The following is a 57,671-nucleotide window of genomic DNA, read 5'->3' on the forward strand; positions in this document are numbered from 1 at the left end:
CAGCTCCTGCTTGCCCTGCTTGATCTTGTACAGCGGCGGCAGGCCGATGTAGACGTGGCCACGCTCGATCAGCTCCGGCATCTGCCGGTAGAAGAAGGTGAGCAGCAGGGTGCGGATGTGCGCACCGTCGACGTCGGCGTCGGTCATGATGATGATGCGGTGGTAGCGCAGCTTGTCCGGGTTGTACTCGTCGCGGCCGATGCCGGTGCCCAACGCGGTGATCAGCGTACCGACCTGGTCGGAGGCCAGCATGCGGTCGAAGCGGGCACGTTCCACGTTGAGGATCTTGCCGCGCAGCGGCAGCACGGCCTGGTTCTTGCGGTTGCGGCCCTGCTTGGCCGAACCACCTGCGGAGTCACCCTCGACGATGAACAGTTCGGACAGCGCCGGGTCCTTCTCCTGGCAGTCGGCCAGCTTCCCGGGCAGGCCGGCGATATCCAACGCGCCCTTGCGGCGGGTCAGGTCGCGCGCCTTGCGCGCGGCTTCGCGGGCGCGGGCGGCATCGACGATCTTGCCGGCGATGGCCTTGGCTTCGTTCGGGTTTTCCTGCAGGAACTCTTCCAGGCGCTGCCCGAACGCGCTTTCCACGGCCGGACGCACATCCGAGCTGACCAGCTTTTCCTTGGTCTGGCTGGAGAAGCTGGGGTCGGGCACCTTCACCGAGAGCACGGCGATCATGCCTTCGCGCATGTCATCGCCGGTCAGGTTGATCTTGGCCTGCTTGGCGATGCCGTTCTGCTCGATGTAGTTGTTGAGCACACGGGTCAGCGCGCCGCGGAAGCCGGCAAGGTGGGTACCGCCGTCCTTCTGCGGGATGTTGTTGGTGAAGCAGTACATCGTTTCCTGGTAGGAATCGGTCCACTGCAGCGCCACGTCGACGGTGATGCCGTTGGATTCGCCGGTGACCGAGATCACGTTCGGGTGCAGCGGGGTCTTCAACTGCGCCAGATGCTCCACGAAGCTGCGGATGCCGCCTTCGTAGTGGAAGTCGTCACGGCGGCCATCGCCACGCTCATCGACCAGGACGATCTTGACCCCGGAGTTCAGGAACGAGAGTTCGCGCAGGCGGCGCGCCAGGATCTCGTAGTGGAACTCGACGTTGTCGTGGAACGCGACCACCGACGGCCAGAAGCGCAGGGTGGTACCGCGCTTGGTGCTGGTTTCGACCTGGGCCAGCGGGCTTACGGCCGCGCCATCGGCGTATTCCTGGTGGAAGTGGAAGCCGCTCTGGAAGATATCCAGGGTGAGCTTCTGCGACAGCGCGTTGACCACGCTGACGCCGACGCCGTGCAGGCCGCCGGAAACCTTGTAGCTGTTGTCGTCGAACTTGCCGCCCGCGTGCAGCACGGTCATGACCACTTCGGCAGCGGACACGTCGCGGCCGAGCTTCTGGCTCATCTGTCCGTGCTTGCCGGTGGGGATGCCACGGCCGTTGTCGGACACGGAGACCGAGCCGTCGGCGTGGATCGTCACCGCCACGTGGTCGGCGTGGCCTGCCAGCGCTTCGTCGATGGAGTTGTCGACGACTTCGAACACCATGTGGTGCAGACCGGTGCCGTCATGGACGTCGCCGATATACATGCCGGGCCGCTTGCGGACCGCCTCCAGGCCTTCCAGGGCGGTAATGCTGTTGGCGTCGTAATTGCCGGTAGGTGCCGGAGTGTTCTGTTCTTCAGTCATTGCGCTTGCCATAGGCTCCGCAGTTCGGGCCGCCGCGGGAAGCGGGGCGCCGATGGATAAGGGGTTGCAACAGCAATTATACCAGCCGGGCGCTTCGGCCCCTGCCGGCACTATGGCACAAGGTGGACGTGGCCATGTTCCACGTGGAACCGGGTGATATCGGTGCGGTCCTGCAGCGCGGCGGGCGTTTCGGTGGCGGTGATGAATATCTGCGCCGGGCCTGCGCGCAGACGATCCAGTACCCGGGCTTGATGGGTACGATCCAGCTCGGACGCGAGGTCATCCAGCGCGATCACCGGCCATTCGCCGCGCTGTTCTGCGTAATCCTCCGCCTGGGCCAACAGGCAGGTGAGGGCGGTGAGTTTGGCCTGCCCGCGCGAGAGCGCGTCGCGGCCGGGAATGGTGGCAAACCCCACGCTCCAGTCGGCCCGGTGCGGACCCACGGAGGTATAGCCCGCCAACCGGTCGCGTTCGCGCGCCAGCAGCAGGGCGTCGGACAGGGAAAGCTCGTGTTTGCGCCAGCCGGGGCTCAGGGTGAGTGACTGAATGCCCAGGTTCGGGGCCAGATCCTGCGCCAGGCCAATGGTTCGGTCCTGCAGGCGGTCCAGGTAATGCTGGCGCCGGGTGGTGAGCGGTTCGCCGGCTTCTGCCAGCTCGCGGTCCCATGCATCCAGTGCATTCGGGTGCCCGCCTTGCTTGAGAAGGGCATTGCGCTGCTTGAGCGCCCGCGAGTACCGCCGCCAGAGGGCGAGGAAGTCTGGTTCCACGTGGAACAAACCCCAATCCAGGAACCGGCGGCGCGGCTCGCCGCCACCGCTGACCAGCGCGTGGCTTCCCGGCTCAAACGTGACCACGGCCAAGGCAGCACAAAGGTTTCCCAACTGCGCAACGTCTTCGCCATCCAGCCGTCCCTTCCATTCCTGCCCGCTGTGGCGCAGCCCGGCCTTGCGGCGCGTGGCCGATTCGGCCCCGGAACGCTGTTCGTCCCATTCAACGAAGACATCCAGCGCGTCCTGGCCCTGGCGCACCAGCCCATCCCGCACCCGACCGCGGAAACTGCGCCCGTAGGCCATCACGTGCAGCGCTTCCAGCACGCTGGTCTTGCCTGCGCCATTGTCGCCAGTGATCAGGTTGATGCCCGGTTGCGGGGCCAGTTCCACGCTGTCGAAGCGGCGGATCTGGTGCAGGGACAGACGACGGATGTGCATGCGATCGGATCTGCGCCGCAGCTGCGGCAAGAGAGGCTGGGGGAATCGATCAGCTTACTGCATCGGGGTGGATTCGCCGCACGTTCGAGACGCCGTGAATTCTTTGAAATCTGAGAGAGCGTCAAGGGTGAAGCCGTGCAGATTTCAAGGAATTCGCGCGCTTTCGGGATGGAACTCCCCACGGGCAGATGGGATCACCCGCTTGATTCTTTGAAATCTGAAACGCGGAGCAGGGTAGGCGTTCTCAGATCTCGCGAGATTGACGTATTCCATTTCTAGCTATCCACAGGGGGTCTGTATGACTTATGCACAGTCTCTGTGCAATCTGTGGATAAAAGAACGGCCTTGGGTGCCGCTGAAAGATATCCACAGGTTGAACCCCAGGCTCAGACCCTGTTTTACCGAGGGTTTCAGCACCATATTTACCTTTAAATTCAACTAGATAAGGTAGTTTTCAACCAAATCTGGCTCTACCACCACCGCCTAGCTTTAGATTTATATACAGTTTTTAAAAGCTTAGAGCTGGGAATCAGGGGGCAAACCCACACGTTGTGGGAATCTGTTGAACCATGACCTGCTTGCCGATCTTGTCGTGAGATTCGAACGTCCCCTGCCGCGAGAAGGTTCGGTTGTACAACCGCAGCGGCAAGAACCAAGATCACAAGCAGCCACGCACGGCGTGGCTCTCCTCGTGCTGCTTGCCTCATGATCCACGTGGAACGTTTGGGCAAAAAGAAACCCGGCGCTTGGCCGGGCTTCCTGGTTACCGCGGTTCCACGTGGAACCAAGCATCCGGTCAGAGACGCAGCGGCATCACCACGTGGCGCGACTTCTCGCTGCTGGCTTCGCGAACCAAGGCCGAGGAGTTGGAGTCGCGCAGCTGGATGACCACGTGCTCGTCGCGCAGTGCGGACAGGGCATCCAGCAGGTAGTTCACGTTGAAGCCAATGGCCAGATCGCTCACGGTGGTATCCGCTTCGATCTCTTCCTGGGCTTCTTCCTGTTCCGGGTTGTGCGCGCTGATCTTCAGGTTGCCCGGCGAGACTTCCACGCGGATGCCGCGGTACTTCTCGTTGGACAGAATCGCGGCACGCTGCAAGGAGGCACGCAGGGCTTCGCGATCCACCTTCACTTCACGGTCGGCACCGATCGGAATCACGGCCTCGTAATCCGGGAAGCGGCCATCGATCAACTTGGAGGTGAAGGTCACATCGTCGCGCTTCACGCGCACGTGGCTGCGGCCGACTTCCAGCTCGATCTCACGATCCCCGCTTTCCAGCAGGCGCTGCAGTTCGGTCACGCCCTTGCGCGGAACAATGATCTGGCGCTTGGCGCCACTGGCCTTTTCCAGATCGGTTTCGCACAGCGCCAGGCGGTGGCCGTCGGTGGCAACGGTGCGCAGCGCATCGCCGCGCAGGTCGAACAGGAGGCCGTTGAGGTAGTAGCGCACGTCCTGCTGGGCCATCGCGAACGCGGTGCGTTCGATCAGCTCCTTCAGGGTGGCTTCGCCGATGGCCACGCGCTCGGTGGCTTCCACTTCGTCCACCGACGGGAAGTCATTGGCCGGCAGCGTTGCCAGGGTGAAGCGGCTGCGGCCGGCCTGCACGGTGATCTTGTCACCGGTCTGCGAGACGGTGATCCGGCTGCCGTCGGGCAGGGCGCGGATGATCTCGAACAGTTTGCGTGCCGGGATGGTGGTCTCGCCGTCCTGGGCATCATCCACCGCGATCCGCGACACCATCTCCACTTCCAGGTCGGTACCGGTCAGCGACAGCTGCCCGTTCTGGACCTGGACCAGGAAATTAGCCAGAACCGGCAAGGTCTGGCGGCGTTCGACCACGTTGACGACTTGTGCCAACGGCTTGAGAAAGGCTTCGCGCTGCAGTGTGAAACGCATGTGGTTCCGTGCCCCTATGCTTTAAAAAGATGTGGAATAAATCAAAAGCTTGGTGGTGATGGTAGAGCCAGAATTGCGGGAAAACACATCTAAGCATTTGTAAATAAAGGCTTTTATCGCCTCGAAACCCTCTGCACTACTACCCCCCAAGGGGTGGGGAAGCCTGTGGATAAAAATCCCGCCAACTCAAACCGGTTTTTTATCCACAGCCTGTCCCTCGCTTACACCCGGATTTTGCACCGTTTTATGCGATGACGCCTATGCGCCGTGCATGCATCATTCGCTCAACTTCCGGATCAGCTTGTCCCAGTCTTCCCGCAACTTGCCGTCGGTCTCCATCAACGTCCGGATCTGCCGGCACGCATGCAGCACCGTGGTGTGGTCACGACCCGCAAAGGCATCGCCGATTTCCGGCAGGCTGTGCTCGGTCAGCTCCTTGGTCAGCGCCATGGCGACCTGTCGCGGACGGGCCAGCGACCGGGTCCGGCGCTTGGACAGCAGATCCTTGATCTGCAGCCCGTAGTAGTCGGCCACGGTTTTCTGGATGTTGGGAATGCTGATGGCCTGCTGCTGGGCACGCAGCAGGTCGCGCAGGGTTTCCTGGGCGAAGTCGGTGGTGATCGCGCGGCCGGTGAAGTTGGCACGGGCGGTCAGGGTATTGAGCGCACCTTCGAGGTCGCGGACATTGGAGCGCATCTTCTTGGCAATCAGAAACGCCACATCGTCGGGAATCTCAGTACCGCGTTCGCGGGCCTTGGCCAGCACGATCGCGGCGCGCGTTTCGAAGTCCGGCGGCTCGATGGCCACCGACAGGCCCCAGGCAAGCCGCGACTTCAGGCGCGCTTCCAGGCCTTCGACTTCGCGCGGGTACCGGTCGCAGGTGAGGATGATCTGCTGCTTGCCGTCGAACAGGGCGTTGAACGTGTGGAAGAACTCTTCCTGGGTTCGGTCCTTGCCGGCGAAGAACTGGATGTCATCGATCAGCAGCGCGTCCACCTGCTGGAACTGGCGCTTGAACTGATCCATGGTTTTTTCCTGCAACGCACGGATCATGGCGCTGAAGAACTGTTCCGAGCGCAGGTACAGCACCTTTGCGGCCGGGTTGGCCTGGCGCATGGCGTTGCCGGCGGCGAACATCAGGTGGGTCTTGCCCAGGCCGGTGCCGCCGTACAGCAGCAGCGGGTTGTGCGCCCGGTCGCCCGGCTTCTGCGCCGCCTGGAACGCTGCGGCCAGGCCCAGCTGGTTGCTGCGGCCTTCCACGAAGTTGGTGAAGGTGTAGTGCGAATCCAGGTTGCCGGCGAACGGCACCAGCGGCTCAACCGGCGCAGCGGGCGCGGAATGGCCCGGAATCGGCGCGATCTGCGCCTCCACGGCCCGCGGACGCGAGCCGATTTCAAGAAAAACGTCGCCAAAACCGGCGAAGTGCGCCAGCAGTTCCTTGATCCGCGCCAGGTACAGCTCGCGGACCTGGTCGACGATGAAGGCGTTTGGCGCATAAAGCACCAGGCTGTCCGCGCGCAGATCGGCCTGCAGCGGCTTCAACCAGGTGTGAACATCTTCGGGCGGGAACTCCGCCTCAAGGCGTTCGAGACAACGGGACCAGGCATCCATCGGCAATAATCGTCTGGGGCCGGCGGTTGGGGCGCAGAAAGCCGCCGTGCCGCAGGCCGGAAGGGGAAAGAATGGATGGCGCAGCCTACCACCGACGCGGGGTGCCGGGAATGGTTGTCCCGAAGTTATTCACAAAATGATCCACAGCTATTGCACAGGCCGGTGAAATCCCGTAGTGACATGGGCTTGACGCGCCCCGGGGTAGGTCTATAGAATTTCCGGTTCTTTCCGTCCCCTTCATATAGAGGCCCGCATGGCCACCAAGCGCACTTTCCAACCCAGCAACCTCAAGCGTAAGCGCGACCATGGCTTCCGTGCCCGTATGAAGACCGCTGACGGCCGCAAGATCCTGTCGCGTCGCCGCGCCAAGGGCCGTAAAGTCCTGAGCGCTTGATTGCAATGCCGCTTCCCGCGGCAGACGCAATCCTGACTGTGAGCAGTTCCGACCCGCGCAAGCGATTTCCTCGCTCTGCGCGGGTTCGTACGCGTGCCGAATATACAACGGTCTTCAACGGCGCCCGCCGTGTGTCCGAACCGCTGATGACCCTGCACTGGCTGAAGAGCGACACGCCGGCCAGGCTGGGTCTTGCCGTTTCGCGCAAAGTCGATCCCCGAGCCGTGGGTCGCAACCGTATCAAGCGAGTGCTGCGCGACGCCACCCGCCACCTACGGCCGTGGATGACGTCCGGCGATTATGTCGTGGTTGCCCGCAGTTCCGCCCGTACCGCAAGTAATTCCGAGATCCGCCAGGCCTTCGAGCGCCTGCTGCGCCGGCTGGGCGCATTGCCCATGCCGGGCGCGGACGGCACAATGCCGCCGCCCGGGGTTGCACCCCTTTCCCAGTCCGAGCCGGCACCTGCTGCCGGCCCCGTCGAGCCTGCACGCTGATGAACCAGACCCGCGTTTTCCTGATTGTTGCCTGGCTGATGGTGGCCATCCTGCTGTGGATGCAGTGGGGTAGCGACAAGGCCCAGCCGGCGCCCACCGCCCCGGTGGCCGCCCAGACCCAGGCACCGGTGCCGGGTGCAACGGGCGCCGTGCCCGGTGCCAACGTGCCGCAGGCCCCGGGCAGCGCCCCGGCCACCCAGCCGACCGCGCAGGCCCAGGCCGGCGCGCCGCGCGTGACCGTGACCACCGACGTGCTGCGCCTGGTGCTCGACGGCGGCTCCGTGCTGGATGCGGAGCTGCTGCAGTTCCCGCAGACCAAGGACGACGGCAGCCCGCCGGTGCGCCTGCTGACCGAAGACCCGGCCCACCCGTACCGCGCGGTGACCGGCTGGACCAGCCAGGACAAGAGCATGCCGGTGCCGGAAGCCAACGGCTTCACGCTGGTGGGCGATGCCAAGGACTTCGTGTTGGCCAAGGGCCAGAACGAACTGCAGATCCCGTTCGCGTGGAATGGTCCGAACGGCGTGAGCATCCGCCGCACCTTCACCGTCAACCGCAATGAATACGCGGTCAAGGTCAAGGACGAAGTGATCAACGCCGGCACCGCCCCGTGGAGCGGCTACGTCTACCGCACCCTGGACCGCACGCCGACGATCCTGTCGCGCAGCATGACCAACCCGGACTCGTTCAGCTTCAACGGCGCCACCTGGTTCGACAAGGACGGCAAGTACCAGCGCCGCGCCTTCAAGGATTACCTGGACGATGGCCCGCTGAACCAGCAGGTCACCGGTGGCTGGGTGGCGATGCTGCAGCACCACTTCTTCACCGCGTGGGTGCCGCAGAAGGACCAGGCCGCGAACTACTCGCTGTCCCAGCATGATGGCCGCGACCAGATCCAGGCCACCGGCCCGGCCTTCACCGTGGCCCCGGGCCAGCAGGTGAGCAGCGAGGCACGCCTGTGGGTGGGCCCGAAGCTGGTCAACCAGATCGCCAAGGAAGATGTGCCGGGCCTGGATCGCGTTGTCGATTACAGCCGCTTCTCGATCATGGCCGTGATTGGCCAGGGCCTGTTCTGGGTGTTGAACCAGGTCCACAAGGTCGTCAACAACTGGGGCTGGGCCATCGTCGGCCTGGTAGTGCTGCTGAAGCTGGTGCTGTACCCGCTGTCGGCGGTGCAGTACAAGAGCGGCGCCAAGATGCGTCGCTTCCAGCCGCGCATCGCGCAGCTCAAGGAACGCTATGGCGATGACCGCCAGAAGTTCCAGACCGCGATGATGGAGCTGTACAAGAAGGAGAAGATCAATCCGATGGGCGGCTGTCTGCCGATCCTCATCCAGATGCCGATCTTCTTTGCCCTGTACTGGGTGCTGGTGGAATCGGTTGAACTGCGCCAGGCCCCGTGGCTGGGCTGGATCCAGGACCTGACCGCACGCGACCCGTACTTCATCCTGCCGGTGATCAACGTGGCGGTGATGTGGGCCACCCAGAAGCTGACCCCGGCGCCGGGCATGGACCCGATGCAGGCCAAGATGATGCAGATGATGCCGCTGATCTTCGGCGTCATGATGGCCTTCATGCCGTCCGGCCTGGTCCTGTACTGGGTGGTCAACGGCGGCCTGGGCCTGCTGCAGCAGTGGTGGATGACCAAGCGCCACGGCGGCGACCCGGTCCCGGCCACCGCCAAAAAATAAAACCCCTGAAAAACCCGCCCTCCGGCGGGTTTTTCTTTGCCGGCGATACAATCGCCTGCACTCACCCACCCGCAGCACCTCACCGAGCCCCCCATGCCCCGTGCGTCGTCGTTGTTCCGCCTGCCGTCCCTGCTGCTGCTGACCCTGGCCGTTGCCAGCTGCGGCAACAACGACCCCGCCGCCCCGGCAACGCCGACCCCGACGCAGCCCAGCGCGCAGGCCGCGGCCTCCGCCGATCCCGCGGCCGCGCCGCTGCTCACCGCCCTGCAGAAGCAGCTCGACGGCCACCGCCGCATCATCGTGCTGCTGGCCGACGAAGCGCAGCAGTCCGCGCGTGACCGTGACACCTCCAGCCGCATCGGCCAGCAGTTGTTCCACGACGGGCTGGACCAGCGCCAGTCCATTGCCGCCCAGTTCGATGCGTTGCTGCGCGGCGGCAGCCCGCAGCGGTTTGCCACCCTGGGCACGGTGCTGGACTACATTGAATCGGCGCCGGAGCTGTACGACGCCGACCGCCTGGCGTTCCGCGAAGTGCTGCGCGACCTGCACGAGCGCATCGGCACCGATTCCTCGCTGCCGGCGGTGAAGCTGCACCAGCGCGTGGGCGAGGACCTGGACGCGCTCGATGAGATCGAGCGCAACTACAACCAGGAAATCACCAACATCTTCAGCCGCTTCGACCGCACCCGCGCGATCACCCTCAAGCGCGAGAAGTGGGACGACTACCTGGCCCACCTGCACAAGCAGTACAGCCGTGAGGCGATCCTGCGCGATTACGGCGTGATCGAGCCCTATCCGATGTCGATGAAGGACAGCGACCGCGAGATCTTCGGCCGCGACCTGCCGCCCAAGACCGTGGTGCTCACCTTCGATGATGGCCCGCACAAGGCCTACACCGACGAAGTGGTGGCCATCCTCAAGCGCTACGACGTTCCGGGCGTGTTCTTCGAAGTGGGCCGCAACCTGGGCGAAGTGCATGCCGATGGCAGCGTGAAGCTGGGTCCGATGGCCGGCATCAGCCGCAACCTGATGGAACAGGGCTACGCGGTGGGCAACCACAGCCTGACCCACGCGCAGCTGTCACGTACCACCGGCGAGGCGCTGCGCCAGCAGGTGCTGGTGACCGACACGCTGCTCAAGGACGTGGACAAGCGCCGCGCTCCGCTGTTCCGCTTCCCCTATGGCGCGCGCAATGCCGAAGGCCTGCAGCTGCTCAACGAGGCCGGCCTGAAGTCGATCATGTGGAACATCGATTCGATGGACTGGGCCGACCCGGTGCCCGAATCGATCGTGCAGCGCGTGCTGGGCCAGGTGCAGAAGGAACAGCGCGGGATCATCCTGTTCCACGACATCCACGACCGCGCGGTGAAGGCACTGCCGCAGATCCTGGACCGGCTGATTGCCGAGGGCTACCAGTTCGCCGGCTGGAATGGCCGCGAGTTCACCGTCAGCCGCCCGCGCAGCGCTGCTGCCAGCGAAGCCACCGTGACCACCGGCTACGAGAAGTCGTGGGCGATCGTGATCGGCATCGACGAGTACGCCAAGTGGCCGCGGCTGGAATACGCCAGCCACGATGCGCAGGCCATCGCCGATACGTTGACCGGGCAGTTCAGGTTCCCGTCCTCGCAGGTGATCGTGCTGAAGGACAAACAGGCCACCCGCAACAACATCCTGGCCGCCTTCCACGACCGCCTGGCCGATGACCGCACCGGGCGCAACGACCGCGTGTTCGTGTTCTTCGCCGGCCATGGCGCCACGCGCCGGTTGGCGTCGGGCCGCGACCTGGGCTACATCATCCCGGTGGATTCGGACCCCAACGAGTTCGCCACCGATGCCATCGCGATGACCGACATCCAGAACATCGCCGAAAGCATGCAGGCCAAGCACGTGATGTTCGTGATGGATGCCTGCTACAGCGGCCTGGGCCTGACCCGAGGCGGTCCCTCGTCGTCGGCATTCCTGCGCGAGAACGCCAAGCGCAGCGCGCGGCAGATGCTCACCGCCGGCGGCAGCGACCAGCAGGTGGCCGACAGCGGCCCGAACGGCCATTCGGTGTTCACCTGGGTGCTGCTGCAGGCGCTGGCAGGCAAGGGCGACCTCAATGGCGATGGCCTGATCACCGGCACCGAACTGGCAGCCTACGTGGCGCCGGCGGTGTCGGCGGTGTCGCGGCAGACCCCGGCGTTCGGCAGCCTGCCTGGTTCGCAGGGCGGTGAGTTCGTGTTCCAGGTGCCCGACAGCCAGGAATACCTCACTGCCGATACCCGCCAGCTCTCGGCGGACGCGATCGCGCTCAACAACCGGGTGGATGCCGCGCAGGACGCCAAGCCCGCTGGCGAGGCGCCGGTGACCGTGGCCGACCTGCAGGGCGGCAAGAGCACGCTGGTGGTGCCGGCCGCCGTGCCGACCTCCGACCGCCAGCGCGCGCAGCAGGCCAACGACCGGGGCCTGCAGCTGTACCGCGAGAAGCGCTATGACGAGGCCGTTGCTCAGTTCACCGAAGCGCTGAAGCTGCGACCGGACTTCGCCCAGGCGGCCAACAACCTCGGCTTCGTCTACTACCGCCAGCAGCGTTACGCTGAGGCGGCACGCTGGCTGGAAAACACCCTGAAGATCGACCCGTCACGCGCGGTAGCCCACCTCAACCTGGGCGATGCCTACTTCCACGCCGGCGACAAGACCAAGGCCAGGCAGGCTTACACCACCTACCTGGCGCTGCAGCCGCAGGGCAGCGGCGCTGCCCAGGCCCGCGCACAGCTGGAGAAGCTCTGAGCCATGAACGCCGCCACCGACACCATCGTTGCCATCGCCACCGCGCCCGGTGCCGGCGGCGTGGGCATGCTGCGCGTGTCCGGCCCGCAGGCGCTGCGCATCGCCGTGGATCTGGGCTGCCCGCAACTTCAGCCGCGGCACGCGCACTACGCGCGCTTCCGCGATGCCGCCGGCGAGGTGCTCGATGACGGCATCGCCCTGTACTTCCCGAATCCGCGCAGCTTCACCGGCGAAGACGTGGTGGAGCTGCAGGGCCACGGCAGCCCGGTGGTGCTGCAGCAGCTGGTCGGCCGCTGCATCGCGCTCGGCGCGCGACAGGCACGGCCAGGGGAGTTCAGCGAACGTGCCTTCCTCAACGGCAAGCTCGACCTGGCCCAGGCCGAGGCCATCGCCGACCTGATCGCGGCCAGCGATACCCGTGCCGCGCGCGCGGCGCGGCGCTCGCTGGACGGCGTGTTCTCGCGCCGCGTGGAAGATGCCGGCGAGCAGCTGGTGCGCCTGCGCATCCATGTGGAAGCCGCGATCGACTTCGCCGACGAACCACTCGACACCCTGGGCGGCGATCAGGTTCGGCAGGGCCTGGGCGAAGTGCAGTTGGCGCTGGCGACGCTGCGCGACGATGCCGAACGCGGCCGCCGCCTGCGCGATGGCCTGCACGCCGTGCTGGTCGGCCCGCCCAACGCAGGCAAGAGCTCGCTGCTCAATGCGCTGGCCGGCAGCGAACGCGCGATCGTTACCGACATTGCCGGTACCACCCGTGACACCCTGCGCGAAACGATCCGCATTGATGGGTTGGAGCTCACCCTGGTCGACACCGCCGGCCTGCGCGATGGCGGCGATGCCATTGAACGCGAAGGCATGCGGCGTGCGCGCGCGGAGATGCAGCGCACCGACCTGGCCATCATCGTGCTCGATGCGCGCGACCCGCAGGCCGGCCACGCCGCCGTGGCCGATGCCATCGCCGACGTGCCGCTGCAGTTGTGGATCCACAACAAGAGCGACCTGCTCGAGGCACTGCCGGCCGACATCGATGCCAACGTGGTGCACGTCTCGGCCGCCACCGGCCAGGGCCTCGACCGCCTGCACACACGCCTGCGCGAGCTGGCCAGCGGCAGCGCCGGCGACAGCGTGGAAGGCGAGTTCTCCGCGCGCGCCCGCCACGTGGAAGCGATCACTCTGGCGCTCGGCCACGCCGAGCGCGCCGAAGCAGAGCTGGTGCATGAACACCTGGAGCTGGCCGCCGAGGAGCTGCGGCTGGCGCATGAGGCGCTGGGCGAGATCACCGGACGGATGAGCGCCGATGACCTGCTGGGGCGGATTTTCTCGAGCTTCTGTATCGGGAAGTAACCTCTTCTTCCGGCTGTAACACCGCGCTGGCAGAATGCGCCACGTCTCCGGCCCCGCCGCGTCGGCGGGGCGGTACCAACAGGGGTTTGCAGTGTCGAAGTCGTTGTGGGGTTGTGCGTTGCTGTTCTCGCTGGCCGTGGCACCATCGGTGGCCATGAGCGCTGAATCTTCCCCACCCGCGCCGCGCAAGGCGGCGGTGTACGGCCATCGCGGCGCCAGCGCGCTGCTGCCCGAACACACCCTGGCCGCCTACGCGCAGGCCATTGCCGATGGCGCCGACTACATCGAGCCGGACCTGGTGATGACCAAGGATGGGGTGCTGGTGTCTCGGCACGAGAATGAGATCAGTGGCACTACCGATGTGGCCACCCATCCCGAGTTCGCCAGCCGCAGAACGACCAAGACCATCGATGGCGAACGCATCGAAGGCTGGTTCACCGAAGACTTCACCCTGGCCGAGCTGAAGACCCTGTACGCCCGCGAGCGCCTGCCGCAGCTGCGCAGCACTGCCTTCGACGGCCAGTTCCGCATTGCCACGCTGGACGAGATCGTCACCTTCCTGGTCCAGCAGGCCGGTCGCGCCGGGCGCGGGATCGGGCTGGTGCCGGAGATCAAGCACGGCACCTACTTCAAGGGCATCGGCCTGCCGATGGAAGACCTGCTGGTGAAAACCCTCCAGGCCAACCCGTATACCCGGGTGGCCCCGGTGACGATCCAGTCGTTCGAGGTGGGCAACCTGCGCTATCTGCGCGCCAAGCTCGGCCGCGACAGCAACATCCGCCTGCTGCAACTGCTGGGCGACCCGAAGCAGCAGCCGGGCGACGTGCTCGCCGCCAAGGGCAGCCAGCGCTATGTCGACATGATCACGCCCGCCGGGCTGGACCAGATCGCCGGCTATGCCGATGGCATTGGACCCAGCCTGCGCATGGTGATTCCGCTGGATGCCAACGGTCGCCTCGGCCCGCCGACCTCACTGGTGCGCGATGCGCACGCGGTAGGCCTGATGGTGGTGCCGTATACGTTCCGGCCGGAGAATGCCTTCATGGCCGCCGAATTCCGCAAGGGTGAGCCCAACACGCGCAATCCCGACGGGTCGGTGGCGGAGATGCGCGCCTACCTGGCCACCGGGATCGATGCGTTTTTCACCGATGATCCGGCATTGGGGCGCAAAGCGGTGGATGGCACCCCGTAAAAACGACGCCGCGCAGGTAGGTACCGACCGTTGGTCGGTACGGAGAATCGGCACGCAGCGCATCGACCAACGGTATGCCCTCCGTTGGCGGGCACCCTTCGGGCCGTCGCAAGCGACGTTAGGAACGGCATTACCGTTCCTTGCGATGCCTACCGGGAGGAATCCGAATCCCGCGGGCGGAACGGCAACACGACGAAATCCTGCCCTTCGCGCGGCTGCCACAGCACCGGCACGCGGTGCGGGGAGGGCGGCTCGAGGTCGCTGTCGCGCTGTGCCTCCAGCGCGTCCTCGTCTTCCTCTTCCCAGCTGTAGCGCTTGCGCGGGGCCATCGGGTCGGACAGGCGGAACAGCAGCGCGCTGATGATGCCGGCGAAGGCACCGCCCATGTGCGACTGCCAGGACACACCCGGCTCATGCGGGAGGATGGTGATGAGCATGCTGCCGTAGAACAGGAAGGCGATCAGGCCGGCGGCAATGGCGGGGCGGTCGCGGCGCAGCAGGCCCAGCACGAACACCAGGAACATCAGGCCGTGGGTGATGCCGCTGGCGCCGAGGTGGCGGCTGCCGATATCGCCGAGCAGCCAGGCGCCCAGCCCGGAGCCGATCCACAGCAGCGGGAAGGCCCGCAGGGTCGCCTTTGGATAGACGCTGCCTGCCAAAGTGCCAAGAATTAATAGAGCGAAGCTATTGGCAGCCAGATGCTGGACCGAGCCATGCAGCAGCGGCGCACCGAGGATGCCCAGCAGGCCGTCGCTTTCCAGCGGGGCCACGGCCCAGGGGCGCCAATCGAAGTGGCCCTGCGCGGTGAACACCGCCACCAGCACCAGCACGAAGGCCAGGCTCAGGTTGAATGCCCGCACCACGCGGCCGCGGTCGTTGCGGGGAGAGACCGGCGGCTCGCCGGCAGGCAGGGGCAGGTTGGCGTTCATACCCAAAGGGATTGCGTCGCGCCAGCCTGAACACAAGGGCAACGCGACGGGAGACAGAGGTGCCGCCGACGGGACAATCCCGCCGGCGGCGATCAGGGTTACGCGTCGCCGGTCTTCGGCGGGTTCTTCAGGCTCAACACCACGGTGGCGGCGATGATCACCGCAACCACGCCCAGCGAGATCGGGGTGGGGATCTTGAAGATGTCGATCAGCATCATCTTGGCGCCGATGAAGGCCAGCACCAGAGCCAGACCGTACGGCAGCAGGTGGAAGCGGTCGGCCATGCCGGCCAGCAGGAAGAACATGGCGCGCAGGCCCAGCACCGCGAACACGTTGGAGGTGAGCACGATGAACGGGTCGGTGGTGATCGCGAAGATCGCCGGGATGCTGTCCACCGCGAAGATCACGTCGGTGACGGCAATCAGGATCAGCACCACGAACAGCGGGGTGTACCAGCGCTTGCCGTCGCGCATGACGCTCATGGCATTGCCGGCGTAATCGGGCAGCAGGCGCAGGTGCTTGCGCATCCAGCGCAGGGCCGGGTTGGTCTCCAGGTCAGGCTCCTGGCCGGCCGAGAACCACATCTTCCAGCCGGTGAAGAGCAGGAACGCGCCGAACACATAGAGCAGCCAATGGAACTTGGTGAGCAGCACGCTGCCGGCGAAGATCATGATCGTACGCAGCACGATCGCACCCAGGATGCCGATGATCAGCACCTTCTGCCGCTGTTCCTCGGGTACCGCGAAGTAACCCATGATCATCAGGAACACGAAGATGTTGTCCACCGCCAGGGCCTTCTCGACCAGGTAACCGGTCAGGAACTCCAGGCCGACCTTGTTGGCCACCACCTGGCCGGCGGTCTCGTTCAGGTAGTACCAGAGGCCACCGTTGAAGGCCAGGGCCAGCACCACCCAGCCGATCGACCACCACAGGGCCTCCTTGAAGGTCACCTTGTGCGGGCCGCCGTGTCGCATCAGTACCAGATCGACCAGCAGCGCGATGATCACCACCGCGCCGAAGCCGCCCCACAACCACAAATTACCGATCGTCTGCATGAGTTTGTCCGTTGAATGAATGAAATGCCTCAAGCCGGACGGCGAGGATCTGCAACGGAGGATCGGAGGGGATCCGGGGACAGAGCTTCGCCATACGGCGAAGGTCTCGCTCGCAGTCCCACCGGGTGGGACTGCCGTTGCACCGGAGCCTGCGGGCTCGAATTGACGGCGACAACGTCTGGGAGCTACTCCCCTTCTGGCGCCGATTCTGCGGGCTGAATGGGTTGGCGTCAAATGGGCGGCCTGCCGGGCCATAGGGCCCGTCTACAATAGGCAGATGAATACTGTCCCCAATCCCGTTGTCCGCCTTAAAAACGCCTGGCGCTCCAGCCACCCGTGGATCTTCCAGAAACTGGTCGAAAAGCCCGCCGTCCGCCCGAAACCCGGCGCCATCGTCGACGTGGTCGGCGTGGATGGGGAGTGGATCGGGCGTGGCTTCTACAACGGTCATTCGCGCATCGCCGTGCGTATCCTCGAGACCGACCAGCGCGTCCCCGTCGATGCCGGCTGGTTCTCGCGGAAGATCGCCCAGGCGGTGTCGCTGCGCCGTGATGTCCTGAAGCTGGACACGATTTCCGATGCCTGGCGCGTGGTGCACAGCGAGGGCGACGGCCTGTCCGGCCTGGTGGTGGACCGCTACGGCGACCTGGTGGTGGTGGAGTTCTTCGCCGCCGGCATGTTCCGCCACCGCGAGTGGGTGTACGAAGCGCTGCGCGAGCAGTTCCCGGGCTGCCGCTTCCACAGCTTCGCCGACGAACACGTGCAGAAGCAGGAAAGCTTCGACTTCCACGGCAACACCACCACCGAAGCAGCGGTCATCACCGAGTACGGCGTGAAGTTCCGCGCCGACCCGGCCGGCGCGCACAAGACCGGCTTCTTCGCCGACCAGCGCGAAAACCGCCAGTGGCTGAGCCAGGAAGTGGAAGGCAAGTCGGTGCTGGACCTGTGCTGCAACACCGGTGGCTTTGCGGTGTACGCGGCCGCGCGCGGTGCCTCTGATGTGCTGGGCATCGACATCGACGAAGACGTGATCGCCATTGCCAAGGGCAATGCGCGGCTGAACAACGTGCGCCCGCGCTTCGTGCAGTCCGACATCTTCCCGTGGCTGCGCGACGCGGCCAACCGCGGCGAGCAGTTCGACGTGGTGATCCTGGATCCGGCGAAGATGACCCGCGACCGCGACCAGGTGATCACTGCGCTGAAGAAGTACCTGGACATGAACAAGCTGGCGCTGGGCGTGGTCAAGCCGGGTGGCCTGTTCGCCACGTTCTCGTGCACCGGCCTGGTGGCCGAGGACCAGTTCCTGGACATGCTGCGCCGCGCGGCGTTCTACTCCGGCCGCACCATCCAGATCCTGAAGGTCGCCGGCGCCGGCCCGGATCATCCGTTCATGGCCCACGTGCAGGAATCGCGTTACCTCAAGGCCGTGTTCTGCCGCGTGCTGGATTGACCTTCGCGTGCCGGCCAACGGTCGGCACCTACCGCGGAATGGCAGGGTAGGTACCGACCGTTGGTCGGTACGCTTTGCTATGGTCTGACGCATTCCAATCTAAAGTGAGGCGTCATGACGTTGCGCAGCCTGTCCCTGCTGGTGTCACTGGCGCTGTGCGCGCCGCTGTCGGCCCACGCCATCGAGTTCGGCGCGCAGGAGCTTGCGCGCGCTGCCACCCTGCAGAAGAAACTGCTTACCCTCGACAGCCATCTGGACACGCCGGCGAACTTCCACCGGGAAGGCTTCGACATCCAGCAGCGACACGACCACAACGCGCTGTCGCAGGTGGATCTGCCGCGCATGGTGGATGGCGCGCTGGACGGCGGGTTCTGGGCCATCTACACCGACCAGGGCGACCGCAGCCCGGCCGCACACCAGCACGACCGCGATGCGGGCCTGCTGCGGTTGATGGAAATCCGCGAGATGCTCGCTGCGCATCCGGAGACCTTCGCGCTGGCACTGACCGCCGACGATGCCGCCCGGATCAAGGCGGCTGGCAAGCGTGTGGTGTATATCAGCATGGAAAACGCCAGCCCGCTGGTCGACGACCCCACGCTGCTCAGCTTCTACCACCAGGCCGGCCTGCGCCTGCTCAGCACGGTGCACTTTGCCAACAACGAGTTCGCCGATTCGGCCACCGACACCAAAGGCGCCGAATGGAAGGGCCTGAGCCCGGCCGGCAAGGCACTGGTGGACGAGGCGGTACGGTTTGGCATCGTGATCGACCAGTCGCATGCCTCCGATGCGGTGTTCGATGACCTGATCCAGCGCATGCCGGTGCCGTTCGTGCTGTCGCACAGTTCGGCCAAGGCAATCTACAACCACCCGCGCAACCTGGACGACGTGCGCCTGAAGCAGCTCGCCAGGGCCGGCGGGGTGATCCAGGTGAACGCCTATGGCGGCTACCTGATCGACACCGGCAAGAACGACGCGCGCAAGCAGGCCGAAGACGCGCTGATGAAGCAGATCGGCGCCGATTACGACGACCTGAGCATGGCCCAGGGCGTGCAGCTGAAGCAGGGCCTGGCCGAGATCGACCAGCGCCTGCCGCTGCGGAAGGCAACCCTGGACGATTTCTTCGCCCACTTCGAACACATCCTGGGCGTGGTCGGCCCCGAGCATGTGGGTATCGGGCTGGACTGGGACGGCGGCGGCGGGCTTACCGACCTGCAGGACGTGAGCGACCTACCGAAGATCACCGCCTGGCTGCTGCGCAAGGGCTACACCGAGAAGCAGATTGCGGGGATCTGGGGTGGCAACCTGCTGCGTGTGCTGCAGCAGGCGCAGGATCATGCCAGCAAGAAATGATCGGGGGGTGCCGGGCAACGCCCGGCACCCTTACCGTCACGGCCTCAACGGCCGATCAGCGCATTGCGGCGGCTGTAGAGGAAATAGACGGCCAGGCCGATCACGTTCCAGATCAGGAAGTACAGCTGGGTGCTGCTCGGCAGGCTGATGAACAGGTAGATGCAGCCCAGCGCTGCGGCCGGGCCGATGAACCAGGCGATCGGCGTGCGGAAGGTGCGCTTGGCATCCGGTGCACGCTTGCGCATCACCACCAGGCAGATACCCACGGCGGTGAAGGCCGCCAGCGTGCCGGCATTGGCCAGCGCGGCAATCTCGTCCAGCCGCGCCACGCCGGCCAGGGCCGAGACCACGGCAGCGCTGAACAACGTGGTGGCCACCGGGGTTCCGGTGCGCTTGTTCACTGCCGACAGGCCGCGCGGCAGCAGGCCGTCGCGGCCCATGACGAAGAACACGCGGCTCTGGCCGAACAGGAAGGCCAGCAGCACGGTGGGCAGCGCAACGATGGCCACCACACCGATGACCGCCGCCGCCTTGGGCTGGCCCAGTTCACGCATGATCAGGGCCAGCGGTTCGGCACTGCTGCCAAACACCGCGTAGCTCATCGCGCCAACGGCGGCCAGCGCCACCAGCATGTAGATGATGGTGCAGCCGACCATCGAACCGATGATGCCGATCGACAGGTCACGGCCCGGGTTCTTGGTTTCTTCGGCCGCGGTGGAGATGGCATCGAAGCCGTAGAAGGCGAAGAAGATGATGGCGGCCGCGGCCATCACGCCACGCTCCACGCCATCCGGACCCAGCGACTTGGCAAAGCCGTGCGGCATGAACGGGTGCAGGTTGGCCGAATCGAACGCGGGCAGCGCCACGGCGACGAACACGCCCAGCGCGATGATCTTCAGCACCACCAGGATCGCATTGAGCGTGGCGCTTTCCTTGGTGCCCAGCATCAGACCGCCGGCGACCACCCAGGTGATGAGCACCGCAGGCAGGTTGAACACGCCGCCTTCCACGTGCGGGCCGGCCGAGAGCGCCAACGGCAGCCGAAGGTCGATGCCGGTGTTGCCGTGTATCCATTCCAGGAAGCCGACGAAATAGCCGGACCACCCCACTGCCACGGTACTCACCACCAGTGAGTACTCCAGGATCAGGCTCCAGCCGACCACCCAGGCGAAGATTTCGCCCAGCGCGGTGTAGCTGTAGGTATAAGCGCTGCCGGCGGCCGGCATCATGGTGGACAACTCGGCGTAGGACAGCGCCGCGCAGGCGCAGACCGCACCGGCGATAGCGAAGGAGATCAGCACCGCGGGGCCGGCGAGATTGGCACCCACGCCGATCAGCGTGTAGATGCCGGTACCGACGATGGCACCGATGCCCATGGCGATAAGGTGCGGCCAGCTGAGGGTACGAACCAGGCTCCTGCCGGCTTCATGGACGGTGACGGAATCGAGCGGCTTGCGCCGTAGCAGCGATGACATGGAACCTCACAGAGTGACTGGTATCGACAATTTTCCGAGTGTGACCGAACGCGGCGCAGCATTACTACTGCTGGACGTCGTGAATCCCTTGACGATCATTTCAAATAGCCTGCCTTGACGAATCTGGCACAACACGGCTGGCCGCGATCAACGGGCCCCAGCGCGCCACATCGTCGGCGCCCTGTGGATAGATCACGCAGGTGTCGTCGGGAAGCTTCTTGCAGCGCAGAACCCCCCGTTCATCGAATACCCGCCAGCCGCACGCGTCGGCCTCGGCTTCGCAGATGCGCCGGCGCAGCCCCAGCAACAGGCTGGCGGCGCAATCGAAGCGGCAGCCCCGGAGCTCGATGCGGTCCAGCGGCTGCAGGTCCGCCACGATCCGCTGGACCGACGGATGGGCCAGGTCGACGCGGTCGGTGCTCAATGCCAGCAGGCGCTCGTCGTGGCCGGCCAGGTGCTGCACGAAGTACACGGGGGTGGTCATCTCACGGTTGCCTCGCCACGGGTCGGATGCCCGCGATGGCAACGATTTGACACCTGCCGGCGCCTGGGAAGAATTACGCGCTATCGATCGCCGAGGGCAATTTCGATGACGTTGCCTATCGCCGCGCGCCGGCAATGCAGGCGAAACGCCCACCCCGAAAAGGGTTCAGCCACTCAGCCCCAGGCGCAGGCCAAACCCGATCAGGAAAACCCCCGCGACGCGTTTCAGTACTACCCCCACACGCGGGTGCTGGATGATCCGACGGCGCAACAGGTTGCCCACCCCGATCAGCACCGAGCAGTACGCCAGGCTGAGCACGAAGATCAGCGTGGCCATGGTCGCGAACGTCACCACGCCCTGGTGCCGCGCCGGGTCGATGAACAGCGGCAGGAACGCCATGTAGAAGATGATCGCCTTGGGGTTGAGCAGGCTGATCAGCACCGCCTGGCGGAAGTAGTGGCCCGGCTGCAGCCGGATGCCGCCGGTGTCACCGCTGGCCGGCGCGGGCCGCAGCAGGCCGATGCCCACCCACACCAGATAGGCCGCACCGAGGTACTGCACCGCGTGGAACACCAGCGGGTTGGCCTTGAGCAGGGCCGCCACGCCGGCCACCGCCAGCCACATCAGGATCTGGTCGCCAAGCAGCAGCCCGAACAGCGCGGTATAGCCGCCGCGCACGCCACCGCGCCCGGTGGCGGTGAGCAGGGTGAAGGTGCCCGGCCCTGGCAGCGCCAGGAACACCAGCACGGCGATGACAAAGGTCCACAGGTCCTGGATGCCCATCCACGGCATGGCGGTGACTCGACTTCGGGGGGCCGCCATTGTCGGCTACCCGGCCCGCTGCCGACAGCGCTACGGCGCACGTCCCGGCAGATCGGCCAGCATCGGCTGCAGGCGCTGGGCGCACAACGCATGCAGCTGGCGGATCGCGGGCGAAAACTGTTTGCGGTGCGGGCACACCAGGTTCAACGGCAGGCTGTCGCCTGCGCCCCCCATCAGCACCTGCAGGCGCCCGGCGCGCACATCGTCGGCCACATCCAGCCACGACTTGAACACGATCCCTTCGCCAGCCACCGCCCAGCGCCGCACTACGTCAGCGTCATCGCACACCAGCTGGCCGCGAACCGGTACCACCACGCGCCGCCCGTCCTGTTCGAAACTCCAGCGGTCGTAGGGACGCCCGGCCAGCTGGTAGACCAGGCAGTGGTGTTCCTTGAGCGCGTCCAGCGAGGCCGGCGTACCCTGCCGCTCCAGGTAGGCCGGTGCGGCGCACAGCACGCGCCGGTTGCCCGGCAGCAGCGGCAGCGCCACGTAGCTGGCGGTGTCGAAGCGGCCCAGCCGGAACGCGATATCCACCGGGTCGCGGAATACGTCGGCCACCTGGTCGGACAACAGCAGGCGCAGCTGCAGCTTCGGGTGCGCGGTGCGGAACTCGGTCAGCCAGGGCAGCAGCACATTGCGGCCGAGATCAGAGGGCGCGGCCACCTGCAGCACGCCGCGCAGCTCGGCATCTTCGCCGCGCACCCGGGCCTGGCCCTCGTGCAGGGTGTCCAGCAGGTCCTGGGCATACGGTAGATAGAGCACGCCTTCGGCGGTGAGGCGCAGGCTGCGGGTGGAACGTACGAACAGGCGCAGGTCCAGCTCCCGCTCCAGCCGGGCCACGGCGGCGGCTACCTGGCCGGGCAGCAGGTCGGCCTCGCGCGCTGCACTGGAGAAGCTGCCCAGCGCGGCGGTGCGGACGAACAGCTGAAGATCCTCGAAGCGGACCATTTTCATTCCAGGAGTGAAAGTGCTGCTGCATTCTGCGCCTTTCCGGCCGGGGCCGGGCAAGCCAACCTGAGCGCCTCATCCAAGGACCATCCCATGAAAGCCATCGCCTATACCCAGCACGGCCTGCCCATCACCGACCCGACGGCGCTGGTCGACATCACCCTGCCGGTGCCGACCCCGGGCCCGCGCGACCTTCGCGTGCAGGTGCGCGCGGTGTCGGTGAACCCGGTGGACACCAAGGTCCGCCGCGGCGTGGCCGTCGAGGCGCCGCGCGTGCTGGGCTGGGACGCGGTAGGCATCGTGGACGCGGTAGGCAGCGAGGTGACCCTGTTCCAGCCGGGTGATGCGGTCTTCTACGCCGGCGACATCAACCGGCCGGGCAGCAACGCCGAGTACCAGCTGGTGGACGAGCGCATCGTGGGCCGCAAGCCGACCAGCCTGGACGATGCGGCGGCTGCCGCGCTGCCGCTGACCGCGATCACCGCGTGGGAGCTGTTGTTCGACCGCCTGCGCATCGCCGAAGGCGGTGGTGAAGGCCAGACCCTGCTGGTGATCGGTGCGGCCGGCGGGGTGGGCTCGATCCTGGTCCAGCTGGCGCGCCAGCTGACCCGGCTGACCGTGATCGGCACTGCCTCGCGCCCGGACACCCAGGACTGGGTGTACGCGCTGGGGGCCCACCACGTCATCGACCACAGCCAGCCGCTGACCGAGGGCCTGGCGCGGATCGGGATCGAGAGCGTCACCCACGTGGCCAGCCTCACCCACACCGACCAGCACTACGCGCAGATCGTGGCCGCGCTGGCACCGCAGGGCCAGCTGGCGCTGATCGACGACCCCGGCCAGCTCGATGTGATGGCGCTCAAGCGCAAGAGCCTGTCGCTGCACTGGGAATCGATGTTCACCCGCTCCAGCTTCAGCACGACCGACCTGCAACAGCAGCACGTGCTGCTCAACCGGGTGGCCGAGCTGGTCGACAGCGGCGTGCTGCGCACCACGCTGGGCGAGAACTACGGCCGCATCGACGCGGCCAACCTGCGCCGCGCGCATGCGCACATCGAAAGCCACCGCGCGGTGGGCAAGGTGGTGCTGGAAGGCTTCTGAGCCTCAGGCCACGCCGTTGTCGCAGTGGCGGGCAAACCCGGGGCGCGGGCCAAGGCGGTGGAACCACGCCGCCACGGCCGGCAGTTCGGGTTTGTCGCCCGGGGTCAGCCGCCAGCGCTGGGTGGAAAGCCCCAGCACGATGTCGGCCAGGGTGAAGTCCTCGCCGGCCACGTAGGCGCCGGTCCCGGCCAGCTGCTGATCCAGGTGCTGCATGAGCCGGTTCCACTGCACCAGGCTGGCCTGCGCGGCGCCATCGTCAGGGTAGGCCGGGTGCTGGCGCACGCGGGCCATGAACACGTGCCGCCAGGCGGTGTTGAGGTCGGTGGCCTGCCAGTCCATCCATTGCTCCACCCGGGCCCGGGACCGCGGGTCGCGCGGCAGCAGGTCGTGGCGGCCGGCTGCCGCGGCCAGGTAGCGGCAGATGCTGTTGGATTCCCACAGCACGAAGTTGCCATCGCGGATCACCGGCACCTGGCCGTTCGGGTTGAGCGGGTGCAGGGCCGCGAGGAAATCCGCATCGTGGCCGTCGGCCCCGAGCTGCCGGTACTGCAGGCCCAGCTCGGCGCACAGCCACTGCACCTTGCGCACGTTGATCGACGTCGACTTTCCCAGAAGATCCAGCATGGAGCGATCCGGCGCAGCGAATGAGACCGGCTCAGCCTACACTTCTTCCATGCAACCTGAATTCCTCATCCTTGGCGGCCTGCTGTGTGCCGTCCTCATCCTGCAGCTGGTGGCCCTGCTGCGGCGTTCCGGCCATGGCGACCTTGAGCAGAGCCTGCGCGAAGAAGCGCGGACCGGCCGCAGTGAACTGCGCGAGCAGCTCGAAGGGCTGGGCCGGCAGCAGGACGCGCGGCTGGAAACCTTCGCGCGCGCGCTGACCGACCTGTCCACCCGCACTGACCAGCGCCTGGACCTGCTGCGTGATGCGCTGGGCGAAGACGCGCGCAAGGCCCGCGAGGACGCCGGCCAGGCCCAGCAGCGCAGCGACGCCCACATGGCCGCGCTGCGCCAGGCCGTGGCCGACGATGCCCGGCTGGGCCGCGAGGAAGCCACGCAGTCGCAGCAGCGGTTCGGCGAATCCCTGGGCCTGCGGCTGCAGGAGATGACCCAGCGCAACGAACAGCGCATGGGTGAAATGCGCGCCACGCTGGAGCAGCAGCTGCGGAGCCTGCAGGCCGACAACGCGCAGAAGCTGGACCAGATGCGGGTCACCGTCGACGAAAAACTGCAGACCACGCTGGAAGCGCGGCTGGGTGCGTCGTTCCAGCTGGTGTCCGACCGCCTGGAACAGGTGCAGCGTGGGCTGGGCGAAATGCAGCAGCTGGCCACCGGCGTCGGAGACCTCAAGCGGGTGCTGACCAACGTCAAGAACCGGGGCAGCTGGGGCGAAGTGCAGCTGGACAACATCCTTGAGCAGACCCTCACCCAGGAGCAGTACGCACGCGGCGTCAAAGTGCGCCCGGACAGCGGCGAAATGGTGGACATCGCGGTGCGCCTGCCCGGGCGCGGCCACGAGGACACCCCGGTGTGGCTGCCGATCGATTCCAAGTTCCCGCGCGAAGACTACGAGCGCCTGCTCGATGCGCAGGAGCAGGGTGACGCCGATGGCGTACGCGTGCAGGGCGCGCAGCTGGAACGCGCGATCCGGATCCAGGCCAAGTCGATCTGCGACAAGTACATCGTGCCGCCGCACACCACCGATTTCGCAGTGATGTTCCTGCCTACCGAAGGCCTGTACGCCGAGGTGATCCGCCGCCCGGGGCTGGTGGACCTGCTGCAGCGCGAACACCGCGTGGTGGTGGCCGGGCCGACCACGGTGACCGCGCTGCTCAACAGCCTGCAGATGGGCTTCCGCACCCTGGCCATCGAACAGCGCTCCAGTGAAGTGTGGAGCCTGCTGGGCGCGGTGAAGAGCGAGTTCGGCAAGTTTGCCGGCATCCTGGAAAAGGCCGAAAAGCAGATCAGCACGGTCGGCCGCAGCCTGGGCGAGGCCAGCCGCAAGACCCGCACCATCGAACGCCGCCTGCGCGGAGTGGAGACGCTGGGCACCGAGCAGACCGATCTGCTGCTGGGCGATGCCAGCGGCGACGATGACGAGGCCAGCGCGGACGACGCGTCAGCCGCGCAGGACTGAAACGCATTGCCGACACCCTGCATGCACGCGATCGGCGATGCTGGGTCGCGGCCACGTGCCTGCCTTCCTTTTCCTCCTCCAGGATTGAACCGATGCGTCTTACCCTGATGTTGTCCCTGATGCTCGCGCTTGCCGGCTGCAGCAGTTCGCCGAATGCCGGCGACACCGCCACGAACGCTCCCGCCGCCGCCGACAACGCCGATGCCGCCCGCTGCGCGGCCGCCGGTGGTGAACTCAAGCCGCTGGGACGGCTGCAGCGCGTGCAGTGCGTGGTGCCCTATGCCGATGCCGGCAAGGCCTGCAGCGCCAAGAGTGAATGCACCGGCCAGTGCCTGGCCCAGGGCGAGACCGAACTGGTGGCTGGCAGCAAGGCGCGTGGTGTATGCCAGACCGACGTGAGCCAGAACTTCGGCTGCCGCCAGCGCATCGACAACGGCGTGGCCCAGGGCACGATCTGCGTCGATTGATTTCCCATTCCCAGGGCACATCTCCGATGTGCCCTTTTCACTTCGCACAGGATTTCCCGTGAGCCAGACCGTCTACGACATTCCCGTTTCCACCATTGAAGGCCAGGCCAGTTCGCTGGCCGACTACCGCGGCAAGGTGCTGCTGGTGGTCAATGTCGCCTCCAAGTGTGGGCTGACCCCGCAGTACGAAGGCCTGCAGGCACTGTATGCCGACAAGCAGGCTGCCGGCCTGGAAGTGCTGGGCTTCCCGGCCAACAATTTCCTGGCCCAGGAGCCGGGCAGCGACGCTGACATCCAGCAGTTCTGCCAGCTGGAATACAACGTGAGCTTCCCGATGTTCGCCAAGATCAGCGTGGCTGGCGATGACATCCACCCGCTGTACCAGCAGCTGACCCAGGCCCAGCCGGCCGCCACCGGCGAAGGTCCGATGCGCGAGAAGCTGCAGGGTGCGGTCGCCAAGTACCCGGATCTGGTCGTCAACCCGGCCCCCGGCGTGCTGTGGAACTTCGAGAAGTTCCTGGTGGGCCGCGACGGCAAAGTCGTCGCCCGCTTCGCCCCCGACGTGCCGGCTGACGACGCCCGCCTGGTCGCCGCCATCGACGCCGCACTCGCTGCCTGACGGGCCTCGCATCTGCGCGCCCATGCGCCCGCAGGTGACCAGATGCTCAGATTTACCATACCACCCAGTGGTATGGTAAACTCATGACGCGAGTATTCAAGACGCGGGTGTTCGTCCGCATGATGCGCAAGCTGGATCTGACCGATGCCGCACTCTGCGCAGCGGTGCAGGAGATGATCCACGGACTGGTCGATGCGGATCTTGGGGGCGGCGTCCTGAAGAAGCGGGTTGCGCTACCGGGGCGGGGCAAGCGGGGAAGCACGCGCACATTGCTCGCCAGCAATCGCGGAAACCGCTGGTTCTTTCTGTTCGGCTACGAGAAGAATGTGCGTGCCAACGTCACGCCTGCTGAACGCGATGCATTGCAGCTTTTGGCCGTGGATCTATTGGGCATGCCGTCGGCTTCCTTGGACCTGGCTCTCGAACGAGGCGAATTGCAGGAGATCTGTCATGGCAAACAAAAGCCTTAAGGCTGGTACCCGGAGTGCGGTACTCGACGCAGTGCATGACACTGCCCGCGGCCTGCAGGATCACGGCTTCATCGACCAGCGACGGATGCATCAGTACGACGCATTGTGCCTTGAACCTGTACCCGAATACAGCAGCGCGCAGATCCGCGCGCTGCGCGACATGCTGAAGATCAGCCAAGCCGTGCTGGCCGGTGTCCTGAACACCAGCGTTTCCACGGTGCGAAGCTGGGAGCAGGGAGACAAGCGGCCCAGCGGGCCATCGCTGAAGCTCCTGAACCTGATCGACAGGAAGGGCCTTGAAGCAGTGCTGTAATCCGGCAGGTACAAAAAAACCCCGCCGAAGCGGGGTTTTTTCTTAGTTGCCCCAGTTGGGCATCGGCATCGCGTCGACCGGGATCGGCGCGTCGTCCGCGTCCTTGCCGCGGTCACGGCGGCCGCGCAGGTCGTTCTGGATCTGGTAGTTGCGGCGCTGCAGCCAGGCATCACGGGTCAGCGCGTACTCGTCCACGGCGCCGTCGCGGATGTCGTCCAGTGCCAGCAGCTGCGAGCGCATGTCCACCAGCTGCAGGCCCTGCAGGGGGATGCGGACCTTGTCTTCCTCGATCGTGCGGATCGGCGACAGCGGGATGTCACCGGCCAGCCCGAATACATCACGCACGGTACGCGGGCCGAAGAACGGCAGCTCCACGTAGCGCGAGCTGCGCCAGCCCCAGGCGCCCAGGGTCTGGCCGAAGTCCTCGCTGCGGCGCGGTACCAGCGCGCGGCTGGCCGGGTCGAAGAGACCACCGATGCCCAGCGTGGAGTTCATCACGAACCGGCCCAGGCTGTCCCAGGCATCCCCGGGGCGGCCCTGCAGCAGCTGGTTGGTGATGGTCACCGGCGCGCGCAGGTTGCTGAAGAAGTTGGTCACGCCGGTGCGTGCGAAGCGCGGCACGACATTCACGTAAGCGGTGGCCAGCGGGCGCGCGACCGCGCGGTCGACCACGTTGTTGAACGCGTGCACGCGGCGGTTGAAGCCTTCCCACGGGTCGTACGGCGAGCGACCCGGTTCGGCACCGTCGGCGGTCGGCGCCGGACCGCCGTACAGCGCGGCGAAGTCGTCCTCGGCACCCGTCGGCGCGACCTCCGTGGCGGCCGTCACGGGCGCGCCATCACCTGGGGCGGAATCAACGGCGGCCACGGGTGCCGCAGGGCTGGCGACGGTCGGCGAGGTCGCTGCATCGGCGGCGCTGTCGGACGCTGCGGGAGCCGCCGGTGCGGAGGCGGGGGCTACCGCCACGCTGGCGGGCGCACTGTCGCGGGCCGGCTTGGCTGCACAGGCACTCAGCGCCAAGGCCAGCAGGAGAAGGGAGGCGGTGCGTATGACGTTCATGTCAGCTCGCGGCAGAAGGGGCATTGAAATCCAGGGACGGCGCCAGCCGATAGGCGGCGCTGAGTTCGGTGAAACCAGGAGGGGTACCGTTGAGAACCAGCGTACGCCCGTTCGCGCGCGCGCGCGCCGACAGCTCGGCCAGCAGCGCCAGGCCGGCGCTGTCCACGCCCTCCACCGCCGCCAGGTCGAGCTGGGAGATGCTGTCGGGGAGGGCCTTCAGCTGCGGCCACAGCGCCACGACCGCATCGCGGTCCAGCACGCCGGTGAACCGGGCGCGCGGACCGTCGAGCTGCACGGTGGCGTTACTTGCCATTACCGGCCGGCCCGGCCTGCAGGGTACCGCCCCGCAGTTCCTTGGCCACTTCCTTGATGCCCTTCTGGCGCAGCGGGCCGTCGAACTGGGTACGGAAGGTCTGCACGTAGGAAATGCCTTCGATATTGACGTCGAAGATCTTCCACTGGCCGTTGACGTTGCGCATCAGGTACTCGACCGGGGTCGACTCGCTGCCGGCACGCAGCAGCTCGGTCGATACCTTGACCCCGCGGTTGCCCGGCAGCGGCTGCTCGCCCTTCAGGCGGAAGCTCGGCTTGCCCTGGATGGTAAGCAGGGCCGAACCGTAGCGCTGCATCAGGTTGTCGGCCATGGCATCGGCGAACAGCTTCACGTCCGCGTCCGAAGCCGTGCGCGCGTTGGAACCCAGCACCAGGCGCGCCGCGTAATCACGGTCGAAGGTGCGGTTGAGCTCGCTGTCGATATAGCTGCGCAGCGCGGTCGGGTTCTTGCTGAACTCCGCACGGCGCTGCTGCAGGGTGTTCAGGATGCGGGTGCTGGCATCCAGCACCACCTTGCCGGCCTGGCTCTGCGGCGCGGCGGCGGTGGCCGGGGCGGCCTGGGCAAACGACAGCGAGGGCAGGGTGGCGAGCAGGGCCGAAGCGAGCAGCGCCGGAATCAGGGTCTTTTTCATTTCTGCGGTTCCGTTGCCGGCGCTTCCGCGCCGGGAGCTTCCTGGGAAGCGGCGCCGGCATTGCCCGGGCCGCTGAACATGTACTTGCCAACCATCTGGATCAGGTCCACGGCTGGCTGGGTGAAGACGATCTCGTCACCGGACTTGAGCACCTCCGGGTCACCGCCCGGTTGCAGTCCGATATAGCTCTCGCCGAGCAAACCGCTGGTGAATATGCCGGCGGAGGTATCGGCCGGCAGATCCTTGAACTTCGGGTCCAGCTTCAGGGTGACGATCGAATCGAAGCGGACCGGGTCCAGGTCGATGTTGCCCACCTGGCCCACCACCACGCCGCCGATCTTCACAGGCGCCTGCTTGCGCAGCTGCCCGATCTGGGTGAAGCGCGCCTTGAGCTCATAGCCCTCGCTGCCGAAGCCCCAGCGCTGGTTGGTCGATGCCATCGCCAGCACCAGCAGCGAGGCCAGCGCCAGCAGCAGGAACGCGCCGACGGAAAATTCGAGTCTGGGACCGCGGATGGCCATGTTCATCTCACCGTATCTGATCAAAGGGGGTTGCGGGTCAGCGGAACATCATGGCCGACAGCACGAAGTTGAACATCAGCACCAGCAGCGAGGCGTTCACCACCGCGCGGGTGGTGGCCACCGACGTGCCCTCGATGGTCGGCTCGGCGTGGAAGCCCACGTACGACGCCACCAGCGCGGCGGTGCCGCCGAAAATGGCCGACTTCAGCATTGCCACGCCGAAATCGTCCCAGAAATCCACGCTGTTGCTCAGCGCCGACCAGAACACGCCGTTGTCCAGGCCCAGCACGTGCACGGCTTCGAAGTAGCTGGCGCTGATCGCCAGCGAACAGAAGATGCCGGTGAGCAGGGGCACGGTGAGCACCGCCGCCCAGAAGCGCGGTGCCACCACCTTGGCCACCGGATCGATCGCCATCAGCTCCAGCGCCTTGATCTGGTCGGTGGCGCGCATCAGTCCCAGCTCGGCGGCAATCGAGCTGCCGGCGCGGCCAATGAACAGCAGCGCGGTCAGCACCGGTGCGAGTTCGCGGTACAGCGACAGGCCCAGCAGGGTGGACAGCGCATCTGCGGCGCCGAACGTGGTGAGCGTGCGGTAGCCCTGCAGGGTCAGCACCAGGCCCACGAAGGCACCGCCCACCGCGATGATCGGCAGCGAACGCGCGCCCACCTTGTAGATCTCGCGCGTCAGCTCGGCCAGGAAATCGGCGGTCGGCAGCGATCCGCGCAGCACGGTCAGCGAGAACAGGCCGGCCCGGCCCAGTGAACGGGTGCTTTCAACGAACGGCATCAGGCCACCTTCGCGCGGGGCGCGGCATCGAACGGGATCGGGCCGTCCGGCTGTCCGTGCAGGAACTGGCGCAGCAGCGGGTCCTGGCTGGACTCCAGCGCGGCCGGGCTGCCCTGGAAGACCACGCCGCCATTGGCAATGGCGATCACCTGGTCGCAGATCGGCAAGGTCTCGTGCACATGGTGGCTGACGATGATGCTGGTCAGGCCCAGGCTGTGGTTGAGGCGTTGGATCAGGCTCATGATCACGCCGCTGGCGATCGGGTCCAGCCCGGTCAGCGGTTCGTCGTAGATCATCAGCGGCGGGTCCAGTGCCAGCGCGCGCGCCAGCGCCACCCGGCGCGCCATGCCGCCGGACAGCTCGCGCGGCCAGGCATCGGCTGCGGCCAGCAGGCCCACCGCGTGCAGCTTCATGTCTACCAGCCGGCGCAGCACCGGCGCCGGCAGCTTGGTATGCGTGCGCAACGGCAGCGCCACGTTCTCGGCCACGGTCAGGTCGGTGAGCAGCCCATTGCCCTGCAGCAGCACGCCGACACTGCGGCGCATCGCGCGCAACGCGCTGCTGCCGGTGGGAATCGGCTGACCGAACAGGGTCACGGTGCCCGCCGCGGGGCGCAGCTCGCCGGTCAGGGCGGCCAGCAGCGTCGACTTGCCGCTGCCCGACGGGCCGAGCACGGCGGTGATGCTGCCACGCGGGACCGACAGCGAAACGTCGCGCAGGATCGCCCGACCGCCGCGATCGATACGCACGTTCTCCAACTGCACCAGCGATTCTGCGGAAGCCGTCATGGACGCCATTAACAAAATTCCAACGTTGTAAGATCGTGGTGGGCGGCTGAACAAAACCGAACTGGACCGTGCAGTATTGTCGCATGTCGGGATCCCAAGCCCCGCCACGGCGCGGTTCCCGGTCCGCAACAGTGCGTACCGCCCTCATCTGTGCGGGAGGTCACAGACGTCACCGGCTGCCGCCCGTATCGGCGAGGGTCGAGATTGGCGCCGGGCTGCGGCACACTGCCGCGATGACCGACCCCGCTTCAGACTTCCGCCTGTACCACTCCAATTCGCTGGACGTGCTGGCCGCGCTGCTGGCCCGCACCCTGCGCGAGCCGGTGGCGGGGCAGTCGATCCTGGAGCCGGACGTGGTGCTGATTCCCCAAGTGGCGATGCGGCGCTGGCTGCAGTCCACCCTGGCGGCGGAGTATGGCATCGCCGCCAACCTGGCGTTCCTGACCCCGGGCGAGTTCGTGGCCCGCGCGCTCAATGCCAATGTGCCGGGCGAACATGACGACCTCACTGCCGCCGCGCTGCACTGGAAGCTGTACGCCGCGCTGACCGACCCGCTGCTGATGGCGCAGCCGCCGCTGCGCGCGCTGCAGGCGTACCTGTCCCAGCCCGACCCGCTCAAGCCGTGGGCGCTGGCCGGGGAGCTGGCCTCGGTGTTCGAGAAGTACCAGGCCTGGCGCCGCGACTGGCTGCTGCGCTGGGAGGCCGGCGCCGACCCGCTGGATCCGCAGGCGATCCTGTGGCGCCACATCGGCAGCGGCCACCAGTACCGCGCGCGTCGCATCCATGCTTATCTCGACGGCTTCGAAGGCGCGGACCGTCCGTTGCCGGCGGGGCTGCCGCCGCGCCTGTTCGCCTTCGCTACCTTGAACGTCTCGCCGGATGTGCTGCGCGTGGTGGCCACCCAGGCGCGGGTCGGCACGCTGCATTTCTACCTGCCCACGCCGACGCGTTCCTATTGGGGCGACCTGCAGACGCTGGGCGGGCGGCTGCGTGCTGGCGCGGTTGATCCGTTCGGCAATGGCAGCGATGAGAACCGCCTGCTGCAGGCCTGGGGCGCGGCAGGGCGCGACTTCATGGCGGTGCTGGGCAGCTATGAAGTGGTGCATCCGTCCGGTGAGATCGCGGCCTACGACGATCCCGAAGACGACGCGCGCCCGGACATGGCGCACGGCGGCCTGTCCGACAGCCTGCTGCACCGCCTGCAGCGCGACCTGTTCCACCGCCGCGCGCAACCGGCCGGTGCGCTGCGCCCGGGGGTGCTGCGCAACGACCCCAGCCTGCAGGTGCATGCCTGCCACACCCGCCTGCGCGAACTGCAGGTGCTGCACGACCAACTGCGTGCGCTGCTGCAGGACCCGCGCTTCGATCCGCCGCTGCAGGCCCGCGACATCGCGGTGCTGGCACCGGATATCGACCCCTACGTGCCGTACCTGGAAGCGGTGTTCGGCGGCCGCAGCGGTGGCGAAGACCACATTCCCTACGCCCTGGCCGATACCAGTCCGCTGACCGGCGAACCACTTGCCGATGTGTTCGTGCACCTGCTGGGATTGCCGGTGTCGCGCTTTGGCCTCAATGAGGTGCTGGACCTGCTGGCGAGCGCGCCGCTGGCCGAAGCGGCCGGGCTGGATGCGGCCGCGTTCGACCGCCTGCACGACTGGCTGCAGGCCGCCGGTGCGCGCTGGGGCTTGAGTGCGGCGCACCGCGCGCAGCACCAGGCACCGGACGATGATGCCTACACCTGGCAGTTCGCGCTGGACCGCCTGCTGCTGGGCCATGCCAGCGGCAGCGACGGCGACATCTCCGGGGTGGCGCCGTGGCCGGAGCTGGAAGGCAGCGCGCTGGATGCGCTGGACCGCCTGCTTGGGCTGATGCGGGTACTGGCCCGTTACCAGCGCGCACTGGGCGAGGCGCTGACACCGGCGCACTGGCGCCAGCGCCTGCTGGCCATGCTGGATGCGCTGTTGCCCGAGGCACCGGAAGCGGCCAGCAGCCAGCGCGCGCTGGAACGGCTGCGCAAGCTGGTCAACGAGTTCGCCCGCGATGCCGAACGCGCCGGGTTCACCGGTACGGTACCGCCAGAGGTAGTGCGCGCCCATTTCGCCGGCGCCTTGAGCGAGGCCGATACGCGCGCGCCGCTGCTCACCGGTGGCATCAGCTTCGGGCGCATGGTGCCGATGCGGCTGCTGCCGTTCCGGGTGATCTGCGTGCTCGGCCTGAACGATGGCGATTTCCCGCGCCGCGACCCGGCCGCCGGGCTCAACCAGCTCACTGCCGAACTGGGTACCGACAAGCGCCGCCACGGCGACCGCTCGCTGCGCGAGGACGACCGTTTCCTGTTCCTGCAGCTGTTCGCCTCGGCGCAGGATGTGTTCTACCTGAGCTACCTGGGCGCCGATCCGCGCGATGGCAGCGTGCGCGAGCCCTCGGTGCTGGTCAGCGAGCTGATCGATGCCGCCGCCGAATACCATGAGGATCCTTCAGCGGCGGCAAAGCAGCTGACCGTGCGCCATTCGCTGCAGCCGTTCTCGCCGGCCGCCTTCGGTGGCGGCGATGAGCCGCGCCGTTTCAGCTACCGCCAGCAGTGGCACCCGGCCGCCGGTTCGCTGGGCCGCGTGCGTCGCGCGCCGCCGGCGTGGTTCGAACAGGCGCTGGCGCCGCTGGAGCAGGAGGGCATGCCCGAACTCTCGCTGGACGCGCTGCGCCGCTTCCTGGTCGATCCCGCCGGGCAGTTCCTGTCGCAGCGGCTGGGGCTGCGCCTGCCAGATGACCTGACCACCGCCGACGACCTTGAGCCACTGGTGCTGGCCGGCCGGGGACTGGAGCAACGCCTGCTGCAGCACGCGGTGATCGAGGCGACCCTGCAGGGCGATGACACCCCTCTCTATGCACGCCTGCGCGCCCGCGCGCTGCTGCCGTCCGGCGCACTGGGCGAACGCCAGTTCCAGGCCCTGCAGGAGCAGACCCGCCCGTATGCGCTGGCACTGGCCCAATGGCGCGGCGACAGCGACGCCGACAGCCGCCGCTATGAGGTGGAGATTGATGGAGTGCGCCTGCATGGGCGGGTGGACGACATCCACCCGCAAGGCATCGTGCGCCTGCGCGCGGGCAGCTTGAACGGGCCGGCGGCGATCCGGCATGGGCTGGACTGGCTGCTGGCCAACGCCGCCGGCGATGCGCTGGCGCTGGTCGAGTTCCACGACGGCGGCGATGACGGGATAGGGCCGCACGTGCTGCCGGCAGTACCCGCGCCCATCGCCAGGGCGGCGCTGCAGGCGCTGTTGCAGTTGCGCCGCGACGGCATGCGCGCCCCCCTGTTGTACGGGCCGTACACCGCCTGGACGCTGTACCGCGCGCCCCCCGCCAAGCGCGAAAGCGAAGGCTGGGCGCAATGGCATGGCGGCGAACGCCGCTGGGGCGAAGCCAGCGGCGATGCGGTGCAGCTGGCCCTGCGCGGCCGCGATCCCTTCGCCGACGCAGACAGCTATCAACAGCTGCTGCACACCAGCTTCGTGGTGTTCAGTGCAGTCCGCGAGGGCCGGGTGTTCCAGGGCTTCAGCGACGAAGGAGCCGTGGCATGAGCGGGCTGATGCTGCAGGACGACCCGTACCTGTCGCTGCCGCTGGACGGCGTGCGCCTGATCGAGGCCAGCGCCGGCACCGGCAAAACCTTCACCCTGGCCACGCTGTTCACCCGGCTGGTGGTGGAGCAGGGTTACCGCATCGGCCAGATCCTGGCGGTGACCTTCACCGACGCGGCCACCCAGGAACTGCGCAAGCGCATCCGCGAGCGCCTGGCGCTGGCCGCACAGCTGCTGGCGCGCGCACCGGCCGCCGACGACGCGCCCGAGGTGCAGCTGACCCGCTACCTGCTGCAGCGCGAACTGGCGCTGGGCCGGGAAACCCCCGCAGCGTTGGCCCAGCGCCTGCAGACCGCCGCCGATGAGATCGACCTGGCCTCGATCTTCACCATCCATGGCTTCTGCACCCGCGTGCTGCGCGAGCACGCGCTGGAAAGCGGGCATACCTTCGACCCGCCCACGCTGCTGCCCAGCGAACGCGAACTGCACGACCAGCTGGCGGCCGACCTGTGGCGCGTGCACGCCAACGACCCGGCCACGGTGGATGCGTTGACCCGGTTGTGGTCCGCGCCCGATGCGCTGGCGCGCGACCTGTCGGCGCTGATCAAGCCGTTGCCGCTGCTGCCCGCGTTGCCGCAACAGCATCTGGAGGATCCCAGCTCCGCGCTGCAGGTGGCCGCCGAGGCGCTCGGCAGTGCGATCGACGCGCATGTCGACGCCGCCCAGGCCAGCATCGCCAACGCCTTCGAGCGCAAGATCTTCGACGGTCGCCGCGCGCGCCGGCCCAGCTTCGACAAAGCCTTTGCCGAGCTGCTGGCCGGTCGTGCGGCGCGCACCTGGCCGCGCGGTGCCACCTCGCACCTGGGCAAGCTGCTGCCGGTGGCGTTGCTCGGGTTCTGCAAGGAGGACCAGCAGGGCCATTGCCCGGCCTCGCCGCTGTTCGATGCGCTGCAGACCTGGTGGCACGCCGCCGATGCCTACGACCAGTGGCTGCGCCAGCAGGCGCTGCTGCTGCTGCACCAGCTGCGCGGGCAGGCCCGTGCGCGGCTGGACGAACTCAAGCGGGTCGGCCGCGTGCAGACCTACGATGACCTGATCGACGGCGTGGCCGCCGCACTGGAGGGCCCGCACCGTGCGGCACTGGTGCAGCACCTGCGCGCACAGTACGCCATCGCGCTGGTGGATGAGTTCCAGGACACCGACGACCGCCAGTGGGGCATCTTCCAGCGCGTGTTTGGCGATTCGCCCGAAACCCGCGACGCCGGGCTGGCACCGGCGCTGTTCCTGATCGGCGATCCCAAGCAGGCCATCTACGGGTTCCGCGGCGGCGATATCCACACCTACCTCAAGGCCAAGCGCGAAGCAGAGGCCGCACCGGCGTTGAACCGCAACTTCCGCTCGCGCCCGGGCGTGCTGCGCGCGCTGCAGGCGTTGTACGAAGCCGCTGGCGAGCGCGCGTTCCTGGAAGCAGACATCGCCTTTGAACCGGTGCTGCCGGGCAGTACCCGCAGCGATGCCGATTTCCTGCGCGATGGCCAGCCCGCACCCGGGCTGACCCTTCGCCTGCTGCGCAGTGACGATGGTGCTGACTTCAAGGCAGACCCCTCGCGTCAGCAGGCTACCGACGCCTGCGTGGCTGCGATCCACCAGGTGCTGCTGGAGGGTCGCGAAGGCCGCGCGCTGCTGCGCGGGCAGCCGGTGCAGCCAGGCGACATCGCAGTGCTGGTGCGCCGCCACCACGAAGCCACCCGTATCCAGCGCGCGCTGAGCGCGGTGGGCATTCCGGCGGTGGCTGCCGGCAAGCAGAGCCTGTATGCAACCGCCGAAGCCCGCGAGCTGCGCGTGCTGCTGCTGGCCCTGCTGCAGCCGGCCGATGAAGGCCGCCTGCGCGCGGCGCTGTCGACCGTGCTGCTCGGCGAAAACGCCGCCTCCATCGACGCGATGGAGCGCGACGGCGACCCGCAGCGTGCGTTCCAGACCCGGCTGCTGCTGTGGCGGGAACGCTGGCTGCGCGGCGGGCCGTTCGCGGTCATCGCCGACCTGTGCGCCGAACACGCCGAGCGCCTGCTGGGCCTGCTGGATGGCGAACGCCGGCTCACCAACTACCTGCAGCTCGGCGAGCTGCTGCAGCAGGCCGCGGGCCAGGCGCTGGGCATGCACGGCCTGCTGGACTGGCTGCAGGTGCAGATGGCGCACGCCGACCAGGACGACGAACAACAGCTGCTGCGGCTGGAATCGGATGCGCGCCGGGTGCAGATCATCACCCTGCACAAGAGCAAGGGCCTGGAATACCCGCTGGTGTTCCTGCCGTTCGTGGGCATCGACAGCGGTGGCGGCAACACCGACTCCAACTGCACCGTGTACGCCGACGGTCGCCGCGAGCTGCACTGGAAGCTGGACAAGGACGAGGCCTGGAGCGCGGCCAGCGAGCGCAGCGCACAGGAGCAACGCGCTGAAGACGCGCGCCTGCTGTATGTGGGCCTGACCCGCGCCGAGCATGCGCTGTGGATCGCGGCCGGCGACCTGGCCGGGCTGGCGAAGACGCGGCTGGCGCCGATGCTGTCCGACCTGGAAGCGCTGCGCGCGCACCCGGACATCGCGGTGATCGAAGGCCCGGTGGAGCCACGCCCGGCGCAGCTGCCAGTGCAGCGCGAAGGCGAGCTGCCGCCGGTGCGCGCCATCACCCGGCGGGTGCCACACGACTGGTGGGTGTACAGCTTCACCCAGCTGGCCCACGCCGACGCCGGCCACGACACCGACGCGGTGGCCACCGAAGCGCCGGCCCCGGCAGCCGACGAACCGGCCGGCGTGGAACTGCCGCTGGAAGTGGAACCGCCCGCGCCCGGTGAGCCGCAGCCGGAGATCGACCCGCGCTTCATGGGCAGCCGCTTCGGCAACGTGCTGCACGATGCACTGGAGAACACCGATTTCGCGCGCTGGGCGGACTGGCGCGCGGGCGACCCGGCACCGGGCGATGAGGCCGAGGTGCTGCGCGAATCGCTGCGCAGCGAAGGCTACGCCGATGCCGACCTGGACGACGGCGTGGCGGTGCTGGTGCCGCTGGTCGGCCAGACCCTGACCGTGCAGCTGCCCGAAGGCGGCGCGCTGCACAGCGTACCGCTGCACGACAGGCGGGCCGAAATCGAGTTCCACTTCGCCATGCAGCCCACCGCGGTGCCGGCGTTGCTGCAGCTGCTGCACCACCACGGGCTGGTGCCGGACCGCCGCGGTTTTGGCACGCGACGCCAGCTCGAGGGGCTGATGACCGGCAAGATCGACCTCACTTACGTGCGCGACGGACGCTGGTACGTGCTCGACTACAAATCCAACCGCTTGCCCGGCTACGACGCCGCGCGCCTGGCAGCCGCCATGCAAAGCAGCGAGTACGACCTGCAGGCCTTGATCTACACCGTGGCACTGCACCGCTGGCTGCGCTTCCGGCTGGGCAGCCACTACATACAGGAGCGCGACCTGGGCGGCATCCGCTATCTGTTCTGCCGCGGCCTGGAAGCGGGGCGCGCCGACGCACCGGGCGTGCATGCGCAGCGCTTCGCCCCGGCCCTGGTCGAGGCGATGGATGCACTGTTCGCAGGCGGCCCCGAGAAGCACGCCGAACTGGTGGCACGCGCGCGGGGTGAGGCATGAGCCTGCTCGACGCACTGCTGAAGCAGGGCACCCTGCGCACGCTCGACCATGCGCTGGCGCAGAGCCTGCGCCGGCTGCAGCCGGATACGCCGGATGCGGTGCTGGCCGCCGCCGCGCTGGCCTCGCTGGCGGTGGCGCAGGGCCACGCCGGCGTCGACCCGGCAGCGCCCCGGCGGTTGGTGGATGCCGAGCTGGACTGGCCTTCGCCGGACACATGGCTGGCGCAGCTGCGTGCATCGCCGTGGGTGGCATCGCCCGACAGCGACGACGTGCTGGCCGCCGATGCACCGCTGGTGCTCGAACACGGCCTGCTGTACCTGCGCCGTTACCGCGAATACGAACGCCGTCTGGCACTCGGCCTGCAGCGCATCGCCGCGCATTCTTTGCCGGCGCACGATCCGGGCGGGCTCGCCACGCTGTTCGCCCAGCTGTTCCCGCAGGCGCTGGAGGGCATCGACCACCAGGCGCGCGCGGCTGCAGTGGCGCTGCGCCATCCACTGGTGCTGGTCACCGGTGGCCCCGGTACCGGCAAGACCACCACCATCGCGCGCCTGCTGGTGCTGTTGGCCGCGCAGGCGCAGCAGGCCGGTGCGGCCCTGCCACGGGTGGCACTGGCCGCCCCCACCGGCCGCGCCGCCGAGCGCATGGCCGACAGCCTGCGCCAGGCGCTGCAGCGGCTGCGCCTGGTGGGTGTCGCGTCCGAACTGGCCGAGGCCATGCCGACCACCGGGGCGACCCTGCACCGGCTGCTGGGCGTCATTCCCGATTCGCCACGCTTCCGCCACCACGCTGACAACCCGCTGCCGTATGACATCGTGGTCGTGGACGAGGCCTCGATGATCGACCTGCCGCTGATGACCAAGCTGGTCGAAGCGGTGGCCAGCGGCACCCGGCTGGTGCTGCTGGGCGATCCGGACCAGCTGCCGTCGGTGGAAGCCGGCGACGTGCTCAGCGCGATCCTGCAGGCCAGCGGCGATGGCCTGGGCACCCAGGCCGATGACGCAGCCGCGCTGCGCCCGCTGCTGGCCGCCCCGGCGTTGCTGCCGGTGGCCCCGCCCCGCGCGTTCGCCGGTCGCCGCGTGCAGCTGCAGCGCGGGTACCGGCAGAGCGATGCGCTGGACCTGGCGCCGCTGGCGCGCGCGGTGCGCGAGGGCGACAGCGCCACCGCGCTGCAGCTGCTGCGCGGCGGCAGCCTGGCCGGCGTGGCGTTCCACGAAGACCAGGTCGACCCACTGCTGCAGCACCGGCACACCCTGCTGGCGCACTGGCGCGGGTTGGGCGAAGCCGATGATCCGGTGCAGGCGCTGGCGCAGGCCGGCCGGCTGCGCCTGCTCACCGCGCTGCGCGAGGGGCCGCAGGGTGCGCGCGGGCTGAACGAGCGGATCGAAGCCGCCCTGGCCGGCAGCGCGCGCCCGGGCAGTGGCCCGCGCTATTTCCATGGCCGGCTGCTGCTGATCACCGAAAACAGTTACCGGCACCGGTTGTTCAACGGCGATATCGGCTTGTGCCTGCGCAGCCGCGAAGGCGCGATGCTGGCCTGGTTCCCCGGCGACAGCCCGGAGCAGCCACGCGCCTTCCACCCGGCCGCGTTGCCCGCCCACGAAAGTGCCTTCGCCATGACCGTGCACAAGGCACAGGGCTCGGAATTCGATGAGGTCTGGTTGCAGCTGCCTCGGCGCGACAACCGGGTGCTGTCGCGCGAGCTGGTGTACACCGGCATGACCCGCGCGCGGCAGGCATTGCATGTACTGGGCAGTGCAGAGGTGATGCAGGCCGCGTTGGCGCGGCATGCCAGCCGCTTGTCCGGGCTGGCGCAACGACTGAATGGTAGAGCCGGGCCTTGCCCGGCTGCACCTGCAGAGCCCGCCCAAGGCGAACTCTGGTAGAGAAAGGCGCTACCGCCGTTACAGAATCAGGCGTCGCCTTCTTCTTCTTCCTCTTCCCCGGGAATCAGCACCGTGCCGTCCGGGTACACGATCGCACCGTCGCCGCTGACATCGAAGAAGCCGATCTGGTGCTTGTTGGCCAGGATCTGCACCTTGCCATGGGCGTCTTCGGCCACCTCGTCGTCGAACGAGGCATAGATGATATGGGTGCCGATGCTGTAGTCGGTCACCTGCGGGCGGTCATCCTCGTCATCGGACAGCGGGCCGTCCATCGGCGGGAAATCTTCGGCCAGTTCGGTGAAGAAGGCCTGCAGCGCCGGCACCGAGACGGCGGCGTCGTCGTACTCGTGCTTCTCGTTCCATTCGGTCTGCGCGTTGTACCACTGCAGGAACGCCTCCGCTTCGCGCGGCGCCACGGCCGGGTCGAACACCATCACGTCGTAACTCATTGGGATTACCTTGTTCCATGCAGGAATGCAGGGCGTCAGGATACTCCCCCCTGTGTGACCGCCGGCTGCTCCGGGAACAGCGCATAGCGCAGCCCCAGAACGCCCATCAGCGCTTCATCACGCGCCTTGCCGGCCTCCACCGTCTGCACCCGCTTCAGCGAGGCCTCCAGCTTGGCCTGCAGCGCGGGTGGCGCCGGCTGTGGCCGGCGCAGCGCCACCTGGGCGCGGTAATGCGCGGCCACGTCGTCCAGGATCGCCTCGATCGCCTGCATGCTCGCCGCCGGCAGCCCATGCCGTGCCCGGCGCAGCTGCAGGATGTTCAGGCCGATGCGGGCCTCGGTGAGCATGTCCACCGAGGCGATGTCGCTGCCTTCGGGGGTGGCCGCCAGGCGCGGGGCGAGCAGGCCCAGCAGGTCCAGCATGCGCGCGGCGAACTGCTGGCGGTCCTGCTGGCCACGGCCTTCGGCCGCTTCGGCCAGCGTGGTCCAGCCCTGGCGCACCAGGCGGCGGGCGGTCCATTCAGCACCCACCGAGCGGAACAGGCGGGTCATCACCACCGCAAAGCCAATGCCGATGAACATCGCCACCGACGAATTGATGAAGCTCTGGATGTTGGCGCTGTAGGTGTTCTGCACGTTCAGCAGCGCCACCAGGTTGACCGTCAACGGCAGCCCGATCAGCGCGGTCTTGGGCCGGTGCAGCAGCAGCCCCAGTGGCAGGAAGATCACCGCCAGCACCAGCGCCAGGCTGCCGAAGTCGTGCACCGCCGGGAATACGCCGAACAGGTACACCGCCGCCACCAGGCTGGCCACGATCGCCCACAGCAGGAACTGCAGCATGCTCGGCGCCGGGTCGTCCTGCGCGGCGAAGAACGCGGCGGCCACCGCGGCCATCATCGCGCCGTTGCCACCGCCTTCCCAGCCCAGCCCGATCCACAGCGCGCAGTAGGTCATCAGCGCCACGCCGGCACTGGCCGCCGAAAACAGCGCCATGCCGTAGTCCACGTGGCGGCTGGCGCCCAGGCGCTTGGCGTTGATCCTGTAGTGGGCGACGTCGAGCGGCGCGGTCCCGTTCTCGATGGCCTGGTGCAGCGTGGCGCAGTCCTGCCACAGGTCCACCAGCTCCTCCAGCCGGAGCAGCAGGGTGACCAGCAGCAGGTGGTCCAGCTCGCCATCCACCGCCGGCTTCAGCGCCAGGATGCGCGCGCGCAGCGCGGCGTACTCGCTGGCGCTGGAGCGGCCCGGCTGTTCCAGCCAGTGCGCGATGTCGTTCACCAGCGACTCCAGCCCCGGCGGCAGCGCGCGGCCGCCGGCGCGCAGCGCGCCCAGCCGGTCGGCGATGGACGACAGCACCGGCAGCATCAGCAACATGCGTTCGCGCAGGCGCTCCATGGACACCGCTGCGCCTGCATGGCGCGGGTCATCGCGGCGCAGGAACTCGATCAGCGCCTCGAACTGCACCAGGTCGGCGGCCAGCCGGTTGCGCGGGCCATGGGCCTGGCCGCGCAGCAGGATCTGCCGGCACCATTGCGCGGCATCGTCCATCCAGTTGCCGATCCGCGCGCGCAGCATCGGCCGCGCCGAGGTCGGGAAGAACAGCGAGGCGAACAGCACCGCCACCACCGTGCCCAGGATGATTTCCTCGCTGCGCGCCACCACGGTGTCGAAGATGGTGTCCGGCGAGGTCACCGCCGGGAAGCCGATGAACGCGGTGGTGTAACCGGCCAGCAGGAACGCATAGCCGCGCGGGCCGCGGTTGAGCAGGGCGATGAACAGGCACGCCGACAGCCACAGCGACATCGCCGCGCTCAGCAGCAGCGGCGTTTCCACCAGGTGCGGCAGCATCCACAGCGTGGCCGCGCCGGCAATGAGCGTGCCGACGATGCGGTAGACGCCCTTGGCCCGGGTCGGACCCAGCATCGGCTGGGTGACGATGTAGACGGTGGCCATCGCCCAGTACGGGCGCGAGAGGTTGCCGGCCAGGCCGATGTAGAGCGCGGCGAGGGCGGCCAGGAAGGTCTTTACCGAAAACAGCCAGGCTTGGCGGTCGAGCAGGAGCATTGGGTTAGTGCTGCTGGGTTGTGGCGTGCCGACTGGCAGCTTGCCGACTAACAGTCGGCACTACCGTCTGTGCGCCTGTCGGCGTTGACGTCACCGTCTGTGCGCCTGTCGGCGTTGACGTTGTCGGTGCGGCGTCGGCGTTCCAGCCGCCACCGAGTACGAGGAACAGCTGGATCTGGTCGCGCGAGACCTGCGCCTGCTGCTGCGCGAGCGTGGCATCGGCCGACACCAGGGTGCGGTCGGCGTCCAGGCTGGACAGGTACGGGGTGCGCCCGCCCTGGTACAGCCGGCGGTTCTGCTCGGCGGCCAGCGCCGCCTGGGCCTGCGCCTGCTGCAGCGACTGCAGGCGCTGCAGGTCGTGTGCGTAGCGGCTGAGCGCGGTCTGGGTTTCGCGCAGCGCCTGCAGCACGCTGTGGTCGAACTCGGCCAGCGCCGCATCGGCCCCGGCCTCGGTGGCGTGGATGCGCGCGTGGGTGCCCGAGGACGGCAGCGTCCACGAGATCAGCGGGCCGAACGACCACTGCTGGGTCAGCGGCTCGCCGAAATCGGCGAGCAGGCCGGCCGCGCCCAGCGACGCGCCCAGGCGGATGTCCGGGTACAGCTCGGCGGTGGCCACGCCGATCCGCGCGGTGGCCGCAGCCAGCTTCCTTCCGTTCGGCCTGGCGGATGTCGGGGCGGCGCTGCAGCAGCGCGCGGCCATCGCCCACCGGCAGCGGCTGGGCCAGGGTCGGGGCGTGGTCGCACGCGTCCACGCCCTCGGGCAGCTGGCCCGGGGTGCGGCCGAGCAGGGCGGCCAGCTGGTATTCGGAGGCTTGGCGCTGCGCCTGCAGCGGCGGCAGTGCGGCTTCCAGCATCGCCACCTGCGCATTGGCGCGGGCCAGCTCCGGCGGCGTGCCGCGCCCGGCGCTGATCAACCGCTGGGTCACCTCGCGGCTGCGTTGCTGCAGCTGCAGGGAATGTTCGGCCACGTGCAGTTCGTGGTTGGCGTGGCAGATCTCCACGTAGCTGCCGGCGACCTGCGCCACCAGCGAGACCCGCGCCAGGTCCATCGCCGCGGCCACCGACTGCTCATCGGCCCGCGCGGCTTCGGAGGCGCGCTTGAGCTTGCCGAACAGGTCGAACTGGTAGGACACCGCGAACTTGCCGTCGGCCAGGTTGATCGGCGGCAGCTCGTGCTCGAGCAGGAACGATTCGGCCGACAGCTGCGCGCGGCTGACCCCGGCCTCGGCTTCGTATTCGAAACCACCGGCATCCAGCGCCTGCTCGTACACGGCGGCGGCGCGGCGCAGGTTGGCATCGGCCACCTTCAGTTCCACGTTGTCGCGCAGCGCCTGTTCCACCAGTCCATTTAGCGTGGCGTCCTGGTACAGCTCCCACCAGCGTGCCGGCAGCTCGGCGCCTGGTGCCACCTGCGGGTTGGCGGTGTCGATGAACGCCGCGTTGGCCTCAGGGCGCTGGAAAGCCGAACCGGCCGGTACCGCGTAATCCGGGCCGACCGTGCGGCATGCGGCCAGGCTGCTGGTCAGCGCCAGGGCGAAGGCGATGCGGTGCAGGGTCGGGCGGTTCACAGTGCCGCCCGTGCCGGTTGCGCCGGCGTGGGGGTGGGAGTGGCGGCGTCCGGCTCGATGGTGACCGTGGCGGTGCGCCCGGCGATCAGGTTCACGCCGGTGGGAATGGTGTCGATGTGGATGCGCACCGGGATGCGCTGGGCCAGCCGCACCCAGTCGAACGCCGGGGTCACGTTCGGCAGCAGGCTGGAGCCTTCGCTGCGGTAACGATCCTCGATGCCGGCGGCGATGCTCTGCACGTGGCCCTGCAGCGGCTGCGCCTCGCCCATCAGGCGGATGTCGACCTTCTGCCCGGCATGCACGCCGCGCAGGCGGGTTTCCTCGAAGTAGCCATCCACCCGGAACGAGCCGGTATCCAGTACCGCCATCACCGGGCGGCCCGCGGTAACGTAGTCGCCGGCGCGCACGGTGCGGTCGTTGACGTGGCCGTCGCTGGGGCTGCGCACCTCGGTGCGGGCCAGGTTGAGCTTGGCCAGGTCCACCGCGGCCTGCGCGGTGGCGGTGGACGCCTGCGCGGCCTGCAGCTTGGCGCGGCGCACTTCGGCGTCCTCGGCGGCCACCAGGTCCTGCAGGCTGCGGTCGCGGGCGATCTCGCGCCGCAGCTGCTCCAGCGTGGCGCGGCGTTCGCCCAGCGTGGCCTGGGCCTGTTCCAGCGCGATCTGGTAACGCGCCCGGTCCACCACGAACAGGACCTCGCCGCGCTTCACCGGCTGGTTGTCGGCCACCTTCACCGCTTCCACCAGCCCGGACACGTCCGGCGCGACCTGGACCACGTCGGCGCTGACGTGCGCATCGCGGGTCCACGGTTCGTCCATGTAGTACGACCACAGGTGGCGCAGCACCAGCAGGGCGGCAATGACGGCAACCACGGTCAGGACGACCGGGAAGGTGTGCTTGAGGATCTTGTTCACGATTGCATCCAACGCATCAGGGAAAACAACCCGCCGAGCACGATCACGTACACGGCCAGGTTGAACAGGGCGGGGTGCCAGATGTGGCGGTAGGCGCCGGTGCGCTGCAGGACCAGGCGCAGCCCGCTCTTGAGCAGGTAGGCCAGCAGCATCAGCCCGAGCAGGGTCGGGACGAACACACCATAGAGACTGAATTCACCGTACATCGGGGCAGGAAGTTCGCAGGAAAGCGGAAAGGGGAACACCACGGCGTCGCAGGACAACACCGGGAGGTGGGGCAGGGCAGCGGCTTACGTCACGCGGTCGGACGCCTCGGCCAGCAGCTTCCACAGCTTCAGCACGGTGCGCAGTTCCTCGGTGGTCAGCTCGCCGAACACGTCCTGGCGCAGGCCGATCAGCTGGCTCTCCAGCGCGCTCACCAGCGCCTCGCCCTTGTCGGTCAGCCACAGCAGGTTGGCCCGGCGGTCGCTGGCATCGCTTTCGCGGCGGACCAGTTCGCTGGCCGACAGCTTGTCCAGCAGGCGCACCAGCGAGGGGCCTTCCATGCCCAGCTGTTGGGCCAGGGTGACCTGGCGGATACCACCGCCGGCGCGGCCGATCATCAGCAGCGGCATGGTGCAGGCGGCGGAAATGCCATAGCTGCCCAACGCCTGGTCGGCCAGGCGCTGCCATTGCCGCCCTGAGTGGAGCAGGCCGGAGCTGAGCTGCATCTGCAGCTGGGTGCGTTCGTCGAGGGAGCGTTTCATGGCAGATAGATAGGATACTACTAATTTCATTCCTATCAATACCCCCGGCCCAACCGCAGCCCAACGGCCGGGGGACGCCCGGGGGCTCTGTCGGGTACGATGCTCGCCCCCCTTCGGGTGCTGTATGTAATGAGCAAACAAGACAACGACGTGACCCCGGTGACCCAGGACGAGGCCGAATCGGCCGTGCGCACCCTGCTGCGCTGGGCGGGTGAAGATCCCACCCGTGAAGGACTGCTGGACACCCCGCGGCGCGTCGCCGAAGCCTATGGCGACTGGTTCAGCGGCTACCGCGACGACCCGCGTGCCTACATGGAACGGACCTTCGAAGAGGTCGCCGGCTACGACGAACTGATCGTGCTGCGTGACATCGAGTACGAAAGCCACTGCGAACACCACATGGCGCCGATCATCGGCCGCGTGCACGTCGGTTACCTGCCGGCCGGCAAGGTGGTGGGCATCAGCAAGCTGGCCCGCGTGGTGGAGGCCTATGCCCGCCGCTTCCAGGTCCAGGAGAAGATGACCGCGCAGATCGCCCAGTGCATCCAGGACGTGCTGCAGCCGATCGGCGTGGGCGTGGTGGTGGAAGGTGCGCACGAGTGCATGACCACCCGCGGCATCCACAAGCGCGGCGTGAGCATGGTCACCTCCAAGATGCTGGGCAGCTTCCGCGAAGACGCCCGCACCCGGGCCGAGTTCCTGCGCTTCATCGAAGTGGGCGGCAAGCGCTGAGTACGCCGCGCGCCCGGCATGAGCGTGCCGGGCCGATGCCCCTCCCGCTGCGCGGCGCCTGGCCGCGCGGCGTCTATCCGGATGTCCTGGCTGCATGAAGCACCGCGAACGCATCACCCGTTACCGCACCCTGCGCGAACAGCCCCAGTGGAAGCTGCTGGCCGCTGCCAACGCCCCGGAGATCATCGGCCTGCTGCAGAGCCTGCTGATGGACGGCGAGCGCACCCTGCCGGCGGCAGCGCTGCACGAGCGCCTGCAGCGCGCGCTGGACCAGCTCAATGGCGAAGAACTGTCGCGCGAGCTGCCGCGCACCGCCCAGGCCTACATCGCCCACTGGCTGGCCCAGGGCTGGCTGGAGCGGCGCCTGCCCGAGGGCGCCGACCAGGAGCAGTACGAACTGTCCACCCAGGCGCTGCAGGCGATCCGTTTCGCCGACAGCCTGGAGCAGACGCGCGTGGCGGCCACCGAAAGCCGGTTGGCACTGGTCATCGAGCAGCTCTCGCAGCTGGCCGCGCAGACCGAGTCCGATCCGGACGCGCGCCTGTCGGCGCTGCGCGACGAGCGCGACCGCATCGACGCGGAGATCGCGCGGGTCGGGGTTGGCCGCGTGGCGACCCTGGATGGCAAGCGCGCGCTGGAACGGGCGCGCCAGATCATCGGCCTGGCCGACGATCTCACCGAAGACTTCCGCCGTGTCCGCGACGACTTCGAACGGCTCAACCGCGAGTTCCGCGAACGCATCATTGACGACGAGAGCGAACGCGGCGACGTGCTGTCGCGGCTGTTCGAGGGCGTCGATGTGATCGGCGACAGCGACGCCGGACGCAGCTTCCAGGCGTTCTGGCGGCTGCTCAACGATGCCGAACAGAGCGCCCAGCTGGATGCGGCGCTGGAGACCGTGCTCGCGCGCGGCTTTGCCCGCAAGCTGGACCGTGACGAGCGCGCCTTCCTGCGCGGCTTCACCGGCACCATGCTCGACCGCGGCGGCCAGGTCCACGATGTCCTGCAGCACTTCGCGCGCAGCCTGCGCGGCTTCGTGCAGAGCCGTGGGTATCTTGAGCAGCGCCGGCTCAACCAGCTGCTCAAGCAGGCGCAGTCCGAAGCACTGGCGCTGCGCGATGAATTCACCGCCCAGCGGCCGATCGGCCGCGACCTGCAGCTGACCACCAGCCGCCTGCGCTCGTGGTCGCAGTGGAAACTGCATGACCCGCGCAGCGCCCACGTCGATGGCAGCGTACAGCGCAACGATGCCGCCAGCATTTCGCTGGAAAGCGTTGGCGACCTGGTGGCTTCGTCGGAAATCGACTTCCGCACCCTGCGCCGCGACCTGCACGACCTGCTGGCCATCCAACCGAAGCTGAGCATTGCCCAGGCCCTGTCGCAGCGCGACGCGCCGCAGGGGTTGGGCAGCGTGATCGGCTACCTGTCGCTGGGCACGCGCCACGGCACGGTGGTGGAAGGCGAACAGGAAACCGCGCATTGGCGTGGCGGCGATGGACAGTGGCGGCGGGCCCGTATCCCGTTGGTTTGGTTCACCCAGGAGAAACGCCATGAGCTGGCATGAAGATTCCAACGACGCCACCCTGATCGACGGTGACGCACCCGACCTCGACGCAGAGCCGGTGGTGGTCACGCCGCTGCCGCGGCGGAACAACGACGTCTACTACCTGGGCGACACCGGCCGGCTGCCGCTGGATGGGCGCCGCGCGCTGTGCCAGCTGCTGATCGGCCCCAGCATCGACCAGCTGCGCCATCCCAAGCTGTGGCCGGCGCTGATCCGCAGTGAAGCGGCCATCCGCTCCTCGCTGGCCGACCTGTTCCTGGAACTGGTGCTGGACCGCGACAGTGGCGTGGCCTTCACCCGCCAGGCCGACACCGAAGACGTCGAAGCGCCGGTGCTGCTGCGCAGTTCGCCGTTGACCTTCATCGATTCGGTGCTGCTGCTGTACCTGCGCCAGCAGCTGGCCGAGGCCGACGCGCGTGGCAATCGCGCGGTCGTGGCCGACACCGAGATGGCCGAAGCGCTGGCGATCTACGAGAAGAACCTCTCCACCGACCGCGCCGGGTTCAACCGTCGCGTCGCGGCGGCGGTGCAGAAGATGAAAGAGAACCACATCCTGACCCGCCTGGCGGGCCAGGAAGACCGGCACGAAGTATCGCCCGCACTGAAGCTGCTGTTCTCCGCCGAAGACGTGTCCGCACTTTCGTCGGTGTACCGCCAGTTGCGCGAAACCCCTGCTGCCAAAGCCTGAACGGAACGACCGATAACGCATGGCCATCTCCAAGAACACTCCTGCCCTGTTCACCGAAGGGCTGCCGGACCCGCGCCAGCAGCAGTTCCGCATGCGCCGGCTGCAGGTGCACAACTGGGGCACCTTCAACGGCCTGACCGAAGTTCCGATCGCCGAGCGCGGCTTCCTGTTCGTCGGCCGTTCCGGTTCGGGCAAGTCGACCCTGCTCGATGCCATGTCGGCAATGCTGGTGCCGCCGTCGATCGTGGACTTCAACGCCGCCGCCCGCGAAGCCGAACGCAGCGGCCGCGACCGCAACCTGGTCTCCTACGTGCGTGGCGCGTGGGCGGACCAGCAGGACCGGGGCACCGGCGAAATTGCCACCCAATACCTGCGCAAGGGCGCCACCTGGACCGCGCTGGTGCTGGAGTACCGCGCCGGCGATGGTCGCGTGGTGAGCCTGGTGCGGCTGTTCTGGATCGCCGGCAACGGCGCGGCTGCCGCCGACGTCCGCAAGCATTACCTGATCGCCGAGCGCCCGTTCGATATCGCCAAGGACCTCGGCGGCTTCGACCTGGACCTGCGCAAGCTCAAGCAGCGGCTGGGCGATGTACACCACTTCGACAGCTTCACCGGCTACGCCGAGCGCTTCCGGCACCTGCTGGGCATCGACAATGAAATGGCGCTGCGCCTGCTGCACAAGACGCAGTCGGCCAAGAACCTGGGCGACCTGAACGTCTTCCTGCGCGACTTCATGCTGGATACGCCGCGCACCTTCGATGCCGCCGAACGGCTGGTCAGCGACTTCGCCGAACTGGATGGCGCGCACAAGTCGGTGGTCACCGCCCGCCTGCAGGTGGAAACCCTGCTGCCGGCGCGCGCGCTGCATGCCGAACTGAAGGCGATGAACCTGCAGCGTGCCGACGAGGAGACGCTGAAGCTGGGCCTGGACAGTTTCCGCGAGTCGCGCCTGCAGCTGCTGCTCGAGAAGCGGCTGCAGGAAATCGATGTGCGCAACCGCGGGCTGCAGGGTGAAGAAACCCAGCGCCGGCAGGCCCTGGCCAACCATGAGGAGCACCTGGCCGAGCTGGAGCTGCAGCGTCGCCAGCAGGGCGGCGAGCGCATCGAGGAACTCGAACGCGAACAGGGCCGGGCCCAGGCCGAACTGGACCGCCGCCAGTCCAAGCGCGAGCAGGCCCGCCAGGCCGCCGCCAGGCTGCAGAACGAACTTCCCGATGACGCCCACGGCTTCGCTGCGCTGGTTGCGCGCGCGCAGGGCGAACTCGACAACCGCCAGCAGGCTGCCGCAGCCCTGGATGACGCCATCTCCGAGCGCCAGGCTGGCAAGCAGGACGATACCCGCCGTTTCGCCGATGTCCGCGCGGAACTGGAGGCCATGGAGCGCAATCCTTCCAGCATTCCCGCGCCGCTGCAGAAGCTGCGCAGCCGGATGTCCGAAGAAACCGGCGTGCCCGAGGCCGCACTGCCGTTCGTGGGCGAGCTGATCCAGGTCCACGAGGACCAGAGTGCCTGGCAGGGGGCGATCGAGCGCGTGCTGTTCGGCTTTGCACAGTCGCTGCTGGTCGAAGACAAGCACTACAACGAGATCAACGCTTGGGTGAATCGCACCCAGCTGGGCATGCGCCTGACCTACTACCGGGTCCGCCGCAACGACGACGCGATCGCACGCTCGCCGTCCGCGCGCTCGCTGCTGCACAAGCTGGAGCTGCGCGACAGCGTGTTCGAGCCATGGCTGCGCCGCGAGCTGGGCAAACGCTTCGACTATGAGTGCGTCGATGCCAGGCAGTTGCGCGATGTCGAACGCGGCATTTCGCGCGAAGGCCAGGTCAAGCATCCCGGCGACCGGTTCGAGAAGGATGACCGCAGCGCGATCGGCGATCGCCGTCGCTGGCTGCTGGGCTTCAACAACCAGGAAAAGCTGGCGCTGTTCCGCCGCGAAGCGCAGGAACTGGCGCAACGCATTGCGGCCTGCGACGAGGATGTCGTGCGCCTGCGCGGCCAGCGTGACCTCGACAACGAGCGTCGGATGGCCTGCCACCAGCTGGTGAACGTGGCGTGGGAGGAGGTCGACGTCGCCACCGCGCTGCAACGCCTGCAGGACATCGGAACGGCACTGCGCGAACTGCGCGAAGGCAATACCGACCTGGCCCGCCTGGCCGAGCAGATCGACCAGGCCCGTGCGGACATCGTGCAGGCACGACGTACCTACGAAGACACCCGGGTCGAGCTCATCCAGCTCTCGCGCGAACGCGACAAGCTCGATGCCCAGCGCCAGCGCAGCCGCGCCCTGGTGCTGCCGGCGCTGGGCGCCACCCAGGAAGCCGGGCTCAAGAAGCGCCTGGATCTGCTCGGCGGGCTCAGCCTGGAAACGCTGGAAGCGCACATGCGCGAGATCAGCAAGGGCATCAACGAAAGCCTGGCTTCGTCCCAGCAGGACGTGCACCGGGTCGAGACCCAGCTGGTGGGCTGCTTCCGGCGCTTCGCGCAGGCGTGGCCGGAGGAGTCCGGTGATTTCACCGCCTCGGTGGCTTCCGCGGAGGATTACCTGGCGCGCCTGGCGCGGCTGGAACGCGACGGCCTGCCGCAGCACGAGGAGCGCTTCTTCGACCTGCTGCAGAACCAGAGCAAGAACAACCTGCTCGCCCTGCAGCGGCACAGCGCCGAAGCGCGCAAGTCGATCGGCCAGCGCCTGGACGAGGTCAATGCATCGCTGGAGCAGGTGCCGTTCAACCGCGGCACCCTGCTGACCATCGAGCTCAGCGACCGGCGTCTGCCGGAAGTGCTCGAGTTCCACCAGCACCTGCGCGAAGTGCTGTCGCATCACCAGACCGAAGAGCGCGACGTCGCCGAGACCCAGTTCGCCGTGCTGCGCGAGCTGGTCAAGCGGCTGGGCTCGCAGGAAGGCGAGGACAAGCGCTGGCGCGAGAACGTGCTCGACGTACGCCTGCATGTGGAGTTCATCGGCGTGGAACTGGACGCCGCCACCCGCCAGCAGGTCGAGATCTACCGCAGCGGCGCCGGCAAGTCCGGTGGCCAGCGCCAGAAGCTGGCCACCACCTGCCTGGCGGCGGCGCTGCGCTACCAGCTCGGCGGCGCCGACAGCCAGCTGCCCAGCTACGCCGCCGTGGTGCTGGACGAAGCGTTCGACAAGGCCGACAACGAGTTCACCGCCCTGGCGATGAACATCTTCGAGAACTTCGGCTTCCAGATGGTGGTGGCCACCCCGCTGAAATCGGTGATGACGCTGGAGCCTTTCATCGGCGGCGCCTGTTTCGTCGAGATCAGCGGCCGCCACGACTCCGGCGTGCTGTTGATCGAGTACGACGAAGAAGGCAAGCGGCTCAAGCTTCCCGAGCGCACCCGCAGCGCGGCCGGGCAGGTCGAGGACTGACCTGCCTAGCCGGCGAACGTGTCCCAGCCCATCCGGGCGATCAGCACCACCACCAGGCCCACGAACAGCTTGCGGATGAACGGCGTGCCGCCGCGCAGCGCAAGCCGGGTCCCGACCACCGAACCGACGATGTTGGCGGTGGCCATCGGGATGGCGAACAGCCACAGGATGTTGCCGGTCGGCACGAAGAACGAGATCGCGGCCACGTTGGTGGCCAGGTTGACCACTTTCGAGGCGGCCGAGGCGCGCAGGAAATCCAGCCCGAAGAAGCGCACGAACAGGAAGATCAGGAAGCTGCCGGTGCCCGGCCCGAAGAAGCCGTCGTAGAAGCCGATCACCGCGCCGATCGCCAGCGCCGTGGCAAGTTCCTTGCGGCCGATCTCGCGCGGCCGGTGCAGGGCGCCGAAGTCCTTCTTCCACAGCGTGTAGCCCAGCATCGCCACCAGCAGCACCAGCACCAGCGGGCGCACCGCGTCCTTGGGCAGCAGGCTCACCGCCGTGGCCCCGGCAAACGAGAACACGAAGGCCGTGGCGGCCGCGAACAGTACCGGTCGCCAGGGGAAGCGCACATTGCGCGCGTAGCGGAATGCCGCTGCGGCGGTGCCGAACATCGAACTGAACTTGTTGGTACCAAACAGCATTGCCGGAGTGTGCTGCGGCAGCACCGTGAACAGTCCGGGCAACTGCACCAGCCCACCACCACCCACGGCGGCATCGACCAGGCCGGCGATGAAGGCGATCGCCACCAACCACAACAGTTCAGGGGGAACCAGCTCGAACACGGCAGCGCATCACGGCGGAAAGCGCGCCAGCATACGCCTCCCCGCGGCACAATACGCCCATGACCCCTGCCGATCCCTGTCCCTGCGGCCGCCCCGTCGCCTACGCCGCCTGCTGCGGCCGCTTCCACGCCGGTGACGCCGCGCCCGATGCCGAGGCGTTGATGCGCTCGCGCTACAGCGCCTATGTGAAGCAGCTGCCCGCATACCTTCTGGCCAGCTGGCACCCCGATACCCGCCCGGAAACCCTGTCGCTGGACGAGCCGGCCGGCCGGGCAGCGCACGCACTGGTTGGGTCTGACCGTGCACGAACAGACCCTGCAGGATGCCGACCACGCCCAGGTGCGTTTCACCGCGCGCTACCGGATCGGCGGCGGCAGCGCGGTGAAGATGCAGGAGCACAGCCGCTTCGTGCGCCTCGATGGGCGCTGGCTCTATCTCGACGCGCTGCCCTGATCGCCTATTCAACTTGAACGGCGTAACACCGCGTACGCCGCGCCATGACATCGCGCTCACCCATGCTCGCCGATCCTTCGTGCGATGAACGCCGTCGTTGCCCCGCCTCCTACCGCCGTCACCGCTGCCAGCGCACTGGCGGCCCAGTTCGCCCGGGTACGCGCCCGCAGCGTGGCCCTGGCTGCACCGCTCAGCGCCGAAGATGCGATGGTGCAGAGCATGCCCGATGCCAGCCCGAGCAAATGGCACCTGGCCCATACCACGTGGTTCTTCGAGCGCTTCGTGCTGGCGACCCAGCCGGACTACGTCGCGTTCGACGCCGATTGGCATTACCTGTTCAACAGCTACTACCAGAGCATCGGCCCGGCCCATGCGCGGCCGCAGCGCGGCCTGCTGTCGCGGCCCTCACTGGACGAGGTGCTGCGCTTCCGCAGCCTGGTCGACCAGCGCGTGCTGGCGGCGCTGCAGGCGGATGCACTGGATGAGCAGGCCACCCGCCAGCTGGTGCTGGGCCTGCACCACGAGCAGCAACACCAGGAGCTGCTGCTCACCGACATCAAGCACGCGCTGTGGAGCAACCCGCTGCAGCCGGCCTACCGCGACGACCTGCCGCGCAGCACCGGCACCGCCTCGCCGCTGGCGTGGATCCACAGCCCGGAACAGATCGTGGAGATCGGCGCGCCCGCGTGGCCGGCGCATGCCGCCTTCGCCTATGACAACGAATCGCCGGTGCACCGCGTGCTGGTGCCTGCCCATGCGCTGGCCAACCGCCCGGTCAGCAACAGCGAGTTCCGCCGCTTCGTCGAAGCCGGGGGCTACCGAGAACCCGCCCATTGGATGAGCGAGGGCTGGAGCCTGTGCCAGCAGGAACACTGGCAGCACCCGCTGTACTGGGATGACGCACTGGCGCGCGAGTTCACCCTGGCGGGCTGGCGCGCGCTCGACCCCGATGCACCGGTCTGCCACCTCAGCTACTTCGAAGCCGACGCCTACGCCCGTTGGGCCGGTGCGCGCCTGCCCACCGAGTTCGAATGGGAAGCGGCCGCCGCCGGACAGGCGCCGCAGGGCAACTTCGCCGACAGCGGGCGCCTGCATCCGGCCGCGACCGACCAGGGCAGCGCGCACGCACGCCACCTGCAGCTGTTCGGCGATGTCTGGGAGTGGACCAGCAGTGCCTACGGGGCCTATCCCGGTTTCCGTACCTTCGAAGGCAACCTCGGCGAATACAACGGCAAGTTCATGTGCGGGCAGTGGGTACTGCGTGGCGGCAGCTGCGCCACCCCGGCCGACCACATCCGTCCAAGCTACCGCAATTTCTTCGCACCGTCGGCGCGCTGGCAGTTCGCCGGCCTGCGCCTGGCCAAGGATGCCGCATGAGCACTGTCAGTGATGCCCTGGATGCGTTGACCGACCTGCAGCCGGATAGCGCGCGGATCACCGCCGATATCCTGCACGGCCTGTCGCAGCGCCCGCGCCAGTTGCCTTCCAAGTATTTCTACGATGCACGCGGATCGCAGTTGTTCGAACAGATCACCCGCCAGCCGGAGTACTACCCCACGCGCACCGAGCTGCAGCTGCTGCAGCAGGTCAGCGCCGAGGTCGCCCGCGCCGTGGGGCCGCACCTGCACGTGGTGGAACTGGGCAGTGGCAGCGGTCGCAAGACCGAGCTGCTGCTGCATGCCTTGGCAGATCCGGTGGCCTACACCCCCATCGAGATCTCGCGCGCGGCGCTGCTCGACAGCGTGGCACGCCTGGCCGAAGCGCTGCCGGAGATCGAGATGCTGCCGGTCTGCGCTGACTTCACCCGCGCCGTAACGCTGCCCGAACCGCAGCGCGAACCGGCACGCCGGCTGCTGTTCTTCCCCGGCTCCACGCTCGGCAACTTCGCCCATGACGATGCCGTGGCGCTGCTCGATGCCATGCGCCAGACCATGGGCCCCACCGGGCTGGCGCTGATCGGCATCGACCTGCACAAGGACCCGGCACTGATCGAAGCGGCCTACAACGATGCGGCCGGGGTCACGGCGGCGTTCACCCTCAACCTGCTGCGCCGGCTCAACCGAGAGATCGGCAGCGACTTCGACCTGGACGGCTTCGAGCACCGCGCGCGTTACAGCGTGCCGCGCCTGCGCATTGAAACCGAGCTGGTCAGCCGTTGCGCACAGCGGGTGCACGTGGCCGGCCGCGCGTTCGATTTCGCCGAGGGGGAAGCGATGACGGTGGAATACAGCCACAAGTACACCGACGCCGCCTTCGGCGCGCTGATCGCCGAGGCCGGCCTGCGCGTGCGCATGCAGTGGAATGCCGATGCCCCCGCCTTCGGCCTGCGGTTGCTGGAACGGGCCTGAACCGCGTGGGTTGCCGCTATCATGCGGTAACACTTGGCTGCAGGGATTCACGCCAATGAGGTTTACCACCGTCGGCTTGCTGGGCGCGCTGTGCCTGGCCAGCGCCCCGGCCGCTGCCGCGCCGCAGGACGATTTCGACCGCTGCCTGGCCACGTTGCAGCCGCAGGCGCTCAAGCAGGGCGTCAGCGCGGCCGGGTTCACCCGGCTCACCGCCGGCCTCACCCCGGACCTGAGCGTGCTGCCGCTGCTGGATGCGCAGCCGGAGTTCACCACGCCGTTGTGGGATTACCTGGCCGCCCTGGTCGATACCCAACGCGTCGACGACGGCCGCGCCCGCCTGGACGAGCACCGCGCCCTGCTCGCCCGCGTATCCGCGCAGTACGGCGTGGATCCGGCCACCATCGTCGCGGTCTGGGGCGTGGAGAGCGATTACGGCCGCGTCTTCGGCAAGCGCCCGCTGCTGCAGTCGCTGGCCACCCTGTCCTGCAACGGCCGCCGCCAGCCGTTCTTCCGCGGCGAGCTGCTGGCCCTGCTCAAGCTGCTCGACGCCGGTGATCTGAGTGCCGATGGCCTGACCGGCTCCTGGGCCGGCGCCTTCGGCCACACCCAGTTCATGCCCTCCACCTATGCGCGTATCGCGGTGGACGGCGATGGCGATGGCCGCCGCGACCTGGTCGCCAGCATTCCCGACGCGCTGGCTTCCACCGCCAACTATCTCAAGCAGGCCGGCTGGCGCACCGGCCAGCCGTGGGGCATCGAAGTAAAGATCCCTGCGGGCTTCAATCCCAGCCTGGCCGGGCGCACCCAGCGCAAGCCGCTCGCGGCCTGGCGGGCATTGGGCATTG

General features: G+C 67.8%; 46 protein-coding genes and 3 pseudogenes (2 of these 49 cut by a window edge). 25 read left to right on the forward strand and 24 right to left on the reverse strand.

Going from position 1 to position 57,671, the window contains the following annotated elements; genetic code table 11:
• The 4 genes from gyrB to dnaA all read right to left on the reverse strand — a co-directional run.
• Positions 1 to 1,680, reverse strand: the 5' portion of a protein-coding gene (gyrB, locus tag QE395_RS18605; protein ID WP_068848023.1) for a DNA topoisomerase (ATP-hydrolyzing) subunit B. The gene continues 780 nt to the left of window position 1, outside the view; 1,680 of the gene's 2,460 nt are visible here — the first part of the coding sequence; the start codon lies at positions 1,678 to 1,680; its stop codon lies beyond the left edge, outside the window.
• Positions 1,681 to 1,790: 110 nt separating this feature from the next.
• Entirely contained in the window at positions 1,791 to 2,888 is a 1,098-nt protein-coding gene (recF, locus tag QE395_RS18610) for a DNA replication/repair protein RecF (protein ID WP_306990309.1), read from the reverse strand.
• Between the two features lie 796 nt (positions 2,889 to 3,684).
• Positions 3,685 to 4,785 (reverse strand): DNA polymerase III subunit beta, encoded by a 1,101-nt coding sequence (gene dnaN / locus QE395_RS18615; RefSeq protein WP_068848019.1) that lies wholly within the window; start codon positions 4,783 to 4,785, stop codon positions 3,685 to 3,687.
• Positions 4,786 to 5,061: 276 nt separating this feature from the next.
• The gene (gene dnaA / locus QE395_RS18620) at positions 5,062 to 6,396 is read right to left on the reverse strand and encodes a chromosomal replication initiator protein DnaA (RefSeq protein WP_306990312.1); all 1,335 of its coding nucleotides are present in this window, start codon (positions 6,394 to 6,396) and stop codon (positions 5,062 to 5,064) included.
• 253 nt (positions 6,397 to 6,649) lie between these two features.
• Here dnaA and rpmH point away from each other — a divergent pair, with 253 nt between their 5' ends.
• The 6 genes from rpmH to QE395_RS18650 all read left to right on the forward strand — a co-directional run bounded on the left by rpmH (position 6,650) and on the right by QE395_RS18650 (position 14,286).
• Positions 6,650 to 6,790, forward strand: a complete 141-nt coding sequence (rpmH, locus tag QE395_RS18625) for a 50S ribosomal protein L34 (RefSeq protein ID WP_006404565.1) — start codon at positions 6,650 to 6,652, stop codon at positions 6,788 to 6,790.
• Between the two features lie 5 nt (positions 6,791 to 6,795).
• Positions 6,796 to 7,284 (forward strand): ribonuclease P protein component, encoded by a 489-nt coding sequence (gene rnpA / locus QE395_RS18630; RefSeq protein WP_083214014.1) that lies wholly within the window; start codon positions 6,796 to 6,798, stop codon positions 7,282 to 7,284.
• Positions 7,284 to 8,975, forward strand: a complete 1,692-nt coding sequence (gene yidC, locus QE395_RS18635) for a membrane protein insertase YidC (protein ID WP_306990325.1) — start codon at positions 7,284 to 7,286, stop codon at positions 8,973 to 8,975. Before rnpA ends, yidC begins: the two co-directional genes overlap by 1 nt.
• A gap of 93 nt (positions 8,976 to 9,068) precedes the next feature.
• A complete protein-coding gene (locus QE395_RS18640; RefSeq protein ID WP_306990327.1) occupies positions 9,069 to 11,747 on the forward strand; it encodes a polysaccharide deacetylase family protein in 2,679 nt (892 codons plus the stop codon).
• 3 nt (positions 11,748 to 11,750) lie between these two features.
• Positions 11,751 to 13,094 (forward strand): tRNA uridine-5-carboxymethylaminomethyl(34) synthesis GTPase MnmE, encoded by a 1,344-nt coding sequence (mnmE, locus tag QE395_RS18645; RefSeq protein ID WP_306990330.1) that lies wholly within the window; start codon positions 11,751 to 11,753, stop codon positions 13,092 to 13,094.
• Positions 13,095 to 13,248: 154 nt separating this feature from the next.
• Positions 13,249 to 14,286 carry a glycerophosphodiester phosphodiesterase gene (locus QE395_RS18650; protein WP_306990563.1) on the forward strand — a complete coding sequence of 346 codons (1,038 nt, stop codon included), beginning with the start codon at positions 13,249 to 13,251 and terminating at the stop codon, positions 14,284 to 14,286.
• Between the two features lie 149 nt (positions 14,287 to 14,435).
• On the opposite strand, the gene QE395_RS18655 is transcribed toward QE395_RS18650, so the two are convergent.
• Together QE395_RS18655 and QE395_RS18660 are read right to left on the reverse strand one after the other, a co-directional pair.
• Positions 14,436 to 15,215, reverse strand: coding sequence for a rhomboid family intramembrane serine protease (locus QE395_RS18655; protein ID WP_217537875.1), 780 nt, complete (start codon positions 15,213 to 15,215; stop codon positions 14,436 to 14,438).
• 98 nt (positions 15,216 to 15,313) lie between these two features.
• Positions 15,314 to 16,270: a TerC family protein gene (locus tag QE395_RS18660; protein ID WP_184126365.1), complete on the reverse strand. Its 957-nt coding sequence runs from the start codon at positions 16,268 to 16,270 to the stop codon at positions 15,314 to 15,316.
• A gap of 277 nt (positions 16,271 to 16,547) precedes the next feature.
• On the opposite strand from QE395_RS18660, the gene QE395_RS18665 reads away from it, so the two are divergent.
• Positions 16,548 to 17,720 (forward strand): class I SAM-dependent rRNA methyltransferase, encoded by a 1,173-nt coding sequence (locus QE395_RS18665; RefSeq protein WP_210132876.1) that lies wholly within the window; start codon positions 16,548 to 16,550, stop codon positions 17,718 to 17,720.
• 114 nt (positions 17,721 to 17,834) lie between these two features.
• Entirely contained in the window at positions 17,835 to 19,070 is a 1,236-nt protein-coding gene (locus QE395_RS18670) for a dipeptidase (protein ID WP_306990336.1), read from the forward strand.
• 44 nt (positions 19,071 to 19,114) lie between these two features.
• On the opposite strand, the gene QE395_RS18675 is transcribed toward QE395_RS18670, so the two are convergent.
• The 4 genes and pseudogenes from QE395_RS18675 to QE395_RS18690 form a co-directional block, all read right to left on the reverse strand.
• Positions 19,115 to 20,545 (reverse strand): amino acid permease, encoded by a 1,431-nt coding sequence (locus QE395_RS18675; RefSeq protein WP_306990338.1) that lies wholly within the window; start codon positions 20,543 to 20,545, stop codon positions 19,115 to 19,117.
• A 100-nt stretch (positions 20,546 to 20,645) separates the two neighbouring features.
• Positions 20,646 to 21,029 carry a hypothetical protein gene (locus tag QE395_RS18680; protein WP_306990340.1) on the reverse strand — a complete coding sequence of 128 codons (384 nt, stop codon included), beginning with the start codon at positions 21,027 to 21,029 and terminating at the stop codon, positions 20,646 to 20,648.
• Between the two features lie 165 nt (positions 21,030 to 21,194).
• Complete coding sequence (gene leuE, locus QE395_RS18685; protein WP_068847996.1) at positions 21,195 to 21,821, reverse strand: leucine efflux protein LeuE; 627 nt, start codon at positions 21,819 to 21,821, stop codon at positions 21,195 to 21,197.
• Between the two features lie 16 nt (positions 21,822 to 21,837).
• Positions 21,838 to 22,805 (reverse strand): annotated as a pseudogene (locus tag QE395_RS18690) (LysR family transcriptional regulator); the annotation flags it as partial.
• 87 nt (positions 22,806 to 22,892) lie between these two features.
• Here QE395_RS18690 and QE395_RS18695 point away from each other — a divergent pair.
• The gene (locus QE395_RS18695; protein ID WP_306990342.1) at positions 22,893 to 23,900 is read left to right on the forward strand and encodes a zinc-binding alcohol dehydrogenase family protein; all 1,008 of its coding nucleotides are present in this window, start codon (positions 22,893 to 22,895) and stop codon (positions 23,898 to 23,900) included.
• A 3-nt stretch (positions 23,901 to 23,903) separates the two neighbouring features.
• Here the strand turns inward: QE395_RS18695 and QE395_RS18700 are convergent, their stop codons facing one another.
• Positions 23,904 to 24,524, reverse strand: a complete 621-nt coding sequence (locus tag QE395_RS18700; protein WP_306990344.1) for a glutathione S-transferase N-terminal domain-containing protein — start codon at positions 24,522 to 24,524, stop codon at positions 23,904 to 23,906.
• A 49-nt stretch (positions 24,525 to 24,573) separates the two neighbouring features.
• On the opposite strand from QE395_RS18700, the gene rmuC reads away from it, so the two are divergent.
• The 5 genes from rmuC to QE395_RS18725 all read left to right on the forward strand — a co-directional run bounded on the left by rmuC (position 24,574) and on the right by QE395_RS18725 (position 27,906).
• On the forward strand, positions 24,574 to 26,037 hold the full coding sequence (gene rmuC / locus QE395_RS18705) for a DNA recombination protein RmuC (protein ID WP_306990346.1): 1,464 nt from the start codon (positions 24,574 to 24,576) through the stop codon (positions 26,035 to 26,037).
• Between the two features lie 92 nt (positions 26,038 to 26,129).
• Positions 26,130 to 26,504, forward strand: coding sequence for a hypothetical protein (locus tag QE395_RS18710; protein ID WP_306990348.1), 375 nt, complete (start codon positions 26,130 to 26,132; stop codon positions 26,502 to 26,504).
• Between the two features lie 58 nt (positions 26,505 to 26,562).
• On the forward strand, positions 26,563 to 27,123 hold the full coding sequence (locus QE395_RS18715) for a glutathione peroxidase (protein WP_093535483.1): 561 nt from the start codon (positions 26,563 to 26,565) through the stop codon (positions 27,121 to 27,123).
• 83 nt (positions 27,124 to 27,206) lie between these two features.
• Positions 27,207 to 27,593 (forward strand): type II toxin-antitoxin system RelE/ParE family toxin, encoded by a 387-nt coding sequence (locus QE395_RS18720; protein WP_095362373.1) that lies wholly within the window; start codon positions 27,207 to 27,209, stop codon positions 27,591 to 27,593.
• Positions 27,574 to 27,906: a helix-turn-helix domain-containing protein gene (locus QE395_RS18725; RefSeq protein WP_095362372.1), complete on the forward strand. Its 333-nt coding sequence runs from the start codon at positions 27,574 to 27,576 to the stop codon at positions 27,904 to 27,906. Before QE395_RS18720 ends, QE395_RS18725 begins: the two co-directional genes overlap by 20 nt.
• A gap of 42 nt (positions 27,907 to 27,948) precedes the next feature.
• Here the strand turns inward: QE395_RS18725 and QE395_RS18730 are convergent, their stop codons facing one another.
• Genes QE395_RS18730 through QE395_RS18755 form a run of 6 tightly spaced genes read right to left on the reverse strand, consistent with a single transcriptional unit; the run spans position 27,949 to position 32,026 of the window.
• Positions 27,949 to 28,965, reverse strand: a complete 1,017-nt coding sequence (locus QE395_RS18730; protein WP_306990351.1) for a VacJ family lipoprotein — start codon at positions 28,963 to 28,965, stop codon at positions 27,949 to 27,951.
• Between the two features lies 1 nt (position 28,966).
• Positions 28,967 to 29,278, reverse strand: a complete 312-nt coding sequence (locus tag QE395_RS18735) for an STAS domain-containing protein (RefSeq protein WP_068847978.1) — start codon at positions 29,276 to 29,278, stop codon at positions 28,967 to 28,969.
• The gene (locus tag QE395_RS18740; RefSeq protein WP_095362370.1) at positions 29,268 to 29,930 is read right to left on the reverse strand and encodes an ABC transporter substrate-binding protein; all 663 of its coding nucleotides are present in this window, start codon (positions 29,928 to 29,930) and stop codon (positions 29,268 to 29,270) included. Before QE395_RS18740 ends, QE395_RS18735 begins: the two co-directional genes overlap by 11 nt.
• Positions 29,927 to 30,451, reverse strand: a complete 525-nt coding sequence (gene mlaD / locus QE395_RS18745; protein WP_068854468.1) for an outer membrane lipid asymmetry maintenance protein MlaD — start codon at positions 30,449 to 30,451, stop codon at positions 29,927 to 29,929. Before mlaD ends, QE395_RS18740 begins: the two co-directional genes overlap by 4 nt.
• Before the next feature lie 37 nt (positions 30,452 to 30,488).
• Positions 30,489 to 31,238 (reverse strand): MlaE family lipid ABC transporter permease subunit, encoded by a 750-nt coding sequence (locus QE395_RS18750; protein WP_068847974.1) that lies wholly within the window; start codon positions 31,236 to 31,238, stop codon positions 30,489 to 30,491.
• Entirely contained in the window at positions 31,238 to 32,026 is a 789-nt protein-coding gene (locus QE395_RS18755) for an ATP-binding cassette domain-containing protein (protein ID WP_095362369.1), read from the reverse strand. The genes QE395_RS18750 and QE395_RS18755 overlap by 1 nt, the downstream gene beginning before the upstream one ends.
• 233 nt (positions 32,027 to 32,259) lie before the next feature.
• Between QE395_RS18755 and recC the strand changes: the two genes are divergently transcribed.
• From recC to recD, 3 genes are read left to right on the forward strand one after another with little or no spacing between them, the layout of a single operon-like run.
• Positions 32,260 to 35,604 (forward strand): exodeoxyribonuclease V subunit gamma, encoded by a 3,345-nt coding sequence (gene recC / locus QE395_RS18760; protein ID WP_306990355.1) that lies wholly within the window; start codon positions 32,260 to 32,262, stop codon positions 35,602 to 35,604.
• On the forward strand, positions 35,601 to 39,248 hold the full coding sequence (recB, locus tag QE395_RS18765) for an exodeoxyribonuclease V subunit beta (RefSeq protein ID WP_306990357.1): 3,648 nt from the start codon (positions 35,601 to 35,603) through the stop codon (positions 39,246 to 39,248). Before recC ends, recB begins: the two co-directional genes overlap by 4 nt.
• Positions 39,245 to 41,134, forward strand: coding sequence for an exodeoxyribonuclease V subunit alpha (gene recD, locus QE395_RS18770; RefSeq protein WP_306990360.1), 1,890 nt, complete (start codon positions 39,245 to 39,247; stop codon positions 41,132 to 41,134). The genes recB and recD overlap by 4 nt, the downstream gene beginning before the upstream one ends.
• Before the next feature lie 26 nt (positions 41,135 to 41,160).
• On the opposite strand, the gene QE395_RS18775 is transcribed toward recD, so the two are convergent.
• The 6 genes and pseudogenes from QE395_RS18775 to QE395_RS18800 all read right to left on the reverse strand — a co-directional run bounded on the left by QE395_RS18775 (position 41,161) and on the right by QE395_RS18800 (position 46,868).
• Positions 41,161 to 41,583 carry a hypothetical protein gene (locus tag QE395_RS18775; protein ID WP_306990362.1) on the reverse strand — a complete coding sequence of 141 codons (423 nt, stop codon included), beginning with the start codon at positions 41,581 to 41,583 and terminating at the stop codon, positions 41,161 to 41,163.
• Positions 41,584 to 41,618: 35 nt separating this feature from the next.
• Entirely contained in the window at positions 41,619 to 43,643 is a 2,025-nt protein-coding gene (locus QE395_RS18780; RefSeq protein ID WP_306990364.1) for an FUSC family protein, read from the reverse strand.
• A gap of 130 nt (positions 43,644 to 43,773) precedes the next feature.
• A pseudogene (locus tag QE395_RS18785) lies at positions 43,774 to 45,211 on the reverse strand (efflux transporter outer membrane subunit); the annotation flags it as partial.
• Positions 45,208 to 46,122 (reverse strand): HlyD family secretion protein, encoded by a 915-nt coding sequence (locus QE395_RS18790; RefSeq protein WP_179197390.1) that lies wholly within the window; start codon positions 46,120 to 46,122, stop codon positions 45,208 to 45,210. The pseudogene QE395_RS18785 and the gene QE395_RS18790, both read right to left, overlap by 4 nt.
• Positions 46,119 to 46,328, reverse strand: a complete 210-nt coding sequence (locus QE395_RS18795; RefSeq protein WP_017354740.1) for a DUF1656 domain-containing protein — start codon at positions 46,326 to 46,328, stop codon at positions 46,119 to 46,121. The genes QE395_RS18790 and QE395_RS18795 overlap by 4 nt, the downstream gene beginning before the upstream one ends.
• Before the next feature lie 84 nt (positions 46,329 to 46,412).
• On the reverse strand, positions 46,413 to 46,868 hold the full coding sequence (locus tag QE395_RS18800; protein WP_068847958.1) for a MarR family transcriptional regulator: 456 nt from the start codon (positions 46,866 to 46,868) through the stop codon (positions 46,413 to 46,415).
• 129 nt (positions 46,869 to 46,997) lie between these two features.
• Here QE395_RS18800 and folE point away from each other — a divergent pair, with 129 nt between their 5' ends.
• The 4 genes from folE (at position 46,998) to QE395_RS18820 (ending at position 53,243) form a co-directional block, all read left to right on the forward strand.
• The gene (folE, locus tag QE395_RS18805; RefSeq protein ID WP_068847956.1) at positions 46,998 to 47,600 is read left to right on the forward strand and encodes a GTP cyclohydrolase I FolE; all 603 of its coding nucleotides are present in this window, start codon (positions 46,998 to 47,000) and stop codon (positions 47,598 to 47,600) included.
• 94 nt (positions 47,601 to 47,694) lie between these two features.
• Entirely contained in the window at positions 47,695 to 49,164 is a 1,470-nt protein-coding gene (locus QE395_RS18810; protein WP_068847954.1) for a DUF3375 domain-containing protein, read from the forward strand.
• Positions 49,151 to 49,852, forward strand: a complete 702-nt coding sequence (locus tag QE395_RS18815; protein WP_068847952.1) for a DUF4194 domain-containing protein — start codon at positions 49,151 to 49,153, stop codon at positions 49,850 to 49,852. Before QE395_RS18810 ends, QE395_RS18815 begins: the two co-directional genes overlap by 14 nt.
• A gap of 19 nt (positions 49,853 to 49,871) precedes the next feature.
• Entirely contained in the window at positions 49,872 to 53,243 is a 3,372-nt protein-coding gene (locus QE395_RS18820; RefSeq protein ID WP_306990369.1) for an SbcC/MukB-like Walker B domain-containing protein, read from the forward strand.
• Positions 53,244 to 53,248: 5 nt separating this feature from the next.
• Here QE395_RS18820 and QE395_RS18825 read toward each other — a convergent pair whose 3' ends face one another.
• The gene (locus tag QE395_RS18825) at positions 53,249 to 54,025 is read right to left on the reverse strand and encodes a TSUP family transporter (RefSeq protein ID WP_068847948.1); all 777 of its coding nucleotides are present in this window, start codon (positions 54,023 to 54,025) and stop codon (positions 53,249 to 53,251) included.
• Between the two features lie 59 nt (positions 54,026 to 54,084).
• On the opposite strand from QE395_RS18825, the pseudogene QE395_RS18830 reads away from it, so the two are divergent.
• From QE395_RS18830 to QE395_RS18845, 4 genes and pseudogenes are all read left to right on the forward strand, one after another.
• Positions 54,085 to 54,478, forward strand: a pseudogene (locus QE395_RS18830) (YchJ family metal-binding protein).
• An 84-nt stretch (positions 54,479 to 54,562) separates the two neighbouring features.
• Positions 54,563 to 55,855, forward strand: coding sequence for an ergothioneine biosynthesis protein EgtB (gene egtB / locus QE395_RS18835; RefSeq protein ID WP_306990371.1), 1,293 nt, complete (start codon positions 54,563 to 54,565; stop codon positions 55,853 to 55,855).
• On the forward strand, positions 55,852 to 56,826 hold the full coding sequence (gene egtD, locus QE395_RS18840; protein WP_306990373.1) for an L-histidine N(alpha)-methyltransferase: 975 nt from the start codon (positions 55,852 to 55,854) through the stop codon (positions 56,824 to 56,826). The genes egtB and egtD overlap by 4 nt, the downstream gene beginning before the upstream one ends.
• Before the next feature lie 55 nt (positions 56,827 to 56,881).
• Positions 56,882 to 57,671, forward strand: partial view of a lytic murein transglycosylase gene (locus QE395_RS18845; RefSeq protein ID WP_306990375.1) — the 5' portion only. The gene runs 1,388 nt beyond the window's last position; only the first 790 of its 2,178 coding nucleotides appear in the window; the start codon lies at positions 56,882 to 56,884; its stop codon lies beyond the right edge, outside the window.

This window comes from Stenotrophomonas sp. SORGH_AS_0282 (assembly GCF_030818125.1).
Classification (GTDB): domain Bacteria; phylum Pseudomonadota; class Gammaproteobacteria; order Xanthomonadales; family Xanthomonadaceae; genus Stenotrophomonas; species Stenotrophomonas rhizophila_A.

Coding starts and splice junctions, on each gene's coding strand:
- QE395_RS18640 (WP_306990327.1), top strand. CDS start 9,069: ATGCCCCGTGCGTCGTCGTTGTTCCGCCTGCCGTCCCTGCTGCTGCTG.
- QE395_RS18720 (WP_095362373.1), top strand. CDS start 27,207: ATGACGCGAGTATTCAAGACGCGGGTGTTCGTCCGCATGATGCGCAAG.
- QE395_RS18755 (WP_095362369.1), bottom strand. CDS start 32,026: ATGACGGCTTCCGCAGAATCGCTGGTGCAGTTGGAGAACGTGCGTATC.
- dnaN (WP_068848019.1), bottom strand. CDS start 4,785: ATGCGTTTCACACTGCAGCGCGAAGCCTTTCTCAAGCCGTTGGCACAA.
- egtD (WP_306990373.1), top strand. CDS start 55,852: ATGAGCACTGTCAGTGATGCCCTGGATGCGTTGACCGACCTGCAGCCG.
- QE395_RS18700 (WP_306990344.1), bottom strand. CDS start 24,524: ATGCTGGATCTTCTGGGAAAGTCGACGTCGATCAACGTGCGCAAGGTG.
- dnaA (WP_306990312.1), bottom strand. CDS start 6,396: ATGGATGCCTGGTCCCGTTGTCTCGAACGCCTTGAGGCGGAGTTCCCG.
- QE395_RS18775 (WP_306990362.1), bottom strand. CDS start 41,583: ATGAGTTACGACGTGATGGTGTTCGACCCGGCCGTGGCGCCGCGCGAA.
- QE395_RS18815 (WP_068847952.1), top strand. CDS start 49,151: ATGAGCTGGCATGAAGATTCCAACGACGCCACCCTGATCGACGGTGAC.
- rmuC (WP_306990346.1), top strand. CDS start 24,574: ATGCAACCTGAATTCCTCATCCTTGGCGGCCTGCTGTGTGCCGTCCTC.
- mnmE (WP_306990330.1), top strand. CDS start 11,751: ATGAACGCCGCCACCGACACCATCGTTGCCATCGCCACCGCGCCCGGT.
- egtB (WP_306990371.1), top strand. CDS start 54,563: ATGAACGCCGTCGTTGCCCCGCCTCCTACCGCCGTCACCGCTGCCAGC.
- QE395_RS18730 (WP_306990351.1), bottom strand. CDS start 28,965: ATGAACGTCATACGCACCGCCTCCCTTCTCCTGCTGGCCTTGGCGCTG.
- mlaD (WP_068854468.1), bottom strand. CDS start 30,451: ATGGCCATCCGCGGTCCCAGACTCGAATTTTCCGTCGGCGCGTTCCTG.
- QE395_RS18800 (WP_068847958.1), bottom strand. CDS start 46,868: ATGAAACGCTCCCTCGACGAACGCACCCAGCTGCAGATGCAGCTCAGC.
- QE395_RS18665 (WP_210132876.1), top strand. CDS start 16,548: ATGAATACTGTCCCCAATCCCGTTGTCCGCCTTAAAAACGCCTGGCGC.
- QE395_RS18740 (WP_095362370.1), bottom strand. CDS start 29,930: ATGAAAAAGACCCTGATTCCGGCGCTGCTCGCTTCGGCCCTGCTCGCC.
- QE395_RS18680 (WP_306990340.1), bottom strand. CDS start 21,029: ATGACCACCCCCGTGTACTTCGTGCAGCACCTGGCCGGCCACGACGAG.
- recC (WP_306990355.1), top strand. CDS start 32,260: ATGACCGACCCCGCTTCAGACTTCCGCCTGTACCACTCCAATTCGCTG.
- QE395_RS18810 (WP_068847954.1), top strand. CDS start 47,695: ATGAAGCACCGCGAACGCATCACCCGTTACCGCACCCTGCGCGAACAG.
- recF (WP_306990309.1), bottom strand. CDS start 2,888: ATGCACATCCGTCGTCTGTCCCTGCACCAGATCCGCCGCTTCGACAGC.
- rnpA (WP_083214014.1), top strand. CDS start 6,796: ATGCCGCTTCCCGCGGCAGACGCAATCCTGACTGTGAGCAGTTCCGAC.
- QE395_RS18780 (WP_306990364.1), bottom strand. CDS start 43,643: ATGCTCCTGCTCGACCGCCAAGCCTGGCTGTTTTCGGTAAAGACCTTC.
- folE (WP_068847956.1), top strand. CDS start 46,998: ATGAGCAAACAAGACAACGACGTGACCCCGGTGACCCAGGACGAGGCC.
- QE395_RS18735 (WP_068847978.1), bottom strand. CDS start 29,278: ATGGCAAGTAACGCCACCGTGCAGCTCGACGGTCCGCGCGCCCGGTTC.
- QE395_RS18695 (WP_306990342.1), top strand. CDS start 22,893: ATGAAAGCCATCGCCTATACCCAGCACGGCCTGCCCATCACCGACCCG.
- yidC (WP_306990325.1), top strand. CDS start 7,284: ATGAACCAGACCCGCGTTTTCCTGATTGTTGCCTGGCTGATGGTGGCC.
- QE395_RS18795 (WP_017354740.1), bottom strand. CDS start 46,328: ATGTACGGTGAATTCAGTCTCTATGGTGTGTTCGTCCCGACCCTGCTC.
- QE395_RS18725 (WP_095362372.1), top strand. CDS start 27,574: ATGGCAAACAAAAGCCTTAAGGCTGGTACCCGGAGTGCGGTACTCGAC.
- QE395_RS18675 (WP_306990338.1), bottom strand. CDS start 20,545: ATGTCATCGCTGCTACGGCGCAAGCCGCTCGATTCCGTCACCGTCCAT.
- QE395_RS18710 (WP_306990348.1), top strand. CDS start 26,130: ATGCGTCTTACCCTGATGTTGTCCCTGATGCTCGCGCTTGCCGGCTGC.
- QE395_RS18820 (WP_306990369.1), top strand. CDS start 49,872: ATGGCCATCTCCAAGAACACTCCTGCCCTGTTCACCGAAGGGCTGCCG.
- QE395_RS18670 (WP_306990336.1), top strand. CDS start 17,835: ATGACGTTGCGCAGCCTGTCCCTGCTGGTGTCACTGGCGCTGTGCGCG.
- recB (WP_306990357.1), top strand. CDS start 35,601: ATGAGCGGGCTGATGCTGCAGGACGACCCGTACCTGTCGCTGCCGCTG.
- QE395_RS18750 (WP_068847974.1), bottom strand. CDS start 31,238: ATGCCGTTCGTTGAAAGCACCCGTTCACTGGGCCGGGCCGGCCTGTTC.
- rpmH (WP_006404565.1), top strand. CDS start 6,650: ATGGCCACCAAGCGCACTTTCCAACCCAGCAACCTCAAGCGTAAGCGC.
- leuE (WP_068847996.1), bottom strand. CDS start 21,821: ATGCCGTGGATGGGCATCCAGGACCTGTGGACCTTTGTCATCGCCGTG.
- QE395_RS18650 (WP_306990563.1), top strand. CDS start 13,249: ATGAGCGCTGAATCTTCCCCACCCGCGCCGCGCAAGGCGGCGGTGTAC.
- QE395_RS18660 (WP_184126365.1), bottom strand. CDS start 16,270: ATGCAGACGATCGGTAATTTGTGGTTGTGGGGCGGCTTCGGCGCGGTG.
- recD (WP_306990360.1), top strand. CDS start 39,245: ATGAGCCTGCTCGACGCACTGCTGAAGCAGGGCACCCTGCGCACGCTC.
- QE395_RS18655 (WP_217537875.1), bottom strand. CDS start 15,215: ATGAACGCCAACCTGCCCCTGCCTGCCGGCGAGCCGCCGGTCTCTCCC.